Origin of the sequence: Stenotrophomonas sp. Ps181 (assembly GCF_025697425.1) — a bacterium.
Classification (GTDB): Bacteria; Pseudomonadota; Gammaproteobacteria; order Xanthomonadales; family Xanthomonadaceae; genus Stenotrophomonas; species Stenotrophomonas sepilia.
On sequence record NZ_JAHWBI010000007.1, the window covers coordinates 168668 to 225452 of the forward strand.

The 56785-nt window shown below is 67.1% G+C and carries 52 protein-coding genes (2 of these 52 cut by a window edge); 20 read left to right on the top strand and 32 right to left on the bottom strand.

What is annotated here, in order from left to right; all coding sequences use genetic code 11:
• Both KXV01_RS16970 and KXV01_RS16975 read left to right on the top strand, forming a co-directional pair.
• Positions 1-154: the 3' portion of a hypothetical protein gene (locus tag KXV01_RS16970; protein WP_263467951.1), read on the top strand. The gene continues 362 nt to the left of window position 1, outside the view; 154 of the gene's 516 nt are visible here — the last part of the coding sequence; its start codon lies beyond the left edge, outside the window; its stop codon occupies positions 152-154.
• Between the two features lie 75 nt (positions 155-229).
• On the top strand, positions 230-790 hold the full coding sequence (locus KXV01_RS16975; RefSeq protein WP_263467952.1) for a queuosine precursor transporter: 561 nt from the start codon (positions 230-232) through the stop codon (positions 788-790).
• Between the two features lie 175 nt (positions 791-965).
• Here KXV01_RS16975 and glnE read toward each other — a convergent pair whose 3' ends face one another.
• Positions 966-3761: a bifunctional [glutamate--ammonia ligase]-adenylyl-L-tyrosine phosphorylase/[glutamate--ammonia-ligase] adenylyltransferase gene (glnE, locus tag KXV01_RS16980; protein ID WP_263467953.1), complete on the bottom strand. Its 2796-nt coding sequence runs from the start codon at positions 3759-3761 to the stop codon at positions 966-968.
• Between the two features lie 456 nt (positions 3762-4217).
• On the opposite strand from glnE, the gene KXV01_RS16985 reads away from it, so the two are divergent.
• The gene (locus tag KXV01_RS16985; protein ID WP_049438922.1) at positions 4218-5732 is read left to right on the top strand and encodes an acetyl-CoA hydrolase/transferase family protein; all 1515 of its coding nucleotides are present in this window, start codon (positions 4218-4220) and stop codon (positions 5730-5732) included.
• Positions 5733-5844: 112 nt separating this feature from the next.
• On the opposite strand, the gene KXV01_RS16990 is transcribed toward KXV01_RS16985, so the two are convergent.
• From KXV01_RS16990 to KXV01_RS17030, 9 genes are all read right to left on the bottom strand, one after another.
• Positions 5845-7209, bottom strand: coding sequence for a VOC family protein (locus tag KXV01_RS16990; RefSeq protein WP_263467954.1), 1365 nt, complete (start codon positions 7207-7209; stop codon positions 5845-5847).
• A 164-nt stretch (positions 7210-7373) separates the two neighbouring features.
• Positions 7374-7862, bottom strand: a complete 489-nt coding sequence (locus tag KXV01_RS16995) for a hypothetical protein (protein WP_049413264.1) — start codon at positions 7860-7862, stop codon at positions 7374-7376.
• A gap of 31 nt (positions 7863-7893) precedes the next feature.
• Positions 7894-8643, bottom strand: a complete 750-nt coding sequence (locus KXV01_RS17000; protein ID WP_049413265.1) for an HAD family hydrolase — start codon at positions 8641-8643, stop codon at positions 7894-7896.
• 84 nt (positions 8644-8727) lie between these two features.
• Positions 8728-9144, bottom strand: a complete 417-nt coding sequence (locus KXV01_RS17005; RefSeq protein ID WP_100477440.1) for an EF-hand domain-containing protein — start codon at positions 9142-9144, stop codon at positions 8728-8730.
• 232 nt (positions 9145-9376) lie between these two features.
• The gene (locus KXV01_RS17010) at positions 9377-9748 is read right to left on the bottom strand and encodes a hypothetical protein (RefSeq protein ID WP_235649884.1); all 372 of its coding nucleotides are present in this window, start codon (positions 9746-9748) and stop codon (positions 9377-9379) included.
• Positions 9749-9937: 189 nt separating this feature from the next.
• Positions 9938-10651, bottom strand: a complete 714-nt coding sequence (locus tag KXV01_RS17015) for a M15 family metallopeptidase (RefSeq protein WP_263467955.1) — start codon at positions 10649-10651, stop codon at positions 9938-9940.
• The gene (locus KXV01_RS17020; protein ID WP_263467956.1) at positions 10584-12170 is read right to left on the bottom strand and encodes a serine hydrolase domain-containing protein; all 1587 of its coding nucleotides are present in this window, start codon (positions 12168-12170) and stop codon (positions 10584-10586) included. The genes KXV01_RS17015 and KXV01_RS17020 overlap by 68 nt, the downstream gene beginning before the upstream one ends.
• Entirely contained in the window at positions 12158-15157 is a 3000-nt protein-coding gene (locus KXV01_RS17025) for a TonB-dependent receptor (protein WP_263467957.1), read from the bottom strand. Before KXV01_RS17025 ends, KXV01_RS17020 begins: the two co-directional genes overlap by 13 nt.
• Positions 15158-15208: 51 nt before the next feature.
• Positions 15209-16681 carry a transglutaminase-like domain-containing protein gene (locus tag KXV01_RS17030; protein WP_263467958.1) on the bottom strand — a complete coding sequence of 491 codons (1473 nt, stop codon included), beginning with the start codon at positions 16679-16681 and terminating at the stop codon, positions 15209-15211.
• A 132-nt stretch (positions 16682-16813) separates the two neighbouring features.
• On the opposite strand from KXV01_RS17030, the gene KXV01_RS17035 reads away from it, so the two are divergent.
• From KXV01_RS17035 to KXV01_RS17060, 6 genes are all read left to right on the top strand, one after another.
• The gene (locus tag KXV01_RS17035) at positions 16814-18250 is read left to right on the top strand and encodes an SH3 domain-containing protein (RefSeq protein ID WP_263467959.1); all 1437 of its coding nucleotides are present in this window, start codon (positions 16814-16816) and stop codon (positions 18248-18250) included.
• Complete coding sequence (locus KXV01_RS17040) at positions 18251-19345, top strand: dipeptide epimerase (protein WP_005412042.1); 1095 nt, start codon at positions 18251-18253, stop codon at positions 19343-19345.
• A gap of 613 nt (positions 19346-19958) precedes the next feature.
• Entirely contained in the window at positions 19959-20807 is an 849-nt protein-coding gene (locus tag KXV01_RS17045) for a MurR/RpiR family transcriptional regulator (RefSeq protein WP_263467960.1), read from the top strand.
• Between the two features lie 15 nt (positions 20808-20822).
• The gene (locus tag KXV01_RS17050) at positions 20823-21584 is read left to right on the top strand and encodes a L,D-transpeptidase family protein (protein ID WP_099495492.1); all 762 of its coding nucleotides are present in this window, start codon (positions 20823-20825) and stop codon (positions 21582-21584) included.
• A complete protein-coding gene (locus KXV01_RS17055) occupies positions 21581-22882 on the top strand; it encodes an amino acid permease (RefSeq protein ID WP_263467961.1) in 1302 nt (433 codons plus the stop codon). The genes KXV01_RS17050 and KXV01_RS17055 overlap by 4 nt, the downstream gene beginning before the upstream one ends.
• Positions 22883-22992: 110 nt before the next feature.
• Positions 22993-23316, top strand: a complete 324-nt coding sequence (locus KXV01_RS17060; protein ID WP_049411344.1) for a hypothetical protein — start codon at positions 22993-22995, stop codon at positions 23314-23316.
• A gap of 107 nt (positions 23317-23423) precedes the next feature.
• Here the strand turns inward: KXV01_RS17060 and yiaA are convergent, their stop codons facing one another.
• A complete protein-coding gene (gene yiaA / locus KXV01_RS17065; RefSeq protein WP_014645710.1) occupies positions 23424-23876 on the bottom strand; it encodes an inner membrane protein YiaA in 453 nt (150 codons plus the stop codon).
• A gap of 168 nt (positions 23877-24044) precedes the next feature.
• Between yiaA and KXV01_RS17070 the strand changes: the two genes are divergently transcribed.
• Positions 24045-25211, top strand: coding sequence for a PQQ-dependent sugar dehydrogenase (locus KXV01_RS17070; protein WP_263467962.1), 1167 nt, complete (start codon positions 24045-24047; stop codon positions 25209-25211).
• 475 nt (positions 25212-25686) lie between these two features.
• On the opposite strand, the gene KXV01_RS17075 is transcribed toward KXV01_RS17070, so the two are convergent.
• The 4 genes from KXV01_RS17075 to folB form a co-directional block, all read right to left on the bottom strand.
• On the bottom strand, positions 25687-26223 hold the full coding sequence (locus tag KXV01_RS17075) for a hypothetical protein (RefSeq protein WP_263467963.1): 537 nt from the start codon (positions 26221-26223) through the stop codon (positions 25687-25689).
• A gap of 128 nt (positions 26224-26351) precedes the next feature.
• On the bottom strand, positions 26352-28526 hold the full coding sequence (locus tag KXV01_RS17080) for a glycoside hydrolase family 3 N-terminal domain-containing protein (protein WP_061480354.1): 2175 nt from the start codon (positions 28524-28526) through the stop codon (positions 26352-26354).
• Between the two features lie 128 nt (positions 28527-28654).
• Positions 28655-29926, bottom strand: a complete 1272-nt coding sequence (locus KXV01_RS17085) for a mechanosensitive ion channel family protein (RefSeq protein WP_263467964.1) — start codon at positions 29924-29926, stop codon at positions 28655-28657.
• 91 nt (positions 29927-30017) lie between these two features.
• Positions 30018-30371, bottom strand: coding sequence for a dihydroneopterin aldolase (gene folB / locus KXV01_RS17090; protein ID WP_005415016.1), 354 nt, complete (start codon positions 30369-30371; stop codon positions 30018-30020).
• 359 nt (positions 30372-30730) lie between these two features.
• Between folB and KXV01_RS17095 the strand changes: the two genes are divergently transcribed.
• The gene (locus tag KXV01_RS17095; RefSeq protein ID WP_111096700.1) at positions 30731-31396 is read left to right on the top strand and encodes a hypothetical protein; all 666 of its coding nucleotides are present in this window, start codon (positions 30731-30733) and stop codon (positions 31394-31396) included.
• 33 nt (positions 31397-31429) lie between these two features.
• On the opposite strand, the gene tsaD is transcribed toward KXV01_RS17095, so the two are convergent.
• Positions 31430-32455: a tRNA (adenosine(37)-N6)-threonylcarbamoyltransferase complex transferase subunit TsaD gene (gene tsaD / locus KXV01_RS17100; RefSeq protein ID WP_049438847.1), complete on the bottom strand. Its 1026-nt coding sequence runs from the start codon at positions 32453-32455 to the stop codon at positions 31430-31432.
• A gap of 166 nt (positions 32456-32621) precedes the next feature.
• On the opposite strand from tsaD, the gene rpsU reads away from it, so the two are divergent.
• From rpsU to KXV01_RS17130, 6 genes are all read left to right on the top strand, one after another.
• The gene (gene rpsU / locus KXV01_RS17105; protein ID WP_002808376.1) at positions 32622-32837 is read left to right on the top strand and encodes a 30S ribosomal protein S21; all 216 of its coding nucleotides are present in this window, start codon (positions 32622-32624) and stop codon (positions 32835-32837) included.
• Positions 32838-32970: 133 nt separating this feature from the next.
• A complete protein-coding gene (locus tag KXV01_RS17110; protein WP_049438846.1) occupies positions 32971-33414 on the top strand; it encodes a GatB/YqeY domain-containing protein in 444 nt (147 codons plus the stop codon).
• 105 nt (positions 33415-33519) lie between these two features.
• Complete coding sequence (locus tag KXV01_RS17115) at positions 33520-34440, top strand: YihY/virulence factor BrkB family protein (protein ID WP_049416765.1); 921 nt, start codon at positions 33520-33522, stop codon at positions 34438-34440.
• 61 nt (positions 34441-34501) lie between these two features.
• Entirely contained in the window at positions 34502-36241 is a 1740-nt protein-coding gene (dnaG, locus tag KXV01_RS17120) for a DNA primase (protein ID WP_263467965.1), read from the top strand.
• Between the two features lie 28 nt (positions 36242-36269).
• On the top strand, positions 36270-36770 hold the full coding sequence (locus KXV01_RS17125; protein ID WP_049438844.1) for a protein tyrosine phosphatase family protein: 501 nt from the start codon (positions 36270-36272) through the stop codon (positions 36768-36770).
• A gap of 28 nt (positions 36771-36798) precedes the next feature.
• Entirely contained in the window at positions 36799-37770 is a 972-nt protein-coding gene (locus tag KXV01_RS17130; protein WP_049438843.1) for a bile acid:sodium symporter family protein, read from the top strand.
• A gap of 115 nt (positions 37771-37885) precedes the next feature.
• Here KXV01_RS17130 and KXV01_RS17135 read toward each other — a convergent pair whose 3' ends face one another.
• From KXV01_RS17135 to KXV01_RS17155, 5 genes are all read right to left on the bottom strand, one after another.
• Entirely contained in the window at positions 37886-38692 is an 807-nt protein-coding gene (locus tag KXV01_RS17135) for a calcium-binding protein (RefSeq protein ID WP_263467966.1), read from the bottom strand.
• A 161-nt stretch (positions 38693-38853) separates the two neighbouring features.
• A complete protein-coding gene (gene cyoE, locus KXV01_RS17140; RefSeq protein WP_049438841.1) occupies positions 38854-39747 on the bottom strand; it encodes a heme o synthase in 894 nt (297 codons plus the stop codon).
• A 4-nt stretch (positions 39748-39751) separates the two neighbouring features.
• Entirely contained in the window at positions 39752-40915 is a 1164-nt protein-coding gene (locus KXV01_RS17145; RefSeq protein WP_061480360.1) for a COX15/CtaA family protein, read from the bottom strand.
• 10 nt (positions 40916-40925) lie between these two features.
• Positions 40926-41495: a hypothetical protein gene (locus KXV01_RS17150; RefSeq protein ID WP_049416777.1), complete on the bottom strand. Its 570-nt coding sequence runs from the start codon at positions 41493-41495 to the stop codon at positions 40926-40928.
• A 96-nt stretch (positions 41496-41591) separates the two neighbouring features.
• Positions 41592-42308, bottom strand: a complete 717-nt coding sequence (locus tag KXV01_RS17155; protein ID WP_100477425.1) for an SURF1 family protein — start codon at positions 42306-42308, stop codon at positions 41592-41594.
• Positions 42309-42365: 57 nt separating this feature from the next.
• On the opposite strand from KXV01_RS17155, the gene KXV01_RS17160 reads away from it, so the two are divergent.
• Complete coding sequence (locus tag KXV01_RS17160) at positions 42366-42584, top strand: twin transmembrane helix small protein (protein WP_005415003.1); 219 nt, start codon at positions 42366-42368, stop codon at positions 42582-42584.
• A gap of 20 nt (positions 42585-42604) precedes the next feature.
• Here the strand turns inward: KXV01_RS17160 and KXV01_RS17165 are convergent, their stop codons facing one another.
• The 6 genes from KXV01_RS17165 to KXV01_RS17190 are packed head-to-tail and all read right to left on the bottom strand — an operon-like array spanning position 42605 to position 47401.
• Positions 42605-43480, bottom strand: a complete 876-nt coding sequence (locus tag KXV01_RS17165; RefSeq protein WP_005407793.1) for a cytochrome c oxidase subunit 3 — start codon at positions 43478-43480, stop codon at positions 42605-42607.
• Between the two features lie 13 nt (positions 43481-43493).
• Positions 43494-44084 (bottom strand): cytochrome c oxidase assembly protein, encoded by a 591-nt coding sequence (locus KXV01_RS17170; RefSeq protein ID WP_049416784.1) that lies wholly within the window; start codon positions 44082-44084, stop codon positions 43494-43496.
• Positions 44081-44281 (bottom strand): hypothetical protein, encoded by a 201-nt coding sequence (locus tag KXV01_RS17175; protein ID WP_049416786.1) that lies wholly within the window; start codon positions 44279-44281, stop codon positions 44081-44083. Before KXV01_RS17175 ends, KXV01_RS17170 begins: the two co-directional genes overlap by 4 nt.
• An 8-nt stretch (positions 44282-44289) precedes the next feature.
• Positions 44290-45897: a cytochrome c oxidase subunit I gene (gene ctaD, locus KXV01_RS17180; RefSeq protein ID WP_049416790.1), complete on the bottom strand. Its 1608-nt coding sequence runs from the start codon at positions 45895-45897 to the stop codon at positions 44290-44292.
• Positions 45898-45956: 59 nt separating this feature from the next.
• On the bottom strand, positions 45957-46913 hold the full coding sequence (gene coxB / locus KXV01_RS17185) for a cytochrome c oxidase subunit II (protein ID WP_049416792.1): 957 nt from the start codon (positions 46911-46913) through the stop codon (positions 45957-45959).
• A gap of 11 nt (positions 46914-46924) precedes the next feature.
• Entirely contained in the window at positions 46925-47401 is a 477-nt protein-coding gene (locus KXV01_RS17190; RefSeq protein ID WP_049416793.1) for a DUF2244 domain-containing protein, read from the bottom strand.
• Positions 47402-47675: 274 nt separating this feature from the next.
• Here KXV01_RS17190 and putA point away from each other — a divergent pair, with 274 nt between their 5' ends.
• Positions 47676-50894: a bifunctional proline dehydrogenase/L-glutamate gamma-semialdehyde dehydrogenase PutA gene (gene putA / locus KXV01_RS17195; protein WP_263467967.1), complete on the top strand. Its 3219-nt coding sequence runs from the start codon at positions 47676-47678 to the stop codon at positions 50892-50894.
• A 99-nt stretch (positions 50895-50993) separates the two neighbouring features.
• On the opposite strand, the gene KXV01_RS17200 is transcribed toward putA, so the two are convergent.
• The 3 genes from KXV01_RS17200 to KXV01_RS17210 all read right to left on the bottom strand — a co-directional run bounded on the left by KXV01_RS17200 (position 50994) and on the right by KXV01_RS17210 (position 54215).
• On the bottom strand, positions 50994-52067 hold the full coding sequence (locus KXV01_RS17200) for an AAA family ATPase (RefSeq protein ID WP_164284392.1): 1074 nt from the start codon (positions 52065-52067) through the stop codon (positions 50994-50996).
• Positions 52054-52653: a nicotinamide riboside transporter PnuC gene (gene pnuC, locus KXV01_RS17205; protein WP_049416799.1), complete on the bottom strand. Its 600-nt coding sequence runs from the start codon at positions 52651-52653 to the stop codon at positions 52054-52056. Before pnuC ends, KXV01_RS17200 begins: the two co-directional genes overlap by 14 nt.
• 134 nt (positions 52654-52787) lie before the next feature.
• The gene (locus KXV01_RS17210; RefSeq protein ID WP_005414995.1) at positions 52788-54215 is read right to left on the bottom strand and encodes an outer membrane protein transport protein; all 1428 of its coding nucleotides are present in this window, start codon (positions 54213-54215) and stop codon (positions 52788-52790) included.
• A 225-nt stretch (positions 54216-54440) separates the two neighbouring features.
• Here KXV01_RS17210 and KXV01_RS17215 point away from each other — a divergent pair, with 225 nt between their 5' ends.
• Entirely contained in the window at positions 54441-55133 is a 693-nt protein-coding gene (locus KXV01_RS17215; protein WP_019662230.1) for a rhomboid family intramembrane serine protease, read from the top strand.
• 85 nt (positions 55134-55218) lie between these two features.
• Here the strand turns inward: KXV01_RS17215 and KXV01_RS17220 are convergent, their stop codons facing one another.
• Together KXV01_RS17220 and KXV01_RS17225 are read right to left on the bottom strand one after the other, a co-directional pair.
• Positions 55219-56667, bottom strand: a complete 1449-nt coding sequence (locus KXV01_RS17220) for a S41 family peptidase (protein WP_164284394.1) — start codon at positions 56665-56667, stop codon at positions 55219-55221.
• 108 nt (positions 56668-56775) lie between these two features.
• Positions 56776-56785, bottom strand: partial view of a peptidoglycan DD-metalloendopeptidase family protein gene (locus tag KXV01_RS17225; RefSeq protein WP_111096695.1) — the end only. The gene runs 1295 nt beyond the window's last position; the window shows 10 of its 1305 coding nt (coding positions 1296-1305); the start codon falls outside the window, past its right edge; its stop codon occupies positions 56776-56778.

Consider the following 56785-nt stretch of genomic DNA (forward strand, 5'->3'; position numbering starts at 1 on the left):
GAACCCGACGGCGGCCTTCGTGGTCGGGCAACGGGTGCATTTCGACCCCACCGAGGCCGGTGCCGGCTGGAACGTGAAGAGCGCGCAGGGCCAGACCCTGGCCTATGTGCCGACGGCCTATGCCGCCGGTGACGTGATGAGTGAAGCGCTGTAAAGCTGAACGACCGGTTTTGGCTTTGCCGCAGGCCGGGCGGATAATGGGCGATCCCCTTTGTCCCCCTGGCTCGCCATGTCCGTGCGTCCTGCCCCTCTGTTTGCCCCGCTGACCCCGCGCGCCCTGGTGCTGGCGGTGCTGGCGATGGGCGCGGTGGTGCTGCTGTCCAACGTACTGGTGCAGTACCCGATCAACGACTGGCTGACCTGGGGCGCCTTCAGCTATCCGGTCGCGTTCCTGGTCAGCAACCTGATCAACCGTCGCTTCGGTCCGGCCCCGGCGCGCCGCGTGGCGTGGATCGGTTTCGCGGTGGCGGTGCTGCTGTCGATCTGGGTGGCCACCCCGCGCATCGCCATTGCCTCGTGCTCGGCGTTCATCGTGGCCCAGCTGCTGGACATCACCGTGTTCGACCGCCTGCGCCGTGGCAGCTGGTGGCGCGCACCAATGGTGGCCACCACCTGCAGCGCGACGGTGGATACCACGATTTTCTGGTCGATCGCGTTTGCCGGTTCCACCTTGCCGTGGGTGAGCTGGGCCGCTGGCGACCTGGCAGTGAAGCTGGCGATCGGCGTCTGCCTGCTGGCCCCATTCCGCGCGCTGCTGTGGAAGATGGCGCCGCTGCGCGCCACCAGCTGAACGCACATGCTCTGGTAGGTGCCAACCTTGGATGGCACATGAGCACGGTAGGTGCCGACCGTTGGTCGGCACGCTCCATCAGAGTTCATCACCGCTGACAGATTGTGCCGACCAACGGTCGGCACCTACCAACAGCGGATCATCCCCGGGCAATTGCTCTAATGGGTGCACCCACTCACCCGAACGGCAACGCCGCCGCTCTGCACGCCGCCGTAATCGCCGCACACGCGTCTTCAATCGCCGGCGTGGTCGGTGCCAGTCGCGGGCGCCGGTCCAGCGTGCAGGCCAGGCCTACGTCGAGCAGCGTGGCATGCGCGGTGTGCAGCGCCTGCGCCGTGGCATCGGGAACGAAACCGATAACTGCCAGCGCATCAATCAACGACGGTGTATCGCGCGGCTGCAGCAGCGCCGGATGCTGCGCGCTGCGTGCCAGCACGCCGGTCTGCAGCAGGAACTCCAGGTCCACCACGCCACCGGCACCCTGCTTCAGGTCCAGCCGCACGGCGTCGCTGCGGTCCAGTTCGGTGCGCATGCGGCCACGCATCTTCAACACATCGGCATACAGCACACCGGCATCGCGTTCGCGGCCCAGTGTCTGCGCACGCACCTGCTCGAAGTCGGCCAGCAGGCTGGCATCACCGGCCACGCCGCGTGCACGTACCAGGGCCTGGTGTTCCCAGGTCCATGCGCGTTCGCGCTGGTACTCGGTGTAGCTGGCCAACGAAGACACCAGCGATCCTTTGCCACCGTCCGGGCGCAGGCGCACGTCGATGTCGTACAGGCGCCCGGCGGCGGTGACCGCACCAAGCAGCGCCATCACCTTCTGCGCCAGCCGCGCATACCAGCGCCCCGGTTCCAGCGGACGTGCGCCGTCGCTGGCCTCCACGCCGGCCGGGTTGTCGTGCAGGAATACCAGGTCCAGGTCGGAACCGAAGCCCAGCTCGAGCCCACCGAGGCTGCCGTAGCCGATGATCGCGAAACGTCCACCGGGAATCGCGCCGTGCGCGGCGCGCATGTCCGCCTCGGCCATCGCCAGCACGGTGGTGACCACCGCCTGCGCCAGCTCGGCCAGTTGCCGCGTGCTGTCCACCGCCCCCTGGCGACCATCCAGCGTGGCCATCGCCATGCGGAAACTGAGCGCCAGCCGCGTCTCGTTGAGCCAGCGCAGTGCCGATTCGGGATCTTCCACCGCCAGCACCTGCCGGCATTCGGCCAGCATGCCGGCGGCATCGGGCATCGGACCGGACACGCGCACGTCCAGCAGTTCGTCCAGCAGCAGCGGGTACGCGGCCAGACGCTCGGCCAGCAGCGCGCTGCGCGCCAGCACGTCGACCAGACGCGCCAGCGCGCTCGGTTGTTCGTCCAGCAGCGCGAGATAGCTGGTCCGGCGCAGCACCGCCTGCAGCAGGCCAAGCACGCGCTTGAGCGCGGCATCGGGCTGCGGCGAACGCGTGGCCGCATGCAGCAACGCAGGCAGTACGCGATCCAGCCGCGCACGCGCGGCATCGGACAATGACTTCACGCCGGTGCCCTGCGCGAAATCACGCAATGACTGGTCGGCGCCGTTGGCATCGAGGAAACCGGCTTCGGCCAGCAACGCCGCGTTGCTGCCCTCGGGCAGGCTGCGCCAGTAGTTGGCCAGCGCGTCGGGCGCGGCCTGGCCCTTGCGCGGGGCCAGCAGCGCGGCGAATTCGGTACTGACCCGCTGCTGCTGTTCGGCCAGCGCCGCGCGCAGCACCTCCCAGTCCGGGTAGCCGAGGCCGACGGCGATGCGCTCGCGGTCCAGCGCGTCGCTGGGCAGCACGTGGGTCTGTGCGTCGCGCAACATCTGCAGGCGGTTCTCCAGGCGGCGCAGGAACAGGTAGGCCTCGCGCAGCGCAGCGCCATCGTCGGGCGCGATCTGCCCCGCGGCCACCAGCGCGTCCAGCGCCACCAGCAGGCGGCGCTCGCGCAGCGCCGGCTCGCGGCCACCGCGGATCAGCTGCAGCGCCTGGCACAGGAACTCGATTTCGCGGATGCCACCGGCACCGCGCTTGATGTCTTCGTGCAGCTCGCGGCGCGCGACTTCGGCGGTGATCGCCGCCTTCATCTCGCGCAGGCCATCGAGCGCGGTGAAGTCCAGGTAGCGGCGGTACACGAACGGGCGCAGGGTCTGCAGCCACGCCTCACCCGCCTGGACATCGCCGGCGACCGCGCGCGCCTTCAGCCATGCATAGCGCTCCCAGTCGCGGCCTTCGCGCTGGAAGTACTGGTCCATCGCCGCGAACGACAGTGCGACGCGGCCGGCGCTGCCGAACGGGCGCAGGCGCAGGTCGACGCGGTGGCTGAAGCCATCAACGGTGGTTTCGTCCAGCAGCTTGGCCAGGCGCTGGCCGAGGCGGGCGAAATACTCTTCGGCGGCCAGCGCGCGCGGGCCGTCGGATTCGCCGCCGTGCGGATAGGCGTAGACCAGATCAATGTCGGAACTGAAGTTGAGCTCGCCGCCGCCGAGCTTGCCGAGGCCGAACACCACCAGCTGCTGCGGCGTGCCTGCGTTATCTCGGACCACGCCGTGGCGCTGGGCGAATTCCTGCTGCAGGGCGTCCAGCGCCAGCCGCAGGCAGTCCTCGGCCAGGGTGGTGGCGCCGGCCAGGGTCTGTGCCACGTCGTCCAGACCGGTGAGATCGCGCCAGATCAGCCGCGTCGACATGGCAGTACGCCAGCGCCGGATCTGCGCCGGCCAGTCGCTGGGCTGCAGCGGATCGAGCACCGGTGGCGGGATCGGCGGGCAGCCGGGGGTAGCCAGCTGCGCCAGCAGGGCCGGTTGCCGCACCAGCGTGTCCAGTGCGAAATCGCTGGCCACCGCCAGTCGGGACAGCAGCGGCTGCAGGTCACTCGGGATGGGCTCGGGCAGGACCTGGGCCAGACGCGCCAGCGCGCGGTCGACAAGGGGCTGCAGGGGGGCGGGCAGGTCAGCGGGGGCGAGGGTCATGGGCGGATTGTATCGACCCGGTGGGGACGCGACGGACCCGGTAGTGCCGGCCGCCGGCCGGCAAATCCGATGATCTAGTAGTGCCGGCCGCTGGCCGGCAGATCCGATGACCCGGTAGTGCCGGCCGCTGGCCGGCAGATCTGCTGATCCCGCCGACGGTTGCTGGGGTTGCCGGCCAACGGCCGGCACCACCGATACTGGGAGCCGCGTATTCATACTGGGCGACAGGCAATAAAAAAGCCCGCTTGCAGCGAACTGCCAGCGGGCTCTGCTCCCTCCCCCACGTCGGGATGCAGGGCCATCGTGCGGGCTGCGAAAGCACTTTGCACGCTGCACTGCAAAACAAAACCGGTGGGTATGGGTGAGCCCCGGGGAAAAGCCATTCCACGAAGGTAGAACCCCGCGTACGGATGAGGATGGCCGATAATCGGGATTCCCCCCAGAAACACTGTCGTCATGTCTGTTGATCGCATCGCCAACGCGCGTCTCCGTGACCGCGTGGTCTCCGCCGAGGCCGCAGCCGCGCTGATCCAGCCCGGTGAAACCGTGGCCATGAGCGGCTTTACCGGCTCCGGGTATCCCAAGGCCGTTCCCGTCGAACTGGCCCGCCGCATCGAAACGGTGCATGCCCAGGGCAATCCCTTCCAGATCAAGCTGATGACCGGCGCCTCGACCGCGCCGGAACTCGATGGCGCGCTGGCCAAGGCCGATGGCATCGCCATGCGCATGCCGTTCCAGAGCGATCCGGATGCGCGCAACCGCATCAACGAGGGCAAGCTGGATTACATCGACATCCACCTCAGCCACGTCGCCCAGCACGTGTGGTTCGGCTTCTATGGCGAAATCGATACCGCCGTCATCGAGGTCTCGGCCATCCGCGAAGATGGTTCGCTGGTGCCCTCCACCTCGGTCGGCAACAACAAGACCTGGCTGGACCTGGCCAAGAAGGTGATCGTCGAGGTCAACGAGTGGCAGCCGGCCGGCGTCGACGGCATGCATGACATCTACTACGGCACCGCGCTGCCGCCGCACCGCAAGCCGATTCCGCTGGTGAACGCCAACGACCGCATCGGCGATACCGCGCTGCGCTGCGACCCGGACAAGATCGTGGCCGTGGTGCGTACCAACGGCCCGGACCGCAACAGCCCGTTCAGCCCGATCGATGCGACCAGCGAACAGATCGCTTCGCACCTGATCGAGTTCCTCAAGCACGAGGTGAAGAAGGGCCGCCTGCCGCCGAACCTGCTGCCGCTGCAGTCGGGCGTGGGCAACATCCCCAACGCCGTGCTGGCCGGCCTGGCCAAGAGCGGTTTCCGCGACCTGGCCGCGTTCACCGAAGTGATCCAGGACGGCATGCTCGACCTGCTGCGCGACGGCGTGCTGAGCTATGCCTCGTGCACCGGCTTCGCGCTGAGCCCGCAGGCCAACGAGACATTCAAGGAGAACATCGATTTCTACCGCGAGCGCATCATCATGCGCACGCAGGAAATCTCCAACCATCCGGAACTGGTGCGCCGTCTGGGCTGCATCGGCATGAACGGCATGATCGAGGTGGACATCTACGGCAACGTCAATTCGACGCACGTGATGGGCACGCGGATCATGAACGGCATTGGCGGTTCGGGTGACTTCGCCCGCAACGGTTTCCTGTCGGCCTTCCTGAGCCCGTCCACTGCCAAGAACGGCACCATCTCGGCGATCGTGCCGATGGCCAGCCATGTCGACCACACCGAGCACGATGTGTCGGTGATCGTCACCGAACAGGGCCTGGCCGATCTGCGCGGCCTGACCCCGCGCAAGCGCGCGCAGGTGCTTATCGACAACTGCGCGCACCCGGACTTCCGCCCGCAGCTGCAGGATTACTTCGACCGTGCCAGCCGCGAGAGCTACGGCAAGCACACCCCGCACCTGCTGCCGGAAGCGTTGTCGTGGCACCAGCGCTGGCTGGATACCGGCACGATGAAGGGCTGAGACCCGCTACGGACGTCGGGTAGAGCCGGCCGCTGGCCGGCTTCCCCCTACAGCCGGCCAGCGGCCGGCTCTACCTTCACGCGGCGCGCCCGGCCAGCGGCCGGCTCTACCTTCACGCGGTGCGCAGGCTCGCCAGCGATTCGGCCTGCAGCCGCTCGTAGATCTCGAACTCGTCATTCACCGCCACGCCCAGCGCCTGCTCGAAGGCCTCGCGGTTGGCATGTGCGGCATACGCGCGCTGTTCTTCGCCGCCCAGGTTCGACTGGAAGATGCCCGCGGCACTGACCGGCAGGAAATCCTCGTAGACGATCGGATCGGCCGTGGCCAGGCCGGCGGCCACCAGCACTTCGGCCGGCAGATCGGCCACGCGCTCCGGCGCGGCGCGGCCAGCGTCGGTCAGCTGGTAGCGGTAATACCCCAGGCCTTCCTGGCGCAGCGTGTCATGGTCATCCGGGAAGCTGGCGAACACCGCCTGCAGGCGCTGGCCGTAGTCGCCACCGGTACTGCCTTCGCCACCGGCATCACGTGCCTGCGACAGCAGCTGGTCGTACAGCGCGCGGCCCTTCGGGGTCAGCGCCAGGCCGCGCTGTTCGATCTCGCCGAAGCGCGCGGTGTGGGTGCCGGCATCACCACCTTCGGCATCCGGGAAATGCACGGCCTCTTCCAGCGCCTTGAAGCTGGTCTGGCGCAGCAGGATCGGGCAGGCGCGGCGCGGCGGGCCTTCGATCACCGCCTTGGCCGCCATGCCGTGCTCGATCATTGCCGCCTGCGCGGCATCGATGTCCAGCGTGCGCGGGGTCAGGTGGTTGATGTGCGGGCCGCGGAAACTGACCACGTCGGCCACCAGCCGGTGCGCGTTGTGCAGCGCGTGGTAGGTCGGCAGGTCGACCGTGGCGTCGCCGTGCCAGCGGAAGGTCTCCAGGGCTTCATCGACGAAGCGCTCGGCATCGGCCTGCGACAGCCCACCGTCCCGCTCGGCCTGGTCGATCAGCGCCAGCGCGCCGTCGGTGAAGATGCGGCGGCGTGCCAGGATCTTCGCCGACTCGGCACGCAGGGCTTCGTCTTCGATCAGCTCCAGGCGCAGCAGCGAGGTGAACACGCGGAACGGATTCTGCGCCAGCGCCGCGCCGGTCAGCGGGCGGAACGCGGTGGAGTGCACCGGCACGCCGGCCACCGACAGGTCGTAGTAGCCGACGGGGTACATGCCCATCACCGCGAACAGGCGGCGCAGCGTGGCCAGCTCCTGCACGGTACCGACGCGGATCGCGCCATGACGCTCTTCATCCAGGCGCGCACGCTCGTCGTTGCGCTGCAGCTGCGCGGCCAGCGCCGGGTCCTGGGCAAGCACCTGCGCGTTGATCCGCTCCACCAGTTCCACCAGCGTGCCGTACAGCGGCACTTCGGTACGGTACATGCGGGACATGGCCTGCGCGAACAGGCGGCGGATCACATCAGGCGAAACGAAAGAGGCGCTCATCAGTCACTCGATTACGGGAACGGGGAACAGCTCGGACCCGTATTGTCGCCGGAGCGCGCGGCGGCGGCGATATGCACAGCAACATAAGGAAATCGGTAGTGCCGGCCGCTGGCCGGCAACCCCGGATGCCTGGAAAGGATGCAATAGCCGGCCAGCGGCCGCCGCTACCGCTTCAACTGGCGCTTCAGCGTGGCATCCAGCGTGATCGGCCGGTCCCAGTGCTGGTAGCTGGCCACGATGGCATGGCGCACAGCCCGGTAGTGCAGATTGTCCGGCTTGGTGGGCATGCGCTTGACCACCGCCTCCCAGCCGCCCTCCGGGTCCTGGCTGAAGGCACGCACGCTGTCGCGGCAGGTCTGGCCACTGGCCTTGGCCCAGAAGCAGGCGAAATAGATGTCTCCGGCCTGCCAGCCGTGGGTGGTGAACAGCGCGCTGATGTAGCCGCGCGGTACGTCGGCATAGCGCGACACTTCGTCGAGGAAGGCGTCGGGGTAGCGTTCGGCGTAATGGTTGATGTCCTGCAGCTGGGCATCGACCCAGCTGTCACCGGTTTCCACCTCGTAGGCCGCCGAACGCTCGGCGGTCTGCTGGGCCAGCACGGTGGCCGGCACCAGCAGCAGGGACAACAACAGCGCGCGCAGTCGGTGGTTCATGCCCCGATTCTGCCGCAGCCGACGGGCCCTGTCAGGCCGCAGCGGCCTTGGCCTCGATCGCCGCCAGTGCGGCCGGCCAGTCGTGGGCGGTATCGGCAGTGACCATCCGCGGTTCGTCGTCGGCCACGCCATGCTGGGTCTCGTGGGCCCAGGTCACTGCGTACGGGGTATGCACGCCCCAGCCACCCAGGGTCACCACCGGCTCGATGTCCGAGCGCAGCGAGTTGCCGACCATCACGAAGCGCTGCATCGGCAGGTCGAATTCGGCCAGCACGCGGGCGTAGGTCTCCGGGTCCTTCTCGGAAACGATCTCGATGCGCGGGAAGAGCTCGGCCAGGTTGGCGACCTTGATCTTCGCTTCCTGGTGGAACAGGTCGCCCTTGGTGATCAGCACCACCGGGTAGTGCTCGGCGATGGCCGCCACGGCTTCGCGCACACCGTCGATCAGCTCGACCGGGTGGCGCAGGGTGTCGTGGCCGATCTCCAGGATGCGCTGGATGTCCTTGGCCTCGATGCGCTGGCCGGTGATGTCGATGGCCGCTTCGATCATCGACAGGGTCATGCTCTTGACGCCGTAGCCGAAGGTGCCCAGGTGGCGCTGCTGCACTTCCAGCAGGTGGCGCGCGGTCTGGGTGTCATGCACGTCGACGTAGCGCGACAGCAGGTCAAGGTAATCCTGCTCGGCCTTGCGGTAGTAGTCCTCGCTCTTCCACAGCGTATCGTCACCGTCAAAACCGACCAGGCCGATGGCGCGCGACGGCGCAGGCGTGGGGGTGTTCATCACACAAGGATACAGGGGCCGTGGTGACGAAAAAAACCCGGGCGGCCAAAGCCGCCCGGGTTCCCATACGCCCCGATGCAGGACTTATCTGCCCTGGGCACCCTGCGCTGCGCCACCGGCGCCGGCCTGCTGGGCGGCCACGTAGGCCTTGTACTCATCGGCGCTCAGCTCGCCGTCCTTGTTGGTATCGGCCTGGTCGAACACCTGGGCCAGGCCTGCGTTCACCTGCGCCTCGGTCTTGCTGATGGTGCCGTTGCCATCGGTATCGATGCTGGCCCAGGTCTGGCCACCGCCGTTGGCCTGGGCCGAGGCCGCTGCGGCCGCATTGGTTGCCTGGTCAGCCGCCTGGCCCGCCTGTGCCGCTGCCTGCTGCGCCTGGGCGGCCTCGTTCTGTGCCTGCGCGGCCTGCTGCTTGGCCGACTGGGCCATCGCCGGGACGGCCAGCACGCTGCCGGCGGCGACGATCAGGGCGATCAGGGGCTTGCGGTTGCGAATAGTCATCAGGGGTGTCTCCTACCGATTGGGTGGTGTTGCGCGGCGTGTTGATTCCGCACGGCACCTACCCTGCCACCGCGTTTCTGAATCGATTTTGCGCCGCGACCGGCGCCCACACGCGCGATTAACCACTGGCCTCCACGCATGCGTTAGTGCGGTGGTTAGGGCGAAGTGAGTGGCTCATAAGATGCGCATTCAGCGCCTCTGCACTTAACCGGCAGGCAACGAAAAACCTGCGTCAGTCGACGGTTTTTTCCGATGACCGCGAACTGAACAACACCCACGCAAGAGCAACACCGGCGAGCGCACCGGCGATTTCCAGCACCACACGGCTGCCAAGTTCGTTCGGATCGTGGATGGTGGCCAGGAAGATGCGCGCGTACAGCGGCGATTCCAGCCGCACGATGCCCATGTAGAACAGCTTCCACGCATCGATGCCGGCGGCGATGATCACGGCGATGACGCAGGACCAGCCGATCGCATGCCCCGCTGTCCAGTGCAGGAGCCGGCACAGCTGCGACCACAGGAAGTACACCAGCAGCCCGACCAGCATGGCGATGGCGCCGGCTTCCAGGGTACCGAGCAGGCCGAAGTGCAGGGGAAGATTCATCGGGTGGGCAAACGTAGGATGGCGGCCAGTGTAAGGGTATCGGCAGGAGGGCGCTCTGCACCTGCGGTAGCGCCGGCCGCTGGCCGGCAACATCAACGAGAGATGGCGCACCAAATCATTGCGAGGGTCGAAGTCAGATCCGTTTTTCTATGGAGAACGGATCTGACCCCAGTCCATCAAGGGTGCCAGCTACCGCACGGGAACGTCGTAGGCGGTAGCGGGATCCGGTTCCGGTTGGAACGTGTAGTGCCACCACTCCTGCGGATAGTTCACGAAACCACGCCGTGCCATTGCCTGCACCAGTTGCCGCCGGTTCGCCTGCTGCGTCTCACTCAGCCCGCTCGTCTGCGTATGCGCACGTGGCCCGAAGAAGTCGAAGTCAGTACCCATGTCCAAGGGCGTACATGCACCGCTGCGGCAATCCAGCAGGCCCAGATCCACCGTGGCACCGCGGCTGTGGCCGGAGCGCTCGGCGATGTAGCCGTCAGCCAGCAGGCGTGGCTTGTCCAGATCCGGGTACTGCTGCGCCTTGCGCGAGAGCTCGCGCGGATCGTTCACCCAGGCCATGAACGCCTGCACCGAACGCACCGGCCGGTAGCAGTCGTAGAGGCGCAGGCCGAAACCATCGGCGCGCAGGTCCTGTTCCACCTGTGCCAGCGCCTTCGCCACCGGCGCCAGCAGGTAGCACGAAGGCGCCTCGTAGCCGGGCACGCGCGCGCCGGTGAAGTTGTTGGCACCCGCATAGCGGATATCCAGCTCGATGCGCGGCGACAACGTGCGGATCTCCACCAGTCCGGCGCTGGCCGCGTCGGTGGCCGGTGAAACGCGCGGTGGCTCAGCGGCGCGGGTGGTCGCCGCCAGGGCAATCGCCAGTACGAGTGAAATGCAGGTCCTGGAAGTCATAGCTGAAGTCGATGTCCGGATCGATGGCGCGCAGGTCCAGTGTTGGTGTGTGGCCTTCGCCGGGCTGCAGCCACGCCTGCGCGTCTTCGCCCAGCGTATCCCAGCGCAGCAGCCAGCGCCCCTGCAGCTGCCGCACGGCCCCCTGCAGCCGGGGCGACTTGTCCACGCTGAAGCGCAGGCCGTCCTTGCCCGGGCAAAGCGAGGCCGGCCCCAGCCACGGATCGGTGTAGCGGCCCTGCCAGCGCGGCAGATCGGCGTCCGATGTCGGCCGTGCCTCCGACGTCGCCGGCCGCTGATGGCCGCTTGCCGCGCGCGTAGCCTGGTCAGCCTTCAGTTCGGCCAGGTACGCCAGCGCCGGACGCGCCTCATCGGGGGCGGTGAAGCGCTTCAGCGCGGCCTGCATCAATGCGGTGCGCGCATCCTCGCCTTCACCGTTGATCAGCATCACCACGCCCACCTTGCGGTCAGGCAACAGCGCCAGCGACGAGTACATGCCCGACAGGGTGCCGGTGTGCGCCACCTTCCACTGCCCATCCATGTCCGACACCCGCCAGCCATAGCCGTAGCCATAGAAATGCGCTTTGTCCCAACGCCGCTGGCGTTCACCCAGCGCCATCGGCATGTGCAGGGTCCACAGCGTACGGCGCTGCTCAGCGTCCAACCAGCCGGGCGCGAGCGTGGGATCGAGCAGCACCTGCATCCAGCGCGTCATGTCGCGCAGCGAACAGCGGATGCCGCCGGCGGCCATCGAGGGCAGGTCCGGGCTGATCGCTCCATCCGCGTTCACTACCGCGTTGCGATCACCGCGCCAGGCATGCGGCTGCGCCACGTTGCCCACCCGCTTCACCGACCACGCCCCAACCTGGCAGCGGGTCATGCCCAGTGGTTCGAACACCTGCTCGCGCATCAGCTGGTCATACGGCTTGCCACCGGCTGCCGCCGCCACTTCGCCGGCCACCACGTACATCAGGTTGTCGTAGGCGTAGCGGCTGCGGAAACTGCTGACCGGCTTCAGGTGCGCCAGCCCCGCGATGATGTCGGCACGGGTGAACGCGTTCGGCTCCGGCCACAGCATCAGGTCACCGGCGCCCAGGCCGAGGCCGCTGTTGTGGATCAGCAGGTCGCGCACCTGCATCTGCTCGCCCACCCATGCATCGTGCATGCGGAAGCCCGGCAGATGTTGCTGCACCGGATCCTCCCAGCGCAGCATCCCCTGCTGCACCAGCCGCGCCAGCAGGGCGGCGGTCATCGCCTTGCTGTTGGAGGCGATCTTGAACAGCGTGTCCTGGTCGATGCGGCCGCCGTCGCCGCGGGTCCCCTCGGCGTGGCGATAGACCACCTGCCCGTTGTCGACCACCGCCATGGCCAGCCCGGGCAGGTGCTCGTGCTGGACCACGGCGGCGACGTCGGCATCGAGGGAGGCGGTCGCGGTGGTCTGTGCCACCGCAACCGGGAACACCGCCAGCGCCGCCGCGCAGACGCAGTTTCGAGCCTGCCGTGCGGGCTTCAGTAGGCCCATGTCACGGTCAACTGCGCATAGCGCGGTGACTGGAAGCCGGTGCCGTAGCGGTACAGCGGGTTCGGCGTGCCGATGCTGTCCTGCGGCTCGTAGTCCTGGTCCACGGTCACCACGCGCTGCTGGTTGAGCACGTTGTACACCGCCAGCTTCAGGCGCAGATCGGTGGGAATCGGCACCTTGTACGAGACGCTCACGTCCAGGTCATAGGTCCAGGGCGTGCGGCCATCGCCACCGCGTGGCGAATGCACGAACACGCGCTGGGACGGAACCGTCGCCTGGCAATTGGACACGCACACGTAGTAGCTGTGGAAGTCGGTGTCGTCGAACGGATTACCGGCGCCGAAGCGGGTAATCGGGCTGCCCGACTGCACGCCCAGCGTGGCCGCCACACTGAGGTTCTCGGTCAATGCGTAGCTGCCACGGAACTTGAACTGGTGGCGGCGGTCGTTGGCCAGGTAGCCATAGCCACCGTAGTTGACCCAGGGGTTGTCGAAGTTCTCGGTGCGCCCTGCATCGGCGAAGTCGGTATCGGAGTTGACCGGGCCTTCTGCGTTGCCGCGACCGTATGCAAGGGTGTAGGACGCGTTGAAGCCCCACTTGCCGTCCCAGGCGCGGTCGACCTGCAGTTCCAGCGCCTTGTAGTCACGCTTGGGCTTCACCCAGCCGCGCTGGCCGACATAATTGCCGTTGTCGTCATACAGCGCCCAACCTTCCTTCGAGGTGTCGATGCTGATCCAGCCATCGTTGCGGCCGTCGCAGTCGGTGTCACCCCACACGGTGTTGGTGCGCCCCGGGTTGCCCATGATCCACACGCCGTCGATGGCACCACACTGCCCGGTCGCGGTGATGTTCATGTCATCGATGGCATTGTGCAGGCGCCGGTAGGTCACGCTGGCGCCTACCGACCAGGCCTCGTTGATCATCTGCTGGAAGCCCAGGATCGCTTCATCCTGGTAGACCGGGTCCATTTCCCGGTTCACTTCCGCGCGCAGGTCCGGCACGCTGCCGTCGCCCTGCGAGTTGTCCACTGGGCCGATCTGCGCGCCCAGGTTGGGGATGTTGTTGGCTGCGCCGGTGTAGCCGAGGAACTCGTACCAGGTGCGCTCGTCGAGGAAACCACCGGCCTGCTTGATGTTGATGACGTTGGCCACCGGCAGGAAGTATCGGCCCAGGTTGCCGAACACCTTGGTCGTGCCATCGCCGCGCACGTCCCAGGAGAAGCCCAGGCGCGGGGCCAGCATGTCGTCGATCTTGATGTAGCTGCTGCCGTCGCCGCCCTTGTTGTCGAAGGCTTCCAGGCGCAGGCCCATGTTCAGCAGCAGATTCGGCGTCACCTGCCAGTTGTCTTCCAGGTAGTAGGCCGAGTTGATCGTCTCGAAGGCCCCTTCCACTTCATAGCGACGGGTGCGCACGACCACGCCACTGGCCGGCACCACGCCACCGTTCAGCGAGCTGCCGGGAGTGCGGTAGTAGATGTCGTAGCGGAATCCACCCGGGCCCGGATAGGCGCGGCTGTAATCGGAGGTGTTTTCCTCCCGATCCAGGCCGAACCGCAGCAGGTGGTCGCCCAACGTCCATTCGAAGTCCGCGCGCGCGGCCTTGCGCGTGTCCAGCGCCGACTCCAGCTGCGAGCTGCTGGTGCAGCTGCGGTCGCCCTGCAGCGACGGCGGCACGCCCTGGCCGGCCGTGCGGTTGTCGAACACGCGGTTGCAGTTCTGGTCCATCAACGAGCTCTGCACACGGTTGCGCTTGTTCTCGCCGTACATCAGCTTCATGGTCAGGTCGTTGTTGACCTGCCAGCTGTAGGTACCGGACCAGTTCTTGCCACCCACCGTGTTGTAGATCTGGTTGCTGCGCTCGCCCACGGTCTGCCCCGTGGCGTAATCGTAGGCGTAGACGTCGGTGAGGGTCTTGCTCTTGTCCGAGAAGCCGAACAGCGACAGCATCTGGTTGTCGGTGATCTGCCAATCGATCTTGCCGCCCCAGAACGGATCATCGGCCTTGCCCTGGCTCAGGCGCGTGCCGGCGTCATTGGTCGAGGTGGGGCGGTAGTCGCGTGCCTCGTACATGCCGAAGAAGAACAGGCGGTCCTGCACCAGCGCACCAGAGGCGAACACATTCAGCGCGCTGCGGCTGTAGTCGTCGCGGCTGGCGGTGATGTAGCGGCTGCCGCTGCCGTCGTAGCGGTCGCGTGCCTGCGACTGCCACGCGCGCGGCTCGAACACCAGTTCGGCACCGGCCTTGAAATCGTTGCTGCCCGAGCGGGTCACCGCGTTGATGACGCCGCCGGTGCTGCGCCCGAACTCCACCGAGTAGCCGCCGGTCTTGACCTGGAATTCCTGGTAGAACGAGAACGGCACCGACGAGAAGCCGACCCGGTTGTAGAAGTCGGTGACGTTCAGGCCATTGATGTAGACGGTGTTCTCGGCCACCGACGAACCGCCGAAGGAAATGCCCTGCCCGCCCAGCGACCCCTTGCCCTTCACCGCGCCCGGCGCGAGCAGCGCCACCGCGGTGATGTCACGGTCCACTGGCAGGCGCGACAGTTCCTCGCGGGTGATGTTGGTGGCCGACTCGGTGGACTTCACATCCACCATCGACACCACCTGCGGCGCCCGCACTTCGACGGTGCCCAGGGTACTGACCGCACCCAGCGGCACGTTGACCGTGGTGGCACTGCCGAGGCTGACCGTCACCTGGCCGACGCGGCTGGCCCCTCCGCCGGGCAGGCTCACCTCCATCTCATAGGTGCCGACCGGCAGCAGCGGAATGCGGTAGCTGCCGTTTGCGTCGGCCTGCACGGAGCGCACGAAGCCCGTTGCCGGGTTGCGTACGGTCACCGTGGCACCGGCCGGGACCTGGCCGGCATCGCTGACCAGCCGGCCGACCACTGAACCATCCTGTGCGAATGCGCTGGGCGCGATCACGCCCAGACACGCCCCAAGGGCGACGCACAACGCCGCCCGCTTGATGCTGTAAGACTTCATCCCCTGCTCTCTCCTGCAAGAATTGAATGGTGTGGAATGCGATGTGTCGCGCTAGCGTTGCCTGGCTGGCAGTACCCGCCACTGGAAGTCGTAGCTCCATTGGTCGAAGTACAGGTTGCCGCCTGCCCACTCGGCCTCGCCACGCTGCGAGTCGACCGTTTCCGAGCGGTAATGCTGTTTGGCCGGCACGAAGGGCTGGCCGAAATCATCGTTGAAGGCGATGCGGTAGCCATCGAGGCCACCCAGGTAGAAGTCGCGCAGTGCCGGTACATCGCTGGCCAGTGCGCCAGTGGTCACGTCCATCGGCAGCCAGCCAAACGGCGCCAGGTAGACCTGTCCCCAGTCATGCAGGTTGCTGTAACCACTGCCATCGTCGGAGAACACCATGCCCGACTGCCAGCGTGCGGGGATGCCGTTCAGGCGCAGCAGCGCGATCAGCAGCAGGGTCTGCTGCCCGCAGTCGGCATGGCCGGCACGCAGTGCGTAGTCGCTGATGTTGCTGAGCGTGGAATATTCGCGCGCACCGGCCCACGGAATGCGGTCGACCGCGGCAAACAGCCTGCGCACCACTTCATACGGGCGCGTCTCGCCCTGCAGCACCTGGTCGGAGAACAGCTTCAGCGCCGGGGTGAAGCGCACATGCGGCAGCTGCTCGGCCAGGTAGGGCTTCAGGGCCGGATCGGCCGGGGTCGGTTGCACTACGGCCGGGTTGATCGCGGTATGCCGGGCGAAGATCGTGACCGCGTAGCGGATCTCGAAGCGGGTCGGCTGCCCGGCGACCGCTTTGGCTTCGAGGTAGGCGGTGCGTTGACGGGTATGGGCCGGAGCCACGCGCGCCTTGCCCGGGCTGCTGCCCAGCCACTGCACCTGCTCCTGCTGGCCGGGGATCTCGCGCGGGTACGGAATCCACGCGCGGATCGTTTCACCGGCGGGCACCACATCGGCTTTCACCGTGAGCGACTGGGTGAATTCATAGCGCTGCGGCAGTACCGACGCCTGGCCACTCTGTTCGGCCGCGGCAACCACGCCTGCGTGGTGGGCGTTGAGCACTTCGTTGGGGCCCGGAGGCGGCATCGGTGCATCCGCGCGGCGGCGCGCGCGTGCTTCGTCGCTGAGCAGGAACAGGTTCGAGGGTGCGCGCTTGAAGTACCAACGCTTGCCATCGATATCGAGATGCTCGATCAGGCCAAGCTGGTCCCAGCGCGCGAATTCCTCGTCGGTCAGATCGGGAATGCCGCGCCGTACGGCGTCCTTGGCGGCGTTTTCGTCGAGGGCGAAATCCAGGCGGATGCGGCGCATGCGCTCGCGCTGGAACGCCTCGTCTGTGGCGGCGGGTGTAGTGGCCAGCTGCGCATCGGCGTCGCGGAAACGGCCGCTGTCGACCAGGTCGATCACCTGCACTCCCCGCGCGCGCTGCTGGCTGCTGCGCTCGCCTGCTGCGTGCGTGGCCGACACCCACAGCAGCAACACGGCAGCCAGGCCGGCGGCGGCAGTCAGACGCGGTTTGCGAACGGCAGGATCCACAGCGACACTTCCCCAGCGCGGGTGGTAACGGCTGTGTAACACGGGCCGGGATGTTGGTCAATAATTTATTCTTGCTTTCGGGGCCAAAAGGAATAAATATTCCAACAGGCATTCGAGGAGGGTGTGCACCGCATGAGCCTGGCTTTCCGCGAACGGCATCGGCATTGGCCGCGCCGCTTGACCCTGGCCCTGTGCCTGCTGGCCGCTCCGGCCTTTGCACAGGCGGCCCCACCGCCCGACCCGGGTGCGCCGCTGCCCTATGTGATCGGCCTGCACGAGGCCTATCTGACCCCGCAGTACTGGGCCGCGCGCCTGGACAACGCCGATGCGCCGATTCTGGATCGCGCGCAGATCGAAGCACAGAACGCGCGGATGCGGGCGCAGGACAGCCACATCCAGGACATCGCCACACTGCCCGCCCAGCTTGATGCGGCGACGGTTCGCGCCAGCATCACCGCGCTGTCGAGCTGGCCCACCCGCGCCCTCTACAACGACAAGGGCCAGGCGATCGCACCCGCGCTGCGCAGCACGATCGAAGCCAACCTCGGCCTCGATGCGATTCCCACACAGGTGGCACCGGCCTACGGGCTGGTGGTGAAGCGTGCCGCGCTGCGCACCTTCCCCACCCGCGAGCGCGTCTTCAGCACCGTCGGTGACACCGACATCGACCGCTTCCAGGAATCGGCACTGTTCCCCGGCGACAAGGTCGCCGTGGTCCACCGCAGCGCCGACGGCCGCTGGCTGTTCGTGCACAGCGAGCGCTACAGCGCGTGGATCGAAGCCGACGCCATCGCCGGCGGCGACAAGGCCACGGTGCTCGGCTACGGCGCAAAGGGCCCGTACCGGATCGTCACCGGCGCCACCGCACAGACCGCCTATACCCCGGAGGAGCCGCGCGTCTCGCGCCTGCAGCTGGACATGGGTATACGCCTGCCGGTGCTGGCCGACTGGCCCGCCGCCGAACCGGTGAACGGCCAGCAGTCCCACGCCTCGTGGGTGGTGCAGTTGCCGGTGCGCGAAGCCGATGGCCGCCTGAAGCTGGTACCAGCGCTGCTGCCGCGCTCGCAGGACACCGCCGCCGATTACCTGCCGCTGACCCCACGCCTGTTGCTGCAGCAGGCCTTCAAGTTCCTGGGCGAACGCTACGGCTGGGGCCACGACTACGACACCCGCGACTGCAGCGGTTTCGTCTCCGAGATCTACCGCAGCTTCGGCGTGCTGCTGCCACGCAATACCAGTGCACAGGCAGTCAGTCCGGCACTGGACCGCCTGCCGTTCACCGGCAAGGACGGCAAGGCGGTGCGCGACCGTGCCGTCACCAGCCTGCAGGTGGGCGACCTGGTCTACATTCCCGGTCATGTGATGATGGCCATCGGCCACGTCGACGGCCGCACCTGGGTCATCCACGATACGGCGGGCGGCAGCTGGTTCGGTGCCGACGGCACGCGCGTGCAGGCCCATCTCAATGGTGTTTCGGTCACGCCGCTGGAGCCGATGATGGCCAGCGATACCGTCCGCTACATCGACCGCATCACCAACATCCAGCGCCTGCGGGCCAAGACCCTCTGAATGAAGATCACTGCCATCGAACTGGGCATGCTGCGCGTGCCGTTGAAGACACCGTTCAAGACTGCGCTGCGCACGGTGGAAACCGTCGAGGACGTGGTCGTCCTGATCCGTACCGATACCGGCAACACCGGTTACGGTGAAGCCCCGGCCACCGCCGTGATCACCGGCGATACGCACGGCTCGATCATCGAAGCGATCCGCCACTTCATCGCCCCGCGCCTGATCGGCCAGGACGTGGTCAACCTCAACCACCTGTGCACGCTGGTGCAGACCGCGATGGAGCGAAACACCAGCGCCAAGGCGGCGGTGGAGATCGCGCTGTACGACCTGTGGGCGCAGCTGCACGGCGCCCCGCTGTACCAGATGCTCGGTGGTGGCGACCCGGTGATCACCACCGACATCACCATCAGCGTGGACTACATCGACAAGATGGTGGCCGATTCGTTGTCGGCGATCGAACGCGGCTTCGAGTCGTTGAAGATCAAGGTCGGCAAGGACATCGGACTGGACATCGAACGGGTCAAGGCGATCCATGCCGCCGTGGAAGGCCGCGCCCTGCTGCGCCTGGACGCCAACCAGGGCTGGACCGCCAAACAGGCGGTGCATGCGATGCGTACGCTGGAGGAAGCCGGCGTGGTACTGGAGCTGCTGGAGCAGCCGGTGAAGGCCGCGGACATCAGTGGCCTGAAGTACGTCACCGACCGCGTCAACACGCCGGTGATGGCCGACGAAAGCGTGTTCAGCCCCAGCCAGGTGATGGACCTGATCCAGCAGCGCGCGGCCGACATCATCAACATCAAGCTGATGAAGACCGGCGGCCTGTCCAACGCGATCCGCATCGCCGACATCGCCGGCATCTACGGCGTGCCGTGCATGATCGGCTGCATGATTGAATCGAGCATCAGCGTGGCTGCGGCTGTGCACCTGGCCGTGGCCAAGAGCGATGTGATCACCAAGGTCGACCTCGACGGTCCCTCGCTGGGCCAGTTCGACCCGGTCAGCGGCGGCGTGCATTTCAACGAATCGGAGATCAGCATCAGCGACGTGCCGGGGCTGGGCATCACCGAAGTGCGTGGGCTGGAGATGCTGGGTTGATTTCTGCCTTGCGGCTGACGTTGCGTGCCACTGACGCTGGGTCGCGCGTTACTTTTCTTTTCGCGAAAAGAAAAGTAACCAAAAGAAACGCTCCGCCGGCCGCGAGCCGGTGCTACGCACCGGTTCCCTGCGCTCCTCGGCCCGTCGAGGGACGGCGCGGGAACTCGCTACGCTCAGACACCCGCGCCTCTTCGCCCTCGCCGGACCTGCGGTGCTCGGCTCGCTACAAGGCGGACTCAACGTCCAATGCAACAGCTGCACCCAGTAGATCCACGCCATGCGTGGATGCTTTTGCTCTTGCTTCTGCTCTACCCCGTATCCCCTTCGCGGCTGGCACGCGCGCGATCTGTCCGGGGTCGGGCGGGTGGGGCTTGCAGGGGTGTCCGCGCCATGGGCCCGAGGCATGCCTCGGGCGGGTTGGGCAGGACGCCCAACCCCGGTCTTGCCGTTTGCGCAGGACAGCGCAAACGAGCAAGCGCGGCCAAGCCTCCATGGACGGATTCACGGCGTCCCCTGCAAACCCCACCCGCCCGACCCACTCCATGACCTGCTCTACGCTGCCAACCGCAACGCGTTCCCCTATGCTCCAACGCACGCCCCCCGGACACCCCGCATGCCGCCCCTGCTGAAGATCCGCACCGAGCGTGGGCAGATGTCGGCCATCGAGCGCCGCATCGCCGACTTCATCCTCGACAACGCCCACCTGCTGCGCGACTACTCGTCGCAGCAGCTGGCCAGCGCGTTGGGCATCAGCCAGTCCAGCGTGGTGAAGTTCAGCCAGAAGCTCGGTTTCAAGGGCTACCCGGACCTGAAGTACTCGATCGGCCAGGATGTGGCCCGCGCAGGTGCCGATCCGCAGCAGGCGCCCGACGAACCCGACAGTGGCGATGACTACCTGCGCCTGGGCGAGGCCCTGCGCCGCAGCAAGGCGCAGGCCGAGGAGGAAACACGCCAGGCCAATCCACGCGAGGAGATCGAGCGCATCGTGCAGCTGCTCGACGGCGCACCCAAGCTGTTCGTCCATGGCCTGGGTGACGACGGCCTGTTCGCCCGCGAGTTCGCCATGCGGCTGTCGCTGCTCGGCCTGCTGGTCGTGCCGCACACCGACCCGATCCTGATGCTGGCCAACCTGTCGGCCGCCCGTCCCGGCGATGCGCTGCTGGTGTTCTCCGAATTCGGCAACCTGCCACAGCTGTCGCAGCTGTCGCGGCAATTCCAGGACATGGGGGGCAAGGTGATTTCCATTACCCGCCACACTGCCAACCCGCTGCGCGCGCATGCTGATGCGGCACTGGCGGTCTGCGCGCACGACCGCACGCCGCAGGTCGCGCAGCTGCTGTACCGTAGCGCCATGCACGCCCTGCTCGATTTCCTGTTCGTGCTGCTCTGCCACACCAATCCGGACCGCCGGCAGCAGCTGGCGGTGAACCTGGAGCGGATCGACCACCTGCTGGATTCCTGACCGGAGCACCTGTTGATGAAATCGCTGGTCCGCCTTGCCACCACCGCACTGCTGCTTGCTGCGACGGTGTCCGTTCACGCGGCGCCGCTGGATGGCGCGCGCCAGCTGATCGTGGTCACCAGCGAAGGCTGGGACAGCACCCAGGGGCAACTACAGGCCTATGTGCGCGACGGCCAGGGCTGGCACCCGCATGGCCAGGCGTTCCCGGTGGCGCTCGGCCGCACCGGCAGCGCCTGGGGCCTGGGCCTGCATCCGGCGCAGGCCGATGGACCGCAGAAGCAGGAAGGCGATGGCCGCAGCCCGGCCGGCATATTCGCGCTCGGCAGTGCGTTCGGCTATGCGGTCACCCGCCGCGGCACCGCCATGCCCTACCAGCCGATGCTGGACAGCAGTTACTGCATGGACGTGCCCAGCTCGCCGTTCTATAACCGCATCGTTGATGAAAAGAAGGTCGGCAGCGCAGCGGTCAAGGGCTCCACCGAGCCGATGCGGCTGGATCTGCACAACAAGGGCGACGTGCGCTACCGGGAGGGCTTCGTCATCGCCCACAACCCGGACAACCAGCCTGGCAAGGGCAGCTGCATCTTCGCCCATCTGTGGCGCACGCCCGGCGAGGCCACCGCCGGCTGTACCGCCATGCCACAAGCACGCATGCAGGCGCTGCTGGACTGGCTGCGGCCGCAGGATATGCCGCGCTTCGTGCTGCTGCCGCGCACCGAGTACCAGCGACTGCAGGTGCAGTGGCAGCTGCCCGCGCTGAGCGGAGGCGCCCGTTGAGCGCGCAGGACGAACCACAGCTGCAGCGCGCGGTCAGCCGCTGGCAGATCGTCGGCCTGTCGATCAACGATGTGATCGGTAGCGGTATCTACCTGCTGCCGGCCGCCACCGTCGCCCTGCTCGGCCCCTTCAGTCTGTGGGGCGTGGTCGCCGCTGGCATCGTCGTCGCGCTGCTGGTGCTGTGCTACGCGCAGGCCGCCAGCTACTTCGATGAACCCGGTGGCAGCTACCTCTACGCACGCGAGGCCTTCGGCCGCTTCGCCGGATTCGAGATCGGCTGGATGATCTGGCTGACCCGCATCAGCTCGGCGGCCGCACTCAGCAACGCGCTGGCCGATGCGGTCGCGCGCTTCTGGCCATGGGCCGGCGCCGGCATGGGCCGCATCGCGGTGATCGTGGTGTCGCTGGGCTTCCTGACCGGCGTCAACATCATCGGCGTGCGCTCGGCCGCGCGCACCGGCGTGGTGCTGGTGATCGGCAAGATGCTGCCGCTGCTGCTGTTCGTGGCCATCGGCGCGTTCTACATCGACCCACAGCTGACCTTCTCCGGCCAGCGCCCGGACCCGCATGACCTGCAACGGATGGGCGAGGCCGCCTTGCTGCTGCTGTACGCCTACGCCGGCTTCGAGAACATCCCGGCCGCCGCCGGCGAGTACCGCAATCCGCGCCGCGATATTCCGTTCGCGCTGATCACCATGATCATCACCGTCACCGTCATCTATGGCGCGGTGCAGGTGGTGGCGCAGGGTACGCTGGCCGGCCTGGCCAGCTCGGCCACGCCGCTGGCCGATGCCGCAGCCGGTTTCGGCGGCGAGGCGCTGGCGCTGATCCTGACCATCGGCGCGACCATCTCCATCCTCGGTACCAACAGCAACACGATGATGATGGGCCCGCGTTTCCTGTTCGCGCTGGCCCGCGATGGCTACGGGCCGAAGATCCTGGCGCAGGTGCATCCGCGCTTCCATACGCCGGCCGCATCGATCCTGTGCCAGGGCCTGATCGCGCTCGGACTGGCGCTGTCCGGTTCGTTCGTGCAGCTCGCCCTGCTGTCGATGACCACGCGCCTGTTCGCCTACATCGGCACCGCTGCCGCCGTCCTGGTGCTGGCCAAGCGCTACGCGGATCGCCCAGGCGCGTTGAAGCTGCCCGGTGGCCCGCTGATTCCGGTGCTGGCGCTGCTGCTGTGCCTAGCCCTGTTCGCCAGTGCCAGCTGGCAGAACATCGCCGCTGCACTGGTGGCGTTTGCGATCGGCGCGGTGATCTACAGGCTGCCGCGCAAGGATGCCAGCGCCGGGTGATCGATGGCGCCGGGCCACGCCGGGCGGATTGACTTGGCGATCACGCTACCGGACCGGGCGGTTAACCGCCACGCAGGCACGATGAGGCTTCGTCCATAACGGAGCCTTCCATGACCGAGTACCAGATTCCCGGCCGCGTACCGGACGACAGCACGCCGCGCGATGCGGTCAGCAACTACTGGCGCGAACGCTACACCGCCGAACCGTACTACGACGACCAGCTGTTCTTCGAGGACTACGAGCCGGCCTACCGGATCGGCCACGCCGCGCGCGCGCAGGACATGATCCGCGCTTACGAGCAGGTCGAAGCCGAGCTGGAATCGCGCTGGGCCAACGAGCGTGGCCACAGCCGCCTGGAATGGACGCAGGCACGCAATGCGGTGCGTCGTGGCTGGGAAGACGCACAACTGGCGGATCCGCGGCTGGCACGATAGCGCCAGGCTTCTGCAGAGCCGAGCCTACGCTCGGCTCTCGCACCACGTCTGTAACGTCGAGCCACGCTCGACTGAGCCGAGCATGGCCCGGCTCTACACCGGATCGATCACTCCTGTTCCGGCAGCGGCGGAACGATCGCGCTGCGCTTGCTCTCGCCACCACCGGCGGCGATCAGGTCGCGGGTGTTCTTCTGCACAGCCACCGCACCGAACAACGACAGCGCATACGCCATGCCGTAGAAGCCCTTCTCGCTGGGTGCCAGCGTGGCGTTCCACAGGCCGACCAGCAGCAGCATCAGTGCCGACAGCAACGCGAACCAGCACAGCGCGTAATACAGGCCGCTGACCGGAATGCCTTCGACGCGGTCGCGCACGCTCTTCTGCAGCGACACCGCCGCGAACAGGCCGAACAGCAGCAGGGTCAGGTAGTAGCCCTTCTCGTTGAGCGCCATCGTGGCATTGAACAGGCCGATCAGGTACGCCGCCGCACCCAGCAGCAGGGCCACCCACGAGGCGGCGATGAAGGCGGTGGAGGGCTTGTGGGGCATGGCAGTGTTCATTGCAGGTCCTTGGCAGGCAGGCGGGCACGCTTTGCCCGGGCGTGCCCACCCTAGACGATCCCGCCGCGCTCGCACAGGGGGCGCAGGACCTTCGGGCCACGACGCTCACGGCGCCGGTGGTATACAAGGGACAGCCCGGCCATCCGCATCCCCGCACTGGAGATACCCATGACCCGCACGCCCCTGCTGCTCGCCCTCGGCCTTGTGCCGATCCTTGCCACCTCCGCCTGCAACGCCGCCGATCCGGCTTCGGGTACCGCCCAGGCCACAGCTCCTGCAGCCACCGCCACCGACCAGCGGCCGTTCACCGCCACCGACGTCAGCCGCTTCGACCAGCCCTGGGCCATGACCTTCCTGCCTGACGGCAGCCTGCTGGTCACCGAGAAGCGCGGCAAGCTGCAGCACCTGGACCCGGCCAACGGGCAGAAGCACGAGATCACCGGCGTTCCGAAGGTCGCCTATGGTGGCCAGGGTGGTTTCGGCGACATCATCCTGCACCCGGATTTCGCCCGGAATCATGTCGTTTACGTCAGCTATGCCGAGGAAGGCACGCTGGATACCCGCGGTGCCGCGGTGGCCCGGGCCACGCTGGCACTGGACGCCAACGGCGGTGGCCAACTGAAGGACCTGAAGGTGATCTGGCGGCAGAGCCCCAAGGTCAGCGGCGAGGGCCACTACGGGCATCGCCTCGCGTTCGGCCCCGACGGCAAGCTGTGGATCAGTTCCAGCGAGCGCCAGAAGTTCGATCCGGCCCAGGACATGGGCGGCAACCTCGGCAAGATCATCCGCGTCAACGACGATGGCAGCCTGCCCGCCGACAACCCGTTCGCCTCGCAGGGCGGGGTTGCCGCACAGGTGTGGTCGCTGGGCCATCGCAACATCCTGGGCATGGCCTTCGACGCCAACGGCAAGCTGTGGGCGCATGAGATGGGACCCGCCGGTGGCGACGAGTTGAACCTGATCGTGCGTGGCGCCAACTACGGCTACCCGATCGTTTCCAACGGTGACCACTACGACGGCCGTCCGATTCCCGACCACGACACCCGCCCGGAATTCGCCGCCCCTAAGGTGACCTGGACGCCGGTGATCTCGCCGGCCGGCTTCGTGATCTACAGCGGAAGCCTGTTCCCGCAGTGGAAGGGCAGCGGCTTCATCGGCGGCCTGTCGTCGACCTCGCTGGTGCGCGTGGCCTTTGATGGCGACAGCGCGCGCGAAGCCGAACGCTTCAACATGGGCGAGCGCATCCGTGAAGTGGAACAGGGCCCGGATGGCGCCCTGTGGCTGCTGGAAGACGGCAGCAAGGCGCGCCTGCTGAAGCTCACGCCGAAGACCTGAGGTAGTGCCGGCCGCTGGCCGGCACCCTGGATCCTTCCGGCATCCTGCGGTTGCCGGCCAGCGGCCGGCACTACCCTTGCCAGACGGCCCCGCACGCGGGGGACCTTCACCTCGGTCTTCGTGATGGGCGAGCGCACCCGACGGTGCGCTGTGGCTGCTGGAAGACGGCAGCAAGGCACGCCGGTAGTGCCGGCCGCTGGCCGGCACCCTGGATCCTTCCGGCATCCTGCGGCTGCCGGCCAGCGGCCGGCACTACCCTCGCCAAACGGCCCCGCACGCGGGGGACCTTCACCTCGGTCTTCGTGATGGGCGAGCGCACCCGACGGTGCGCTGTGGCTGCTGGAAGACGGCAGCAAGGCACGCCGGTAGTGCCGGCCGCTGGCCGGCACCCTGGATCCTTCCGGCATCCTGCGGTTGCCGGCCAGCGGCCGGCACTACCCTCGCCAGACGGCCCCACGAGCGGGGCCGTCTGCGTTCATTGGATGGTGATGACCTTCACCTCGATCTTCGTGCAGGCCTGGTCCAGGCACTGGCCGCTCAACCACACTTGGCCGCTGCCAATCATCACGCCCTGCTGGTTGACGAAGGCCTTGCCGAAGTCCTGTTCGGACACCGCCTTGACCACCGCCGGGGTGATGATCTTCTCGTAGTTCCGCTGGAACTCACCGGGGCCAGTGATCTTCTTTCCGTCGCTGATGTTCAACGGGAAGCGCACTTGCTCGACCACCGCAGCGCGATCTCCGCCAACCACAGCGGCCTTGAACGCATTGAACACCTTCTCGAACTGCGCGGCATCGCCGAGCAGCGATTCGATGCGCGCACGCGCGTCCTCGGCGGGCGCCTCCGCTTCGGGCACGGCCGGTGCGGCGGCAGCGGGTTCAGCGGCAGGCGTAGCTGCCGCGTTGGCCTCCATCGGCGGCGGTGCATCCGCCGCAGGCTCGGCCGTTGGCGCCGCCGGCTGCGAACAGGCCGCCAGCAAGAGGGCGGGAATCAAGACAGCGATCGTGCGCATGCGCGGGCATCCATCGTTGAAGAACACCGATGGTAGCGCCGCCACAGTGACGGCAACAAAAAGGGGACGGAGGGGATTAAGTCGTCAGTGCCACTAACGACTTAATCCCCTCCGTCCCCTTTTTTCGATCAGGCCTTCAGCAGTTCGAACTGCACCGCTTCGCCGGCGGCCGACGAGGCGCACACCCACAGGTCGAACTGGCCCGGCTCGGCACGCAGCACGCCGTCACGGCCGGTGAAGGCCAGCTGCTCACGGGTGAGGGTGAACACCACGTCGGTCGACTCGCCCGGCTGCAGCGCTACCTTGCGGAAGTCCTTCAGCTCACGCACCGGACGTACGCGGCTGGCCACGCGGTCGTGGATGTACAGCTGCACCACTTCCTCGCCGGCCACGTCGCCGCTGTTGGTCAGGGTGGTGGTGATGGTCAGGGTGTCGTCCCAGCCGAGCTGTGCCGTGCTCAGCTGCGGCACGCCGTAGGCGAAGGTGGTGTAGCCGATGCCGTGGCCGAACGGGTACAGCGGCTCGTTCGGAATCTCGCGCCAGCGGGCCTTGAACTCCGACATCGTCGGCAGTTCCGGGCGACCGGTACGCGGGTGGTTGTAGAAGTACGGCTGCTGGCCGGATACCTGCGGGAAGCTGACCGGCAGGCGACCGGACGGGCTGTAGTCGCCGAACAGCACATCGGCCACGGCATGGCCGGTCTGCGTGCCCAGGTACCAGGTCACCGCCACGGCCTGTGCATTGCGCACCGCGCCCTGCAGTGCCAGCGCACGGCCGTTGCGCAGCAGCACCACCAGCGGCTTGCCGGTCATCGCCACCGCCTCGGCCAGTGCCTGCTGTGCCGGCGGCAGGGTGATCTCCACGCGCGACTGCGCTTCACCGCTGTAACGCTGCGGTTCGCCCAGCGCCAGCACCACCACATCGGCGCGCAGCGCGGCAGCCACCGCCGCTTCGGTACCGCCCGGAATGGCCGCTTCCAGTTCGCAGCCCGGCACGATTTCCAGCAGCGCTTCGTCGCCGATGGCGGCACGCACGCCGGTTTCCAGGTCCACGTAACGCTGCTTGTCGCCGAACAGCGTCCAGCAGCCTTCGATGTTCTCGCGGTCCTGCACGAACGGGCCGATCAGGGCGATCTTCTGCCCGGTCTTCTGCAACGGCAGCACGTTGTCACGGTTGTTCAACAGTACGATCGAACGCCGCGCGGCGTCGCGCGACAGTTCATCATGCGCGGCAATATGCGAGGTATCCGCTTCGCGCGCCGGGTCCAGCGAACGGTACGGATCATCGAACAGGCCGATGGTTTCCTTCAGCCACAGGATGCGGCGCACGCCTTCATCCAGCACCGCCATCGGCACTTCGCCGCTCTCGACCAGACCCGGCAGGTGCTCGGCGTAGAAGCCGCTCTGCATGCTCAGGTCCAGGCCGGCGGTGAACGCCTTGGCGGTGGCATCGCGGTCATCGGCGGCGTAGCCGTGCGCGACCAGCTCCATGTCGGCGGTGTAGTCGGAGATCACCACGCCCGGGAACTTCCATTCGCCGCGCAGGATGTCGGTCAGCAGTTCGGCATTGGCGCTGGCCGGCACGCCGTTGATGTCGTTGAACGAGGACATCACGGTGATCGCGCCGGCCTCGAAGGCGGCCTTGAACGGCGGCAGGTGCACATCGCGCAGGGTCTGCGGCGAAATGTCCACCATGTTGTATTCCATGCCGGCCATCACCGCGCCGTAGGCGGCGAAGTGCTTCGGCGTGGCCAGCAGCGAATCGGCCGCGCGCAGGTCGCTGCCCTGGAAGCCACGCACGCGGGCGGCGGCGAACGCACAACCCAGCACCACGTCCTCACCGGCACCTTCGGCCCCCCGGCCCCAGCGCTGGTCGCGGGCGATGTCCACGGCCGGGGCATAGGTCCAGTGCAGGCCGGCAGCGGTGGCTTCGATGGCGGTGGCGCGCGCGGTGCGCTCGGCCAGGTCCGGCTCGAAGCTGGCGGCCTCGCCCAGCGGGATCGGGAACACGGTACGCATGCCGTGGATGACGTCGGCGGCCAGGATCACCGGGATGCCCAGGCGGCTCTCCTCGGTGGCGACCTGCTGGATGCGGCGGCCCAACTCGGCGCCCACGCCATTGAACAGCGAGCCGACCTTGCCCTCGCGCACCTGCTGCAGCACCTGGTCGGCATTGCGCACGTTGGCTTCCGGGTTCACGTCCGGGGCGAACGGGCGGACCATGTCCGCGAAGACACCCAGTTGGCCGACTTTTTCCTCGACGGTCATCTGGGCAATGAGGGATTCGATGCGATCGGAGGCCACCGGCAGTCCTTGATGAAAACGTTTACAAGCCCGGCATTCTAGCGATCCCGAGCCATTTGGCGAGAGGTTTCTTCGTTCAGTTTCAGCCAACAGCGGGGCCCGTATGGTCCCGCCGGGGGCACCGCAGCTTACTCCGAGCCGGCCAACTGGCGCTGCCCGGCCATCAACATGGCGTCGCTGGAGGCCTGGAACACCCGCAGGCCGAACGCCGGCAGAATCGCCAGCAGGTGGTCGAAGATGTCCGACTGCACGGCCTCGTACTCGCTCCAGGCGGTGCTGCGGGTGAAGCAGTACAGCTCCAGCGGCAGGCCTTCGGTGGTGGGCTGCAGCTGCCGCACCAGCAGGGTCATGTCGGTATGGATGCCCGGATGGCTGCGCAGGTAGCGCTCCACATAGGCACGGAAGGTACCCAGGTTGGTCACCCGGCGGCTGTTGACCTCAGCCACGCCCTGCTCGCGCAGGCGCCCGTTCCACTGCCCCAGTTCCTGCTCCTTTTCACGCAGGTACTCACGCAACAGCGCGAACTCGCCGAGGAAGGCCAGGTCGCCCTCGTCCAGGAAGCCGACGCTGTGCTGGTCCAGGTACAGCGCGCGCTTGATCCGGCGGCCACCGGCCTCCTGCATGCCGCGCCAGTTCTTGAACGACTCGGTCACCAGCTTCTTGGTCGGGATGGTGGTGATGGTCTTGTCGAAGTTCTGCACGGTGATGGTGTGCAGCGCGATGTCGATGACGTCGCCGTCGGCATTCTGGCTGGGCATCTCGATCCAGTCGCCGATGCGCACGCGGCCATCGCCACTGATCTGCACGCTGGCCACCAGCGACAGGATGGTGTCCTGGAAGATCAGCATCAGCACCGCCGTGGCCGCGCCGAGGCCGGTGACCAGATAGCGCAGATCGACGCCCGCCAGGGTAGCGACGATCGACAGGCCGGCGATCACGAAGATGACGATCTTGGCGACCTGCAGGTAGCCCTTGATCGGCTTGTTGCGTGCCTCGGGGCGGCGCTCGTACAGATCGTTGGCCGCATCCAGCGCATGCGAGATGGCCAGCACCACGGTCAGGATCGCCCACGCCTGGCAGGCGCCGATGATGAAGCTGACCAGGCCCGGCGGCAGGTCCGGCACGATGCGGATGCCCGAGGCGATCACCTGGCTGGGCACCACGTTGGACAGGCGCGAGATCACCCGCATCAGGTGGCTGCCGCGGCCGGTGTCAGCGCCGGGGAGGCGGCTGAGCAGGCGCCGCAGGCCACGCAGCAGGATGCGCTTGGTCACCCAGTTGGCCAGGCCAGCCGCGATCAGCAGCGCCGAGATCATCAACGCCAGGTAGGCACCGGGATAGGGTTCCAGTGTGTTCTGCAGCCGTTCCAGCCACTGTACCGCCACCACCGCATCCACCATCAGTTGTCTCCTGTCTGTTTCGTTGTTGCCAAGGTTGCCGGCCAGCGGCCGGCACTACCGGGGTTGTCGGCCAACGGCCGGCACGACCGGGTCAGTCCCGCGAGCGTTCGATGATCACGCCCACCGCGCGCGCGCCGCGCACCGCGCCCGGCTTGCTCAGCTTCAGGCGCAGCCACTTCACGTCGAATTCGTCCAGCACGATCTGCGCGCAACGCTCGGCCAGGGTCTCGACCAGGCCGAACTCCGACTCGCGCACGAACTGTTCCAGGCGCTTGCTCACCGCCTTGTAGTTCAGGGTGTGGGCGATGTCGTCGGTGGCCGCGGGGCGACGGTTGTCGAAGCCCATTTCCAGGTCGAACACCAGGTCCTGGCGGATCCGTCGTTCCCAATCGTAGATACCGATCAGGGCGTCGATCGTCAGCCCTTCGATGAAAACCTTGTCCATTGCGCTTACCGGCACGAATACAGGCGGCCATGGTAACGGCACGGCGGTGAGCCTGCCCGGAACGGGCGGCGGGCGGCCGACAGGGAGACGGCGCCGGAAAAAACAAAGGGCCCCACTAGCAGGGCCCTTTGGTACTACCGTTTGTCCCCGGGGGGAGCTGGAATCCAGCCGCGAGTCCCGGTGGCGCAGGCACGCAGATTAGGCAAGGACCAGATCGCCGGTCAAGGCCAATTCCGACAGGGCAGGTCAGGTATTCGTCCGAGGCAAAACGCAGAAAATCTGCCGCGCGGACAACGACGTTCCCTGATGGTCGCCGCCGCCCACTCTCGCGAACATCGATCCCTCCTTCACCACCGCACATGACGATGGCTCCATACGATGTACTGCGGCGCGCGTTGTCAGCGGAGCGTCTGTCTACTTACGAGAGAATCGCATCGACCTGCAGCCCCGACGTCACAGCCGAATCCCTGTACCTGTGGAACATGCGGATGTGCAGTGCACTGATGATGCCGGTCCATCTGTGCGAAGTGGTCACCCGCAACGCCGCTGCAGCTGTGCTCGCCAGGCAGCATGGCCCGCGTTGGCCGTGGAATGGTGCCTTCCGACGGAGGCTGCCAACCTCATCCAGTACTTCTCCGCGCACGGTACTGGAACAACTTGCCAGCCGCGCAACCGATACACCTGGGATCGTCGCCAACCTGCCGATGGTGTTCTGGCAGCAGCTCTTCACCTGTCGCTTCGACTCCACGCTTTGGATACCCGCACTCAGCAGGGTTCTGCAGCATGCTCCCTCTGCTCATCCCAGTGCCGTCAGGAAAGCCATCCATGCGGATATCGGACGCATCCGCCACCTGCGCAACCGCATCGCCCACCACGAGCCGGTCCTGGAACGTGACATCGGCGCCGACCTGGCCGCGATCGGGCGGCTGATCCATGCCCGCTGCCCACACACGCTGGGCTGGCTGCAGCGCCATGAGCGGGCGACAACCGTGCTGGCGGCGTCGCCGTTGGCAGTGCATCGGTAATGCGTCCGCCGGGCATGGCCCGACGCTATCGGTTCACACCGCCGGCAGGGTCGCCATGTCCCAGCGCGGGGTCACATCCACCTTCGGCGGGCTGTGCTGGCCGGCCTGCAGGCGCAGCGCGCCGGCGAAGGCGATCATCGCGCCGTTGTCGGTGCACAGTGCCGGCCGCGGGAAGCAGGCACGGCCGCCGAGGCGCTCGGCCATCTGCTGCAGGCGGGCGCGCAGGCGCTTGTTGGCGCCGACGCCGCCGGCCACCACGATCACGTTGGTCCCGGCCGCTTCCAGCGCGCGCTCGCACTTGATCGACAGGGTCTCGACCACCGCATCTTCAAAGCCACGGGCGATATCGGCACGGGTCTGCTCGCTCTGGTCGCTGTCGCGCCAGGCCATCAGGACCTGGGTCTTCAGGCCGGAGAAGCTGAAATCCAGCCCCGGGCGGTCGGTCATCGGCCGCGCGAAGCGGTAGACACCCGGCGTGCCCTGCTCGGCCAGCCTGGCCAGCTGCGGGCCACCGGGGTACGGCAGGCCCATCAGCTTGGCGGTCTTGTCGAAGGCCTCGCCGGCCGCGTCGTCCAGGGTCTCGCCCAGCAACCGGTACTGGCCGATCGCGTCCACCGCCACCAGCTGGGTATGGCCACCGGACACCAGCAGTGCCACGAACGGCGCTTCCGGCGGGTCGTCTTCCATCAGCGGGGCCAGCAGGTGCCCTTCCATATGGTGTACGCCCACCGCCGGTACCTCCAGCGCCCAGGCCAGCGATCGGGCCACGCCGGCACCGACCAGCAGCGCGCCAACCAGGCCAGGACCGGCCGTGTAGGCCACCCCGTCGATGTCGCCGACATCCAGACCGGCGTCGGCCAGGGTCTGGCGCACCAGCGGCAGCAGCTTGCGGACGTGGTCGCGGCTGGCCAGCTCGGGCACCACACCGCCGTATTCGGCGTGCAGGGCGATCTGGCTGTAGACCGCATGGGCGCGCAGGGCCGCGCTGCCGGCCAGGCCGGTGTCATACACCGCCACGCCGGTCTCATCACAGGAAGATTCGATGCCAAGGACTCGCATGCCTGCTATTATGACGCCCCTGCCGCCCCCTCGGGGGATGTGCAGATCTCACTGCTTTCGAACCCCCGGCCCGTATTCAGGGTTGGCCGCTTGCAGTTTGTCTATTCGCCGCTATAATGTGCGGCTCGCCGGGCGTGACCCGGTTCTACTGTGTCCCGGAGATTCCATGCCCAGCGTCAAAGTCCGCGAGAACGAGCCCTTCGAGTTTGCTCTTCGCCGCTTCAAGCGCACTTGCGAAAAGGCCGGTGTGCTGGCCGAAACCCGCAAGCGCGAGTTCTACGAAAAGCCGACCCAGGAGCGCAAGCGCAAGGCCGCCGCTGCTGTGAAGCGTCAGCTGCGCCGCTCGTCGCGCGACGTCACCAAGCGTCAGCGCCTGTACTGATCGGACGCATCTTCATTGCGGCGGGCCTGCCTGTCGCGATGGAGCCGAAGCCGGCACGCGCGAGCGTCGCCGGCTTTTTGCGTTTCCGGGTTCGGGCACCCGCCCCGCCCCACCTACCACCACGAGGTTCCTCATGAGCATGAAGCAGCAGCTCACCGAAGACATGAAGGCCGCCATGAAGGCGGGCGAGAAGCACAAGCTGGGCGTGATCCGCCTGATCAATGCCGCCATCAAGCAGCGCGAAGTGGACGAGCGAATCGAACTGGACGACACCGCCGTGATCGCCGTGCTCGACAAGATGGTCAAGCAGCGCAAGGACTCGGTCAGCCAGTACGAAGCGGCCAACCGCGAAGACCTGGCCGAGATCGAGCGCGCCGAGATCGTGGTCATCGAAGCCTACCTGCCGGCCAAGATGGGCGAAGCCGAGATCGTGGCCGCCATCCAGGCCGCCATCGCCGAGACCGGTGCCGCCGGCCCGGCCGACATGGGCAAGCTGATGGGCGCACTGAAGCCCAAGCTCGCTGGCCAGGCCGACATGGGCCTGGTGTCCAAGCTGGTCAAGCAGCAGCTGGCGTAATCCGGCACACGGGGTCGGATCCCTTTCGCAACGCGAAAGGGCTCTGACCCCATTGATGCACCCGCTTCACCGCACCTTCGTCGGTCGCCTGCTACAACCACACCCATGGTTGAACCCGAGCCCAACGTTCCCGTGTCCCTGCACAAGTACCTCAAGCGCCTGCAGGACAGCTTTCCGATGGCGGTGGCCAAGCGCTTCATCGACGTCGACGTGCTGACCCAGGCCGCCTCCGTTTCCTTCTACGCCCTGCTGTCGATGGCACCGCTGCTGGTGCTGCTGCTGTGGTTGACCGCTTCGCTGTACCCGCCGGCACAGCAGGCGCTGATCGACCAGATCAGCTCGGTGGCTGGCAGCAGCGCGGCTACGGTGGCCGAAACCGTCCTGAAGAACGCCGACAACCAGCCCGACGTCGGCTCGTTGGCGGGGCTGTGGAGCACGCTGCTGCTGTTCGTCGGCGCCACCGCCGTGTTCGCGCAGCTGCAGAACGCGCTCAACCTGATCTTCCGCACCAGTGGCGAGCGCCTGGAGGGCATCAAGGCCTGGCTGCGCAAGCGTGTGTTCTCGTTCGGCGTGGTGCTGGCCCTGGGCTTCCTGCTGATCCTGTCGATGACGGCCACCACGGTGCTGCAGGTGGCCTTCGCGCAACTGCCCTCGATCCTCCCCGCCCTGGGGTACGTCACCAGCCTGCTGCTGTACGCGGTGGGGTTCGCCTTCATGTACCACTACCTGCCCGACCGCCGCGTGGCGTGGCGCCAGGCCTTCATCGGCGGCGTCATCACCTCGGCACTGTTTGCACTGGGCCGCTACGGCATCGGCGTCTACATCGCCACCGTGGCCCCCGGCAGTGCCTACGGCTCGATGGGCGCCCTGGTGATCTCGCTGGTCTGGATCTATTACGCGACCGTGGTCTTCTTCGTTGGCGCGTTGATGACCGCGGTGATCGATGAGCGACTGCGCGCGCGCCATCACCTGGCCGCCGCCGGCATCGATCCGGCCGCCGCCAGCCAGGTGCCCGACAGGGGGTAAACTAGGGCAACCGCCCCCGGTTCCGTCGCGTGGTCCTGTACCGCGCCCTGCCCTGTTGCCCATGGCCCGTATCCCCGACGCTTTCATCGACGACCTGCTGGCCCGCACCGACATCGTCGAGGTGGTGGGCAGCCGCGTGCCGTTGAAGCGCCAGGGCAAGGAATACGCCGCACGCTGCCCGTTCCATGACGAGCGCTCGGCCTCGTTCACGGTCTCGCCCACCAAGCAGTTCTATCACTGCTTCGGCTGCGGCGCGCACGGCACCGCGATCAGCTTCCTGATGAACTACGACCGCCTCGAGTTCCTCGACGCGGTGGATGAACTGGCCAAGCGCGCGGGCATGGACGTGCCGCGCAACGAGAACCCGCGCAGCCCCCAGCAGCAGGACGACAGCCGCGAGCTGTACTCGGCGCTGGACGCCGCCACGAAGTTCTTCCAGAAGAACCTGGAAGGCAGCGAGAAGGCACGCGCGTATCTTGAAAGCCGCGGCGTGGACGAAGAGAACCGCGCACGCTTCCAGATCGGCTACGCGCCGGATGGCTACAGCGGACTGCGCGATGCACTGGGCAAGGACGAGCGGCGCATGAAGCTGCTCGACCGCGCCGGCCTGTTCTCGAAGAACGACCGCGGCCACGTCTACGACAAGTTCCGCGACCGGGTGATGTTCCCGATCTTCGACCGCCGTGGCCGGGTGATCGCCTTCGGTGGCCGCGTGTTCGAGAAGGACAACGGCCCCAAGTACCTCAACTCGCCCGAGACCGCGCTGTTCCACAAGGGCCGCGAACTGTACGGCCTGTGGCAGGTACGCCAGGCCAACCAGAAGATCGAGCGGCTGATCGTGGTCGAAGGCTACATGGACGTGGTCTCGCTGTTCCAGTTCGGTGTCACCAAGGCGGTGGCAACGCTGGGTACCGCGACCACGCCGGACCATGCCGAGCTGCTGTTCCGCAACGCGCCGGACGTGTTCTTCTGCTTCGACGGCGACGCCGCCGGCCGCCGCGCCGGCTGGAAGGCGCTGGAGTCGGTGCTGCCGCGCATGAAGGATGGCCGCCAGGCCTTCTTCCTGTTCCTGCCCGATGGCGAGGACCCGGACACCATCGTGCGCAAGGAAGGCGCCGAGGCCTTCAACGAGCGCCTCAAGCAGGCTACGCCGCTGTCGCAGTTCTTCTTCGACGAACTGACCCGCGAGATCAACCTGGGCACGCTGGACGGCAAGGCACGCCTGGCAGAACGGGCAAAGCCGATGCTGGCGCAGATTCCCGACGGCGCCTTCGGCGACCTGATGAAGCAGCAGCTGGCGCAGCTGACCGGCCTGGGCGGCACTGCCCAGGCCACGCGCGCGCCGATGCCGCAACGCCAGCCGCAGCGGACGATCCAGCCCGTGGCCAAGCGCAGCCTGGTGCGCGGCGCGATCGCCGTGCTGCTGCAGCAGCCGTCGCTGGCGCTGACGCTGGGCGGCAAGCACCACTTCCAGGGCCTGCGCCTGCCCGGCGTGGAACTGCTGCTGGAGCTGCTGGGGCTGGTCGAACAGCGCCCGGACATCAGCACCGGCGCCCTGCTGGAACACTTCGACGGCCGCGAGGAACAGGCGTCGCTGCATACGCTGGCCGCTCAGACGCTGCCCGGCACCGAGGCCAGCTGGACCCAGGAACTGCACGACGCAGTGGCACAGCTGGAGAAACAGCTGCTGGTGCAACGTCTGGAGGAGTTGTTGGCAAAGCAGCGCCAGCAGGGCCTGGATGATACTGACAAATACGAACTGCGCGAGCTGCTGAAGGCGCGCGCCGGACTGCGCCTGTAGAGGGCAGAACGTTTTCACGGAGAGGACCATGCTGCTGCGCCTGACCTGCCTGCTGTTGTTGTCGCTCTGCCTGCCACTGGCGGCCCTGGCCGCAGACGGCCCGCTCAATGAAGTCCGCCCGGGCCTGTATGCCGGCGGCCAGCCCTCCGCCGCACAGCTGCGCGAACTTGCCGCGCAAGGCGTGCGCACCGTGATCGACCTGCGCCAGCCCGGCGAGGACCGGGGCTTCGACGAAACCCGCCTCGCCGAATCATTGGGCCTGCGCTACGTGCGCATTCCGGTGGCCGGTGCCGAGGGGCTCGATGCCGCCAACGTGCGCGCCGTGCACCAGGCCCTGCGGCAGAGCCAGGGGCCGGTGCTGCTGCACTGTGCGTCCGGCAACCGCGCCGGCGCCGTGCTCGGCCTGGTCAATGCACGCTACGAACATGCCGGCCCCGAACAGGCCCTTCAGCTGGGCCAGCGTGCTGGCCTGACCTCGCTGGAAGCCGCCACCCGCCAACGCCTGGCCACGCCGGTCACCTGGCCCTGAACCCTCCGCACCAAGGACTCTGCCCACCATGACCCACTGGTGGTCGCGCCTGCGACCGGACAACTTCACCCTCGCCCTGCTGTGCACCGTCGGCCTGGCCTCGCTGCTGCCGATGAAGGGCGCCGCCGCCATCGTCCTCGACGATGTCACCACCGTCGCCATCGCTGCACTGTTCTTCCTGCATGGCGCGCGCCTGCCGCGCGAGTCGATCATCGGCGGCATGCTGCACTGGCGGCTTCACCTGACCATCCTGGCCTGCACCTTCCTCCTGTTCCCGCTGCTGGGGCTGATGTTCAAGCCGCTGTCGGGCTGGCTGCTGACCCCGGAGCTGTACCTCGGCGTGCTGTTCCTGTGCACCCTGCCCTCCACCGTGCAGTCGTCCATCGCGTTCACTTCGATGGCGCATGGCAACGTGCCCGCAGCGGTGTGCAGCGCCTCGCTGTCGAGCATCCTCGGCGTGTTCCTGACCCCGCTGCTGCTGACCGCGCTGGCCGGCACCTCCGGCGGTGTGCACGACCCGCTGCATGCGATCGGCGGCATCATGCTGCAGCTGCTGGTGCCGTTCGTGGCCGGCCACCTGCTGCGGCCGTGGATCGCCGGCTGGGTGGAACGCCAGCGCGCGCTGCTGCGTTACACCGACCAGGCCACCATCCTGCTGGTGGTGTATTCGGCGTTCGGTGAAGCGGTGACTGAAGGCCTGTGGAGCAAGACGCCGCTGCTCTCGCTGCTGGCCGTGGCGGTCGTGGCCGCCGTGCTGCTCGGCATCGCGATGCCGCTGATTACCTTCATCGCGCGTCGCCTGCGTTTCAACCGCGAGGACGAGATCGCCATCGTGTTCTGCGGTTCGAAGAAGAGCCTGGCCACCGGCGTGCCGATCGCCAAGGTGCTGTTCGCCGGCGGCAGCCTGGGCGCCATCGTGCTGCCGGTGATGATCTACCACCAGATCCAGCTGATCGTCTGCGGCGTGATCGCGCAGCGGTACGCGAAGCGCGCGCCCTGACCCGGCGGGAGGACATCCACGCATGGCGTGGATCAACTGTAGAGCCGAGCCCACGCTCGGCTGACACCTGTGATCCGGAGTAGATCCACGCCATGCGTGGATGGATTGCCTGACGCTACGGATCCACCAGCGTCCCGACGCTCAGTTCCGGCATCCATACCCACAGGTCGTACGGCCGTTCCGCACCGGCAGCGACCCGCGGCCCCGTGGCAACCTGCTCTCGAAGTGGCCGCGCCATGCAACCGCCCGCGCATCCCCACGTCTGACCACGTTGCGCGCCCATCCGTACGCTGTAGATATCCAGGTCCCGCAGCTGCGACGCCATCGGATGCATCTGCATTTCCGGAGGCATACCTTGCGGCCTTTGCAGCATGGCGTGCACGTTACCAGTCAGCACCAGCATGCGCGCATTGGCCGGTAGGCCTCGATAGAGCCGCCGCAACTCGGCTGCCATGAGGTCATCGCGTACCTGGTTGCCGCCCTTGCTGGCGTTGACGTCATAGCCAACGACGTCGATCACACGTCCCTGCGACTTCAGCACGCGCAGGCTTTCGATCATTGCCAGCATGTCGCGGCTGCGACGGCCGTCATGCTGGTCATCGCGCACGGTCCAGAACGCACGCCCGCGCAGATGCTGGCGTGCCTTCTCCCCGCCATCGGAAGCCAGGTAATCGCGCAGCGTGGGGGTTTCCCCGCGTGGCAGTTCCAGCGCCAGCAGGACCGGCCCGGTGCGGCTGTAGCCGTCCACCAGCTGCCGCACCAGCAGCGGCGTCTCGCGGGTTCCATGGAATTCGCCCAGCACCAGCAGGCGGTGATCACCGGCGTGCTGGCGGATCTGCGCGGCGGTGTCGTCGGCATGCGCGGTCACGGCCATGCCCAGCGCCAGAATCAGCGCGGTGGTCCAACGGAAGATCGTATGCATCCCTGCTCGCTCCTTTCCTTGGGGTCAGGAACAGCAATGGCGACGCCGCTGGAAGAGATCAAGTGTAGAGCCGAGCCCACGCTCGGCTGCTCTTCCAATCCCCCCCTGGGCCGAGCATAGGCTCGGCTCCGCATTGGACTGGCGCCTTCGATCAGGCGAGGTCACAACCAGGGCAGGATCCAGTGGTCGACCAGCAGGAACGCGAACAGCGCCATCAGGTAGACGATGGAGTAATAGAACATCTTCATCGAGAACAGCTCATCCGGCGGGTCGAGCATGCGCCAGGCATACCAGAGGAACACGGCGTTGAGCACGATCGCGCCGCCCAGGTAGAACGCACCGCTCATGCCCACCAGGAAAGGCAGCAGGCAGACCAGCGCCAGCACCACCGAATACACCATGATCTGCTTGCGGGTGTGCGCCACGCCGTGGGTCACCGGCAGCATCGGGATCTCCGCCTTGGCGTAATCCTCGCGGCGGAAGATCGCCAGCGCCCAGAAATGCGGTGGCGTCCAGATGAAGATGATCAGCACCAGCAGCGACGAGTACGCCCAGTCCGACGAGCCCTGCATGCCGGTCACCGCAGCCCAGCCCAGCATCGGCGGCATCGCCCCGGCCAGGCCACCGATGACGATGTTCTGCGAGGTCGCACGCTTCAGGTACACGGTGTAGATCACCGCGTAGCCGATCAGCGAGGCGAAGGTCAGCACTGCAGTGATCAGGTTCACCCACAGCACCAGGATGGTCATCGACAGCACGATCAGCACGCCGGCGAACACCAGCACCTGCCATGGCTTGACCTTGCCGACCACCAGCGGGCGCCACGACGTGCGTGCCATCTGCGCATCGATGTGCGCATCCAGCAACTGGTTGATCGCGGCGGCCGCCGAAGCGGCCAGCCAGATGCCGAGGAAGCCGAGCAGGCCGGCGCGCACCTGCTCCCAGCTGGGCACGCCCGGGATAGCCAGGACCATGCCGACCAGGGCAGTGAAGACAATGAGGGCGACGACCTTGGGCTTGGTCAGGTCCCAGTACTGGCGGTAGTTGGAAAACATGGAATCAGTCCGGGGCGCGCAGGCGGGCCAGCAGGCTGACCAGCACGAACAACAGGGCAACGGCCACGCCGTTGTGGGCCACGGCCACTTCCAGTGGCAGCGCCAGCTTCACATTGAGGATGCCGAGGGTGACCTGCAGCACCAGCAGCGCGATCAGCGCGCTGGCCCAGCCGCGCATGCTCGGCAACCGGAACAGGCGCACGCCCAGCCACAGCAGGTAGATGGCCACCACCACCGCGAACAGGCGGTGCGCCATCTGGATGGCGATACGCGAGGCGCCATCCAGCACGCCGCCTTCGTAGTCCACGCCGATGCCACGCCACAGGGTGAAGCCTTCGACGAAGTTGTGCTGCGGCCACCACTGGTTGGCACAGCGCGGGAAGTTGTCCAGCGATGCACTGCCGCCGCCGCAGGCCAGCGCCGCGTAGTTGGCACTGACCCAGCCGCCCAGTGCGATCTGGGTGACCAGCACCGCCAGGCCGATGCGCAGCAGCCACTTCAGCTTCGGTGCCTCGGCCAGGGTGATCGGCATGTGCGTCGCACGCCAGGCCATCCAGGCCAGCAGCGCGAACATCAGCATGCCGCCCAGCAGATGGCCCATCACCACGATGGGTTTGAGCAGCAGGGTCACCGTCCACATGCCCAGCAGGGCCTGGAAGATCACCACCGCCAGGGTCAGCAGTGCAGCGCGTGCCAGGTCGATGTTGCTCCAGCGCAGCGCGGCGATCAGCAGGATCGCCTCGCCGATCAGGGCCAATGCGCTGGCGGTGCCATGCCAGCCCATCATGTACAGCGGTATGCCAGCGGCCACCAGCACGCAGGCGGTCACCACTGCCGTGGTTCCAAAGCGGCGCTTGCGCGTAGCCAGCAGGGCCAGGGTCAGGATCTCGATGCCCAGCGCGCCAGCCAGGAAGCGGTGCACCTGCTCACGCCAGGCCTTGTGGGTCTCCAGCGGCCGGATCTCCGCCGCCGGGTGGCCGATGGTCTCTTCCACGTGCTGCGGCCAGGTGGCCTGGCCATAGCAGGTCGGCCAGTCCGGGCAGCTCAGGCCGGCATCGGACAGGCGTACGAACGCGCCGAACATGATCGTGCTCGCGGTCATGATCATGGCGAACCACGCCAGGCGGTGGAAATTGCGGTGCAGCGCCGGACGCGCGGAAAGGCTCATCAAACGGGACTCACTTCAGTTTCAGCAACGTGGCCATGTCCTTGCGCAGGCCACCGAGGTCGGAACCCGGGGCATGGCGCATGATCACGAAGCCGTTCGGATCGATCACGTAGACCGGCAGTCCCGCCGGATCATCGACGCCCGGCAACGCCGCACGCAGGGCTGGCGACGGAGCCAGCGGCCGCAGCGCGGGCAGCGAGGCGATCGACGCCGGTGGCGTACCCAGCCACAGGATCTCGACATTATCGGCGTTATGGCCGAACAGCTGCCACACCTTGCCCAGCCCCTGCGACAAAGTGACGCACTGCGCGTCGCAGGCACCGGCCGGCGCCACCAGCAGGCGCCAGGTGCGGGTTTCAGGGTTCCACGGATAGGCCTGGCCATTGGCCAGGGTCGGCGCCTGCTGGCGCAGATCGACCGGCGGCTTCAGCAGCTGTCCTGCATTGCGGTGGCCGGTCGGCTGCCAGCCGGAGAAGCGCAATACCGCGGCCAGCGCCATCGCCCCGAAGAACACGGCAAACAGCAGCACCAGGGTCCGGCGGCCGGAGCCGCGCGCCTGCGGGGACGTAGCAGTGTTCATGCGGGGCATTTTCTCATGGTTGGGTAAGGGATGCCGGTAGTGCCGGCCGCTGGCCGGCATCCAGGAAACCGAGGGATTGCCGGCCAGCGGCCGGCACTACCCGGCGATGGGCCGTCTCCGGCGCCGCTCCAGCACCAGCGCCACCACCAGCACGGTCAGGGCCAGGCCGAACCACTGCACCGCGTAGCCCAGGTGGCGCTGAGGCGGCAGCGTGTTCGGCAGCAGGTCCAGGTCGCGTTCGTCGCCGAAGGGCAGCGCCGGGTCCAGTCGCAGGACCCGCTCGGGCAGCGTTGGCAGGCCCAGCGCTGCGGCGAGGCCCTCGGCCGGCAACCGGCTGGCCAGCCAGCGCCCGGCCTCACCGGTGGCGGAGAACGGCGGACCCAGTACCAGCCCCGCCGAAGGCGGTGGCGCCAGCAACCCGCGCACCGCCACCGGCGAAGGCGGCGCCGGTATGTCCGGCAGCGTGCGATCCGGCGGCAGCGCGCGCCAGCCGAGATCGACCAGCAGCACGCTGCCGTCGTCACTGCGGAACGGGCGATAGATCTTTACGCCGGCACGGCCATGCCGGGTCTGGTTGTCCAGCAGCACCAGGCCAGGCAGGAAGCGACCGTGATCGGCCACACCGTGCAGCGCGCCGGGGGCTGCCAGGGCCCGCGCCAGCGGCAGCGCCTGTGCCACCGCTGGCCCCTGCGCATCCAACATTGACTGTTTGGCATGCATGCGCTGCAGCTGCCACAGCCCCAATGCAGTGAAACCGGCCATCGCCAGCACGGCCAGCAACCATCCGATCACGCGTGTGTGCTGGCGCATCATGACAAGTCCGCGCAAACGCGGTCAGATAGGCACATCCACCCTGCCGTCGAGCCGCGCATGAGTGATTCGCTGAAGACCCTGCTGGTAATCGCGTTTCTGATCGTCATCGTCTGGAACCTGGGCGCCGGCCTGTACTACCTGCTGGTCGACCGCGGCCAGACCAAGCGCACGGTCAACGCACTGACACGTCGCATCGCGGTGTCGGTCGCGTTGATCCTGCTGGTGATCGTGAGCATCTACATGGGCTGGATCAAGCCGCACGGCGTCGGCGGCTGAGGCCACCGACGCGTGCGTGGTCAAAGCACGTAGACGAACAGGAACAGCATCAGCCACACCACGTCGACGAAGTGCCAATACCACGCGGCCGCTTCGAAACCGAAATGGTTGTCGCGGGTGAAGTGTCCCTTGGCCGAACGCAGCCACATCACGATCAACATGATCGTGCCCAGCAGCACGTGCGCACCGTGGAAGCCGGTCAGCATGAAGAACGTCGAACCGTAGATGCCCGAGCCCAGCGTCAGGTTCAGCTCCTTGTAGGCGTGGATGTACTCTTCCGCCTGCAGGGTCAGGAAACCGAGGCCGAGCACCACGGTCAGGCCCAGCCAGATCAGCAGCTGGCGGCGGTTGCCGGCCTTCAGCGCGTGATGGGCGATGGTCAGGGTCACGCCGGAGGTGAGCAGGATCAGCGTGTTGATCAGCGGCAGGCCCCACGCCGGGATCGTCTGGAAGGCACCACCGATCGCCGCCGGGCCATTGGTCGGCCATCCGGCGGAGTAGCCCTGCCAGAGCAGCTCGTTGGTCATCACCCCGCGGCCTTCGCCGCTGAGCCACGACAGGCCCAGGTTGCGGGTGTAGAACAGCGCACCGAAGAACGCACCGAAGAACATCACCTCGGAGAAGATGAACCAGATCATCCCCATCCGGAACGAGCCATCGACCTGGTGGTTGTAGTTGCCGGCCTGCGATTCGCGCACCACGTCGCTGAACCACCAGAACAGGGTCAGCACCAGCATCGCGATGCCGATGTAGAACGTCCAGCGCCCCCAGCTGGCATCGTTGAGCCAGCTGGCCACGCCCACCATGGTCACCATCATGGCGATGGAACCCACGAACGGCCATTTGCTCTGGGCCGGGACGAAGTACACGTTGGCGTCGGTCGGTGTCTGGGCCATGTCGGTATCCGGGTCAGGGTGCGGCGTGCGCGCCGTCCGAGGTGGCGGCCGGGGGCAGCCGATCGGACAACGCGTCGTTGCGGTAGAAGGTGTAGGACAAGGTGATCGTCTTGATTTCCGGCGGCAGGTCCGGATCGACGATGAAGCGCACCGGCATGTCGCGCTTCTCGCCGGCCTGCAGCGTCTGCGCGGTGAAACAGAAGCACTCGGTCTTGCTGAAGAAGCCCGATGCGCGTGCCGGCGCCACCGAAGGCACCGCGCTGCCAACGACTGCCTGCTGGCTGTCGTTGCGGGCGAAGTACAGCGCCTCGTTGAGTTCGCCGGGCACCACATCCATGGTCAGCTGCTCGGGATGGAACGACCACGGCAGGCGCGAATTGACGCCGCCATCGAACTCCACCCGCACGGTACGCTTGCCAGCTGCAGCACCCGTACTGGCTTCACCACCCGGGCCGCGTTCCAGGCGCACGCCGAATACCTTTTCGCAGGCAATGCGGTACAGCGGCACCAGCGAGAAGGTCAGCAGGAACACCGCCACTGCCACGCCGATCAGGCGCGGCAGCCCGGCACTGGGTGACGGCGTGCTGGCCGGTGCCTCGCTCATCGGCCGATCACCCCGCTGAGGATGAAGCCGACGTAGACCAGCACCGCGATGGCGCCGACCCACATCGCCGTGCGCCTGGCGCGCTTGCGTTGCTGCTCGATGCTTCCGCCCTGGTAGAGCCGACCGCTGGTCGGCTGCTTCTCATCCACCGAGCATGGCTCGGCTCTACAGGTCTGCAGTGGGCTCTCGTTATGCATGCCCCACCTCAATGCGTGATGTCGTCATGCGCCAGATCCCCCGGACGGATGGTCGGCGGCGTGGTGAAGGTGTGCGCCGGTGCCGGCGATGGCAGCGTCCACTCCAGCCCGCGCGCGCCTTCCCAGCTTCGCGCTTCGGCCTTCTCGCCGTTGCGCAGCGACGACAGCAGGATCACGGCCATCATGAACGGCGTGACGAACATGCCGAACGCACCGATCGAGCTGATCAGGTTCCAGTCGGCGAACGCCACGCTGTAATCCGGAATGCGGCGCGGCATGCCGGCCAGGCCGAGGAAGTGCTGCGGGAAGAACAGCAGGTTGACGAACACGATCGACCACCAGAAGTGCACCTTGGCCCACTTCTCGCTGTACATGCGTCCGGTCCACTTCGGCCACCAGTAGTACACCGCCGCGATCAGCGCGAACACTGCGCCGGTCACCAGCACGTAGTGGAAATGCGCAACCACGAAGTAGGTGTCGTGGTACTGGAAGTCGGCCGCCACGATGGCCAGCATCAGGCCGGAGAAGCCACCGATGGTGAACAGGATGACGAAGGCCACCGACCACAGCATTGGCGCCTCGAACGTCAGCGAGCCCCGCCACATGGTGCTGACCCAGTTGAACACCTTCACCCCGGTCGGGATCGAGATCAGCATGGTGGCGAACATGAAGTAGATCTCGCCGCCCAGCGGCATGCCCACGGTGAACATGTGGTGGGCCCAGACGATGAACGACAGGAACGCGATCGCGGCGGTGGCGTACACCATCGCCTGGTAGCCGAACAGCGGCTTGCGGCTGAAGGTCGGGATGATCTCGCTGACCACGCCGAAGGCGGGCAGGATCATGATGTAGACCTCGGGATGGCCGAAGAACCAGAAGATGTGCTGGTACATCACCGGGTCACCGCCACCGGCGGCATTGAAGAAGCTGGTGCCGAAGAACTTGTCGGTCAGCAGCATGGTCACCGCACCGGCCAGCACCGGCATCACCGCGATCAGCAGGAAGGCGGTGATCAGCCAGGCCCAGCAGAAGATCGGCATCTTCAGCAGGTCGATGCCCGGCGCGCGCATGTTGAGCACGGTGGCGATGATGTTGATCGCACCCATGATCGAGCTGATACCGGCCACGTGGATGGCGAACACGCTGAAGGCCACGTTGTAGCCGCCCTGCAGCGACAGCGGCGGGTACAGCGTCCAGCCGCCGGCCGGTGCACCACCGGGCAGGAACAGCGTCAGCAGCAGCAGGCTGAAGGCCACCGGCAGCAGCCAGAACGACCAGTTGTTCATGCGCGGCAGCGCCATGTCCGGCGCGCCGATCTGCAGCGGGATCATCCAGTTGGCGAGACCGACGAACGCCGGCATCACGCCACCGAAGATCATCACCAGCGCATGCACGGTCGTCATCTGGTTGAAGAACTCGGGCTTGACGAACTGCAGGCCCGGCTGCGCCAGCTCGGCGCGGATCACCACGCTCATCGCCGCGCCGATGATGAACATGATGAAGCTGAAACCCAGGTACAGCGTGCCGATGTCCTTGTGGTTGGTCGAGAAGAACCAACGCTCGAAGAAACTCTGGTGGTGATGGTGATCGTCGTGCCCAACTGCCGAGTGCGCCATTGCAAAACACCTCTCAGAATCGGTTGTCACCACGGCCGCGAGCGGCCGCGGGCTTTACATCACGCGCCGCTGGCCGCAACCGCAGGTGCGCTGCCGGCTTCGGCAGCAGCCGGTGCCGCCGGTGCTTCGCCCGCAGGCGCAGCCGGTTCTGCAGGTGCCGCAGGGGGGGCGGGCTCGGCCGGCGGTGCAGGCTTGCGCTGCGCCAGCCACTGCTTGAAGTCCTCCTTGGACACCGCCTCGACCACGATCGGCATGAAGCCGTGGTCCTTGCCGCACAGCTCGGCGCACTGGCCGCGATACACCCCGGGCTGCTCGATGCTGGTCCAGGCTTCATTGATGAAGCCGGGGATCGCGTCCTGCTTCCAGCCCAGCGCCGGCACCCACCAGGCGTGGATCACATCATCGGAAGTGATGACGAAGCGGACCTTGGTATCGACCGGCAACACCAGCCGGTTGTCGACGTCCAGCAGGTAATGCGGATGGCTTTCGCGGGTCGGCACGATGCCACTCTGCCGCACGCGGTCGGACTCGCGATCCAGGCGGCTGGTGAAGGTGACGTTCTCGCCGAGGTATTCGTACTTCCACATCCACTGGTAGCCGGTGACCTTGACCGTCATCTCGGCATCGCGGGTGTCGTACATCTTGATCAGGTTGGCCGTGGCCGGCCATGCCATCACGACCAGGATGATCACCGGGATCACCGTCCAGATGATCTCGGCCTTGGTGTTGTGGCTGAAGGTGGCGGCGACTGCGCCCTTGGATTTGCGGAACTTGAAGATGGCGTAGGCCATCGCCCCGAACACGATGACGCCGATCACCGTGCAGATGATCAACGACAGGTTGTTCGATTCCCAGGCCAGGCGCGAGGTCTGGGTCACCCCCTTGCCCATGTTCAGCTGCCACGGCTTGGGATCGGCCGCCTGGGCCCAGGCCGACGCCGGAATCAGTCCCCCGGTCGCCAGCATCGCGGCGACCGCGTTCACGCACTTCGTGCCCCACCTGCTGCTTTGCTTCATTGCCTAGACCCTTAGCGTCGTCGGTTGCCGCCATCGCTGGCGGCGAGCAAGCTTTCAAGTGTCTCTGCGAGCGTCTGGCGTTCGGCCGGCGCGAGGAAACTCCCCACCTCCACCTGCCGGCCGCTGGATGCCAGCCGGACCCTCTCATCGTCGGTGAGCAGGCGCACCCAGTGCGGGTGGGCCCGGAACACCGGCGATCCACCGGGTACGGGGATGACCTCCACGTACCCCGGCACTACCCGGATCTCCTCCTGCCGTTCACCGCTGCGCCACAAGGCACGCAGCGCCGCCGCCAGCACCAGGCTGTACAGCAGCGCGAACAGGGGGGCGAATGCATTGCCGGCCCACCACCCGAGGGCGGACACCAGCCACATCGCACCCGACAACACGGTGAACAACAGGACGAACTGCCGGGCATCGAGCGCCCGTGGGGGACGCAGCCGCAGCTGCGTACCTGACCCATCCGGAGCTGGAAGCACCTCGATCATGTCGCAACCGCGTTCCTGCCGCGGGAAACGTCTCGATGGTAGCCCCGCCCTCTCGCCGGTAGCAAGGGTGCATTCACACTTTTTCCGATGCTGCAACACAGCATGAGGTCGGCGGCGCGAATGACGAATTCAGCACAAATCTTGCCGGGTTTGCTGAACACGCCGAATCCACCACCGTTAGTAGCTATCAGCCCTTCATGAAGGTGTCTGCAGGGCACTTCCGAAGGCCGCAAAAATGATTAAAATCGCCAAGTTTTCCACTGGCCGGACCGGCATGAACGCACCTTCCTCCTCCCCTGCCGCCCACGACGCCCCGCGTCCGGGCGCGCTGCTGTCGCCGGAACTGCCGGCGCCCCCCAACCCGTTCCGCCAGGCCATCACCGATGCCTGGTTGAAGGACGAGGCCAGCCACGTGCGTGAGCTGCTGGCGCAGGCGCGCCTGCCCGCCGAGGAACAGGCCAGGGTGCAGGCGCTGGCCGCCGATCTGGTCGGCCGCGTGCGCGTGCGTGCCAAGGACCAGGGCGCGATCGAAGCCTTCATGCGCCAGTACGACCTGGGCAGCGAGGAAGGCGTGCTGCTGATGTGCGTGGCCGAAGCGCTGCTGCGCATTCCGGACCAGGACACTGCCGACAAGCTGATCCGCGACAAGCTGGCCGATGCCGACTGGGAAAAGCATCTGGGCGGCAGCGACTCGGTGCTGGTCAACGCCTCCACCTGGGGCCTGATGCTGACCGGCAAGCTGGTGCAGATGAACGACGCCACGCGCGCCGATGCGCCCAGCGCATTCAAGCGCCTGGTCGGCCGCGTCGGTGAGCCGGTGGTGCGCCTGGCCGTGCGCCAGGCGATGAAGATCATGGGCCACCAGTTCGTGATGGGCCGCACCATCAGCGAAGCGCTGTCGCGCTCGCACAAGGGCGACAACGCCAGCTACCGCTACTCCTTCGACATGCTGGGCGAAGGCGCGCTGACCATGAAGGACGCGCTGCGCTACCTGGAAGACTACCGTCGCGCGATCCACGCCATCGGCGGCGATCACAAGGCCCGCGGCGGCCGCCCGGACGGCGACGTCAACAACGCGCCGGGCATCTCGATCAAGCTGTCGGCGCTGTACCCACGCTACGAGCACGCCAAGCGCGAGCGCGTGCTGAAGGACCTGGTGCCGGGCGTGCTGGAACTGGCACAGCTGGCCAAGAGCTACGGCATCGGCTGCACCGTCGACGCCGAAGAGTCCGATCGCCTGGAACTGTCGCTGGACATCATCGAGCAGGTGTTCTCCGACGCCTCGCTGGCCGGCTGGGACGGCTTCGGCGTGGTCGTGCAGGCCTACCAGAAGCGCACGCCGTACACGATCGACCACCTGGCCGACATGGCGCGCCGCGCCGGTCGCCGCCTGCAGGTGCGCCTGGTCAAGGGCGCCTACTGGGATGCCGAGATCAAGCGCGCGCAGATCGAAGGCTATCCGGGCTACCCGGTGTTCACCCGCAAGCAGAACACCGACGTGTCCTACCTGGCCTGCGCCAAGCGGCTGTTCACCCATGCCGATGCGATCTACCCGATGTTCGCCACGCACAACGCGCACACCATCGCGGCGGTGCGCAGCATCGCCAACGGCGGCGTGTACGAGCACCAGAAGCTGCATGGCATGGGCGACGACCTGTATGCCGAAGTGGTGCCGGCCGACCGCCTGGGCCTGCCCTGCCGCGTGTACGCCCCGGTCGGTTCGCATGAAGACCTGCTGCCGTACCTGGTGCGCCGCCTGCTGGAGAACGGCGCCAACTCCAGCTTCGTCAACCGCATCACCGACGAGCGCGTGCCGATCGCCGACCTGATCCGCGATCCGGTCGAGATGGTCGCCTCGTTCGAATCGATTCCGCATCCCAAGATCCCGCTGCCGGTTGACCTGCTGCGCAGCCAGAACCACGACAGGAAGAACTCCATGGGCGCCAACCTCGCCAACGACAACGAACTGCGCGCCCTGGCCGAGCAGCTCAACGCCGCCGTGAAGCCCTGGCAGGCCTCGCCGCTGGTACCGGGTGCCAACCCGGTCGGCGCCGCGCTGCCGGTGACCAACCCGGCCGACACCCGCGAAGTGGTCGGCCAGTGGCTGGCGGCCGATGCCGCCACCGTGCAGAAGGCCCTGGCCAACGCCGTGGCCGCACAGCCGGCCTGGAACCGCACCCCGGCCGCCAGCCGCGCCGCCATCCTCGAACACGCCGCCGACCAGCTGGAAGCGCGCATGCCGGAGTTCATGGCACTGTGCGTGAAGGAAGCCGGCAAGAGCCTGCCCGACAGCATCGCCGAAGTGCGCGAAGCCGTGGATTTCCTGCGCTACTACGCCAAGCAGGCGCGCGAGCAGTTCAGCCACGCCGAGAAGCTGCCCAGCCCGACCGGTGAATCCAACGAGCTGCAGCTGCACGGCCGCGGCGTGTTCGTCTGCATCAGCCCGTGGAACTTCCCGCTGGCGATCTTCCTGGGCCAGGTCGCCGCCGCACTGGCCGCCGGCAACAGCGTCATCGCCAAGCCGGCCGAGCAGACCAACCTGATCGGCTACTACGCGGTGAAGCTGCTGCACGATGCCGGCGTGCCGGCCGAGGTGGTGCAGTTCCTGCCGGGCGACGGCGCCACCGTGGGTGCGGCGCTGACCGCCGACCCGCGCGTGGCCGGCGTGGCCTTCACCGGCTCCACCGAGACCGCCCGTGCGATCAACCGTGCGATGGCCGCGCGTGACGCCGCCATCGGCGTGCTGATCGCCGAGACCGGTGGCCAGAACGCCTTCATCGCCGACTCCTCGGCACTGCCGGAACAGCTGGTCAAGGACGCGATCGGTTCGGCCTTCACCTCCGCCGGCCAGCGTTGCTCGGCCGCGCGCGTGCTGTTCGTGCAGGACGACATCGCTGACAAGGTGATGACCATGCTGGCCGGCGCGATGAAGGAGCTGAAGGTCGGCAACCCGGGCCTGCTGTCCACCGACGTCGGCCCGGTGATCGATGCCGACGCGCTGAAGATCCTGCAGGACCACGCCGAACGCATGGACCGCGAAGCGCGCCTGATCGCCGCCGCCGAGCTGTCCGCCGAAACCGCCAACGGCACCTTCTTCGCACCGCGCGCGTATGAACTGAAGGACCTGGGCCAGCTGCAGAAGGAAGTCTTCGGTCCGGTCCTGCACGTGATCCGCTGGAAGGGCGACCAGCTCGACGCGGTGATCGACCAGATCAACGCTACCGGCTACGGCCTGACCCTGGGCGTGCATTCGCGCATCGACGAAACCGTTGACCGCATCAGCAACGGCGTCCACGTCGGCAACGTGTACGTCAACCGCAACCAGATCGGTGCAGTGGTCGGCGTGCAGCCGTTCGGCGGCCAGGGCCTGTCCGGCACCGGCCCGAAGGCCGGCGGCCCGCACTACCTGCTGCGCTTTGCCACCGAAAAGACGGTGACGGTGAACACCACCGCCGCCGGCGGCAACGCCTCGCTGCTGACCCTGGGCGACTGATCGCCTGCTTGATGCAGTAAACAAAAAACCCCGCGAACGCGGGGTTTTTTATGCGTTGCTTCCTGTAGCGCCGGGCCCATGCTCGGCTTTTCTGGTGCTTTACAGAGGCTGGGCCACACTGAACCGATTGTCCGCCCGCTTCGCCAGCTCGCCCTGCACGCGTGCGATGCGCGTCTCCAGATCGCCTTCCAGCAGCACGTGCTCGACACCCTCTGCCTGCAGCTGCTCCAGGTACCACGCATGCTGCCGCGCCCGGAAGGCTTCGCCCACGCGCGTGCCATCCTGGTCAAACGGAATATCCGGCGCGCACAGGAACAGCAGGTCGTAGCGTCGTCTTGCCGCTTGCCGCAGCGGCTGCGGCGCCGTGCCAAACATCCAGCCGCTGTAGCCCAGCGTCACCAGCGGTGTGGTATCGCAGAACAGCCAGCGATGCGCCCGCCGCGCAACCTTGTCTTCATGCTGAGGCTGGGCCATTGCGATGCGAAGCAGATCCTGGGGCAGCAGTTTGCCGCCCTGCTGCTCCCACAGCGTGCGGCCATACTCCGGCACCCAGACAGTCTGCAGACGCTCGGCCATCACCCGCGCCAGTGTGGTCTTGCCACTGGACTCGCCACCAATGAAGGCCACGCGCTGCACGTATCCGGCGTACACCTCCGGTGCGAGACCATGGCGGTGCGCGTGCGGATCGGCGCGCAGCTCGGTGCCGCACGCCTGCCCGGCGTCCAATGCGCGTTCGAGCCGCTCATGGCGTACCGGCGCACCGAAGTGCGTGGCCAGCGCCTGCGCGAAGCCGTCACCGTAGTCCTCGCCGGTGAATACCGCCTGCACCGCGCCACCGAACAGGTGCTGGCACAGCCAGGCGGTGAACATGCGCTGCACTTGCTCGCTGTCGCTGTCGTGCGGCAACGCGCGTGGCGGCACGCCATGTTCGGCACACAGGGCTGCCAGCCGCGCATCATCCAGCACCGCCACCGTTGCCCGGGGGAAGCGCGCACGCAACCAGCGTTCGCGGCGAGCAGCGCTGTAGCCGGCAAAGCCCGGCTGCGACCAGCCGATCACCAGCAGCTGCTGGCAGCGCGTGGCGGCGAAGTCGATCAGTCGTTCATGGCCGAGATGCATCGGGCAGAACTTGCCCGCCACCAGGCCGCGTGCAACGCGCTCAGGCAGCGGCATTGGCCGCCCTGGCCTCGTCCCGCATCAGGTGCCGCCAATGGCGCAGTGCCACCAGCGCGTTGATCCAGAAGCCCACGTACAGGATCGAGGTCAGATGCAGGCCACGGCTGTAGTACAGCGGCACCGCCACGGTGTTCACCAGCAGCCACACCCACCACGATTCCAGCTTGCGCCGCATCATCAGGATCTGCGCGATCACACTCAACACCAGCACCGCCGAATCGATATACGGCGCATAGGCATTGGTCAGGCGGGTCAGCATCCAGCCGTAGCCGAACGTGGCCACCACCGCCAGCGGCGCCAGCCAGGCCCAGGCGCGCGGCCGCAATGAAGTGATCGGCAACGGCGCGCCATGGTCACCACGCAGCCACTGCCACCAGCCCAGCACGCTGATGGCGATGAAGAAGAACTGCAGCACCATGTCCGCATACAGATGCGATCGTTCGAACACGGCAGCAAACAAGGCACAGCCGACGATGCCCAGCCACCAGGTGTGCACGTTGTTGCGGCCGGCCAGCAGGATCGAGCCGGCGACGGCGATGTTGGCGGCCAGCTCCAGCTGGAAGTTCGGGTCGGACAGGTTCATCGCGCCATTGTCGCGCAGATCCGCGCCCTGCGTCGTCGGACCAGTAGATCCACGCCATGCGTGGATACCCTCCGCAAAAAGAAAGCCCCGCTTGCGCGGGGCTCCCCTCGTACTGCTTCAGGCAATCGCCCGGATCAGAACTTGTACTGCATCGACGCCGCCAGCACGTCGCCGCTGACCTTGTACTTGCCGGTCACGGTGTTGGCAGTGGCCGAGGTCGAGGTGATGTTCGGATCCTTGGTGAACAGGTGGGTGTAGCCCACGCTGTATTCCATCTTGTCCGAAGCGGCGTAGGTCAGGCCCAGCGACAGCCACTTGCGGGTGGTGTCCGGCACGCGCACGTCGCGGTGGGCGTCGGTGGTCGGGGTCTGGTCGTAGGCCAGGCCGCCACGCAGGGTCAGCTTGTCGTTCACGCGGAAATCGGTACCGATCGACGCGAAGGTGGTGTCGCGGTAGTGGAACGGCAGCACGCTGTCCGGCTGGTTGGAGTCATAGTCGACCGTGACCTGGTCGAACTTGCTCCACGCCGTGCGCGTGACCTCGGCCATGATCTGCCACTGGTCGTTCACGCGGTGGGTGAAGCCCACGGTGGCGCTGGCCGGCAGGGTGATGGTGGCGCGGCCGTTGCTGTCGATGAAGGTACCCGGGGCGGCAGTGGCCAGGAAGGCGGCCGCGTTCTGCGGGATGGTGAAGTCGGCCTTGCCGTCGGTGATCTTGTGCTCGACCTTCGAGCGGTAGCTGAAGGCGATGTTGGTGCCTTCCACCGGGGTGACCGTCATGCCCAGGGTGTAGCCGACCGACACTTCGTCGCCCTTGATGCGCAGGTAGCCATCGGCGGTGCCCGGCGAGAAGCCGAGCTGGGCGGCCTGGCGTGCAGCGGCCTGCGAGGCCGCCGCAGCCTGGGCTGCGGTGCCGCCTGCAGCCAGCACACGCGCCGCAGCGGTGCGCTGGGCCGTGGCGTTGATCGCGGTGCCGGTGTCGACAGCGCTGGTCAGGTCGACGTTCAGGCGCTCGGCGAACACCGACGCACCGAACGACAGGTACGGGTTGACGTCATAGGAGAACGCCACGCCCAGGTCGATGGCCTGCAGCTCGGTCTTGACGCCGTTGTAGCGGCCAACCCAGTCGCGGTCGTATTCGGTCTTGAAGCCGAACGGCACGGTCAGCGAAGCACCGAAGTGCATGTTGTCGTTCTCGCCGAACGGCACGTGGAAGTACGCGGCCGGAACCGGGGCGATCATGCCGGCGTCGCCGCCGTTGCCACCGGAAATCGGCGCGCCGTTGCCGTACTGGCCCTGGCCGCGGAACTTGGCGCCGAAGCTGATGGCGCTGACGTCGCCCTGGACCAGGGTGCCGTCGAGCAGGCGCATGGAGGCCGGGTTGGTGGCGATGACCGAGGCGTCACCTTCGGTCGAGGTGGAGCCGGCGAACGCGCGGCCCAGGCCCTTGGCGCTGTTTTCCTTCAGCTGGAAGGCGGCAGCATTGGCATCGGCGGCGGCCAGCGCACCGGCAACGCCGACGGCCAGCAGGGTCAGTCGGGCAATGGTGGAAGCGGTTTGCATCGTAGTTCTCTCTCCGGTAAGCGGTGATGGTGCTCTGAGTGCGCCTGCGCCCGCCGGGTCCTGGGACCCATCGGAGCGCGCCGGATTCCCCTCCCGACATACGACGCCGTATGCGAGTATTACCCAGAGCTGTTAATGAAACAATAACAGCGCAGGCGGTTTTTTCGTCTCAAAAGCTGAACAGGACCGTCCCCACCGAAAGTGGCCGCACGCTAGGCTATTGGCATGTTCGTCTCGCTCCCGTCCCGCAAGAAGGCGGCCCTGCGCTGGGCCACGCCCGTGCTGTTTGCGGCACTATGGCTGGCGTTCCTGTGGTCGATCTCGCGCCCGGACGATGCCCGCGGCAGCCTCTGGCTGGACTGGGGCGCCCTGTCCACCGGCCTGACCCACCCGCTGGACTGGTGGGCGACGCTGCAGGACGGCAGCGTGCTGCGCCTGTTCACCGCGCTGTTCCTGCACGCCGACTGGTCACATCTGCTGGGCAACCTGGTGTTCCTGCTGATCTTCGGCCTGCCCGCCGAGCGGGTGCTGGGGCCGTGGCGCCTGCTGCTGCTGTTCCTCGTCGGCGGCGCAGTGTCGAACCTGGTGGCGATCTACACCATGGGCAGCCCGGACCAGATCATCATCGGCGCCAGCGGCGCAGTGTCGGCCCTGATCGGCGCCTATCTGGCCCTGTTCCCGGGCGCCCGGCTGGGCGTGGTGATCCCGCTCGGCCTGTTCCTGGAGTTCGTGCGCGCCCCGGCGTACCTGCTGATCGGCGTCTGGGCGGCGCTGCAGGTGGTGTTCGCCCACATCGGCCCAAGCTTCGGCATGGTGGCCTGGTGGGCGCACATCGGTGGCTTCGTGTTCGGCGTCGTGTACGGGGTCTACGTGCGTGCGGCCATCGCCCGCCGACTGCGCAAGCGCCACGGCTTCTGACCGCCCAGGTAGTGCCGGCCGCTGGCCGGCTCCACGCTCCCCCGCTCGTTCGTAGATCAGTCGAGCATGGCTCGACTCTACAGAATCAAGGCTTGGCCGGGGCCGGCGCGGGCTTTGCTTCCGGCTTTGCTTCCGGCTTAGGTTCGACCTTCGCTTCCGGCTTCGCCGCAGCGGCCTTCGCGGCCTTGGTGGCATCCGCCTTCTCGGCTTCGGCCTTCAGCCGTGCGGCCACCGAACCTGGGTTCTTCAGCTCGGCCAGCGCGTCGTTGATCGGGCCGTCGCCCGGCAGCACCGCACCGGCGTGGTAGCCCTCGGTGCCTTCGTCGTCGCCGCGCAGATGGCCTGGCAGGGTGGCTTCGCTGTAATCGCTCAGGCTGGCCGGCAGGGCATCCTCCGCCGACGTAGCGGCGGGCTTCAACTCAACATCCGGCACGATGCCGGTGGCCTGGATCGACTTGCCGCTGGGCGTGTAATAGCGCGCGGTGGTCAGCTTCACCGAATCACCGTTGTCCAGCGGCAGCACGGTCTGCACCGAGCCCTTGCCGAAGGTGCGGCTGCCCACCACGCGGGCGCGCTTGTTGTCGCGCAGCGCGCCGGCGAGTACTTCCGAGGCACTGGCCGAACCGGCATCGGCCAGCACAACCACCGGTGCGCCCTTCAGCAGGTCGCCTGGGGTCGCGTCGAACCGGGCATCGCTGATACTGATGCGGCCACGGGTGCTGACGATGTTGCCCTTGTCGAGCAGATCGTCGGCTACCTGCACGGCGGCCGTCAGCAGGCCACCCGGGTTGCTGCGCAGATCCAGCACCAGGCCCTTGAGCTGGCCACCGGACTGCTTCTGCAGCTGCTGCACGTGCTTCTGGAAGTCCGAGCCGGTATCGGCCTGGAAGGTGCTCAGGCGGATATAGCCATAGCCCGGCTCGAGCAGGCGGCTGCGCACGCTGGTCACGCGGATGGTCTGGCGGGTCAGGCTGACATCGAACGGCTTCGGCTTGCCGTCACGCACGATGGTCAGCACCACCTTGCTGCCGGCCGGGCCGCGCAGCGGTTCACTCGCATCGATCGCACTGATCGGCTTGCCGTCGATGGCGATGATCAAATCGCCGGCAAGGATGCCGGCCTTGGCTGCCGGCGTGTCGTCGATCGGCGCGATCACCTTCATGCTGGCGTTGTCCGGCTGCTGCTGCAGCTCCACGCCGATGCCCTCGTAGGCACCGTTGGCCTGCTCGTCGAAGGCCTGCGCATCTTCCTTGTTGAAGTAGGTGCTGTGCGGATCAAGGTCGAGCAGCAGGCCACGCACGGCCGACTGCATCAGCTTCTTGTCATCGACCGGGTCGACATAGGCGGCGCGCACCGCGTTGTACACGGCCACGAAACGGCGGATGTCCTCCAGCGGCACCTTCGAGGTCACCGCCTCCTCGCTGTTCGCTGCCTGCCCGCTGGTTTCCTGGCTCGGGGCGGGCGCGGTCTGCTGCGCCCAGGACAGCGCTGGCAACAGGGCCAGCAAGAGGGTGGCGGTACGGGCTGCGCGCATGGATCACTCCTGTCGACGGTGGCATGGTGCCCAAGGCACATGCACCGATTATGCGCGAAGCACAGCTAAATTCCCGTTGAATCCAGCCCGCATCCGGCGGGCCGGGATTCAGCGCCGC

Coding starts and splice junctions, on each gene's coding strand:
- KXV01_RS17005 (WP_100477440.1), bottom strand. CDS start 9,144: ATGACTATTCGCAACCGCAAGCCCCTGATCGCCCTGATCGTCGCCGCC.
- rpsU (WP_002808376.1), top strand. CDS start 32,622: ATGCCCAGCGTCAAAGTCCGCGAGAACGAGCCCTTCGAGTTTGCTCTT.
- KXV01_RS17210 (WP_005414995.1), bottom strand. CDS start 54,215: ATGCAAACCGCTTCCACCATTGCCCGACTGACCCTGCTGGCCGTCGGC.
- KXV01_RS17035 (WP_263467959.1), top strand. CDS start 16,814: ATGAGCCTGGCTTTCCGCGAACGGCATCGGCATTGGCCGCGCCGCTTG.
- KXV01_RS17025 (WP_263467957.1), bottom strand. CDS start 15,157: ATGAAGTCTTACAGCATCAAGCGGGCGGCGTTGTGCGTCGCCCTTGGG.
- KXV01_RS17020 (WP_263467956.1), bottom strand. CDS start 12,170: ATGGGCCTACTGAAGCCCGCACGGCAGGCTCGAAACTGCGTCTGCGCG.
- KXV01_RS17130 (WP_049438843.1), top strand. CDS start 36,799: ATGACCCACTGGTGGTCGCGCCTGCGACCGGACAACTTCACCCTCGCC.
- KXV01_RS16990 (WP_263467954.1), bottom strand. CDS start 7,209: ATGAGCGCCTCTTTCGTTTCGCCTGATGTGATCCGCCGCCTGTTCGCG.
- KXV01_RS17000 (WP_049413265.1), bottom strand. CDS start 8,643: ATGAACACCCCCACGCCTGCGCCGTCGCGCGCCATCGGCCTGGTCGGT.
- KXV01_RS17040 (WP_005412042.1), top strand. CDS start 18,251: ATGAAGATCACTGCCATCGAACTGGGCATGCTGCGCGTGCCGTTGAAG.
- KXV01_RS16995 (WP_049413264.1), bottom strand. CDS start 7,862: ATGAACCACCGACTGCGCGCGCTGTTGTTGTCCCTGCTGCTGGTGCCG.
- KXV01_RS17155 (WP_100477425.1), bottom strand. CDS start 42,308: ATGATGCGCCAGCACACACGCGTGATCGGATGGTTGCTGGCCGTGCTG.
- KXV01_RS17190 (WP_049416793.1), bottom strand. CDS start 47,401: ATGATCGAGGTGCTTCCAGCTCCGGATGGGTCAGGTACGCAGCTGCGG.
- KXV01_RS17085 (WP_263467964.1), bottom strand. CDS start 29,926: ATGGTGGATGCGGTGGTGGCGGTACAGTGGCTGGAACGGCTGCAGAAC.
- KXV01_RS17060 (WP_049411344.1), top strand. CDS start 22,993: ATGACCGAGTACCAGATTCCCGGCCGCGTACCGGACGACAGCACGCCG.
- putA (WP_263467967.1), top strand. CDS start 47,676: ATGAACGCACCTTCCTCCTCCCCTGCCGCCCACGACGCCCCGCGTCCG.
- KXV01_RS17215 (WP_019662230.1), top strand. CDS start 54,441: ATGTTCGTCTCGCTCCCGTCCCGCAAGAAGGCGGCCCTGCGCTGGGCC.
- KXV01_RS17050 (WP_099495492.1), top strand. CDS start 20,823: ATGAAATCGCTGGTCCGCCTTGCCACCACCGCACTGCTGCTTGCTGCG.
- tsaD (WP_049438847.1), bottom strand. CDS start 32,455: ATGCGAGTCCTTGGCATCGAATCTTCCTGTGATGAGACCGGCGTGGCG.
- KXV01_RS17075 (WP_263467963.1), bottom strand. CDS start 26,223: ATGCGCACGATCGCTGTCTTGATTCCCGCCCTCTTGCTGGCGGCCTGT.
- KXV01_RS17010 (WP_235649884.1), bottom strand. CDS start 9,748: ATGAATCTTCCCCTGCACTTCGGCCTGCTCGGTACCCTGGAAGCCGGC.
- KXV01_RS17200 (WP_164284392.1), bottom strand. CDS start 52,067: ATGCCGCTGCCTGAGCGCGTTGCACGCGGCCTGGTGGCGGGCAAGTTC.
- KXV01_RS16985 (WP_049438922.1), top strand. CDS start 4,218: ATGTCTGTTGATCGCATCGCCAACGCGCGTCTCCGTGACCGCGTGGTC.
- KXV01_RS17125 (WP_049438844.1), top strand. CDS start 36,270: ATGCTGCTGCGCCTGACCTGCCTGCTGTTGTTGTCGCTCTGCCTGCCA.
- KXV01_RS17220 (WP_164284394.1), bottom strand. CDS start 56,667: ATGCGCGCAGCCCGTACCGCCACCCTCTTGCTGGCCCTGTTGCCAGCG.
- yiaA (WP_014645710.1), bottom strand. CDS start 23,876: ATGAACACTGCCATGCCCCACAAGCCCTCCACCGCCTTCATCGCCGCC.
- KXV01_RS17135 (WP_263467966.1), bottom strand. CDS start 38,692: ATGCATACGATCTTCCGTTGGACCACCGCGCTGATTCTGGCGCTGGGC.
- dnaG (WP_263467965.1), top strand. CDS start 34,502: ATGGCCCGTATCCCCGACGCTTTCATCGACGACCTGCTGGCCCGCACC.
- KXV01_RS17045 (WP_263467960.1), top strand. CDS start 19,959: ATGCCGCCCCTGCTGAAGATCCGCACCGAGCGTGGGCAGATGTCGGCC.
- pnuC (WP_049416799.1), bottom strand. CDS start 52,653: ATGAACCTGTCCGACCCGAACTTCCAGCTGGAGCTGGCCGCCAACATC.
- ctaD (WP_049416790.1), bottom strand. CDS start 45,897: ATGGCGCACTCGGCAGTTGGGCACGACGATCACCATCACCACCAGAGT.
- KXV01_RS17145 (WP_061480360.1), bottom strand. CDS start 40,915: ATGAGCCTTTCCGCGCGTCCGGCGCTGCACCGCAATTTCCACCGCCTG.
- KXV01_RS17175 (WP_049416786.1), bottom strand. CDS start 44,281: ATGCATAACGAGAGCCCACTGCAGACCTGTAGAGCCGAGCCATGCTCG.
- coxB (WP_049416792.1), bottom strand. CDS start 46,913: ATGAAGCAAAGCAGCAGGTGGGGCACGAAGTGCGTGAACGCGGTCGCC.
- KXV01_RS17150 (WP_049416777.1), bottom strand. CDS start 41,495: ATGAACACTGCTACGTCCCCGCAGGCGCGCGGCTCCGGCCGCCGGACC.
- KXV01_RS17165 (WP_005407793.1), bottom strand. CDS start 43,480: ATGGCCCAGACACCGACCGACGCCAACGTGTACTTCGTCCCGGCCCAG.
- KXV01_RS17110 (WP_049438846.1), top strand. CDS start 32,971: ATGAGCATGAAGCAGCAGCTCACCGAAGACATGAAGGCCGCCATGAAG.
- KXV01_RS17070 (WP_263467962.1), top strand. CDS start 24,045: ATGACCCGCACGCCCCTGCTGCTCGCCCTCGGCCTTGTGCCGATCCTT.
- KXV01_RS17170 (WP_049416784.1), bottom strand. CDS start 44,084: ATGAGCGAGGCACCGGCCAGCACGCCGTCACCCAGTGCCGGGCTGCCG.
- KXV01_RS17095 (WP_111096700.1), top strand. CDS start 30,731: ATGACGATGGCTCCATACGATGTACTGCGGCGCGCGTTGTCAGCGGAG.
- glnE (WP_263467953.1), bottom strand. CDS start 3,761: ATGACCCTCGCCCCCGCTGACCTGCCCGCCCCCCTGCAGCCCCTTGTC.
- KXV01_RS17115 (WP_049416765.1), top strand. CDS start 33,520: ATGGTTGAACCCGAGCCCAACGTTCCCGTGTCCCTGCACAAGTACCTC.
- KXV01_RS17160 (WP_005415003.1), top strand. CDS start 42,366: ATGAGTGATTCGCTGAAGACCCTGCTGGTAATCGCGTTTCTGATCGTC.
- folB (WP_005415016.1), bottom strand. CDS start 30,371: ATGGACAAGGTTTTCATCGAAGGGCTGACGATCGACGCCCTGATCGGT.
- KXV01_RS17015 (WP_263467955.1), bottom strand. CDS start 10,651: ATGACTTCCAGGACCTGCATTTCACTCGTACTGGCGATTGCCCTGGCG.
- KXV01_RS16975 (WP_263467952.1), top strand. CDS start 230: ATGTCCGTGCGTCCTGCCCCTCTGTTTGCCCCGCTGACCCCGCGCGCC.
- cyoE (WP_049438841.1), bottom strand. CDS start 39,747: ATGTTTTCCAACTACCGCCAGTACTGGGACCTGACCAAGCCCAAGGTC.